Source organism: Aquabacterium sp. T101 (genome assembly GCF_057219775.1).
Genome location: NZ_JBXVVZ010000005.1, coordinates 166,570 through 221,314 on the forward strand (window position 1 = coordinate 166,570; position 54,745 = coordinate 221,314).

Sequence of the window (54,745 nt, forward strand, 5' to 3'; positions counted from 1 at the left end):
GGTCTGCGGGCCTGGCGCGACGCCAACCTGCCCGTGGAGAAGTCCGCAGCCTGAGTCGGGTTGCCCGCGGGCGCGGCCTGCGCGTCCTGCAGGGCTGCACCACAATCCGGGGTCATGAACCCCGTGCGCATGTACACCACCCAGGTCTGCCCGTACTGTCTGCGTGCCAAGGCGCTGCTCAAGCAGCGGGGCGTCGCGGCGATCGAGGAGATCCGCGTCGACATCGACCCCGCGCAGCGCGACCTGATGATCGAGCGCACCGGGCGTCGCACCGTGCCGCAGATCTTCATCGGCGACACCCATGTGGGGGGCTGCGACGACCTCGTCGCGCTGGACCAGCGCGGCGGCCTGCTGCCGCTGCTGCAGGGCCAGGCCGCCTGACCTTCCCGCCGTCCGGCCAGGCCGCAGCGCTCGGCGATAATCCGCGCCCCTGAACCCGCTGGCCCGGCGGGTTCGTCTCATTGGACACCTGCATCATGGCCGAAGCCCAAGCGCCCACCCCCGTCTTCAACATCCAGCGCATGTACCTGAAGGACCTGTCGCTGGAGCAGCCGAATTCGCCGCAGATCCTGCTCGACGCGCAGCAGCCGGCCGTGGACATCAACCTGTCGGTGTCCGCCGAGAACGTCTCCGAGGGCATCTTCGAGGTCTGCGTCACCGCCACCGTCACCACCAAGGTGGCCGAGCGCACGCTGTTCCTGATCGAGGCCAAGCAGGCCGGCATCTTCGAGCTGCGCGACCTGCCGGCCGACCAGATGCAGGCGATCCTGGGCATCGTCTGCCCGGGCATGGTGTACCCGTACCTGCGCGCGATCGTGTCGGACGTGTGCACCCGCGCCGGCTTCCCGCCGGTGCTGCTGTCGGAAGTGAACTTCCAGGCCATGTTCGAGGCCCAGCAGCAGGCAGCCGCCCAGGGCAACGGCGCCAGCCTGGCCAACTGAGCCACCGCGCGACGTTCGCATGAACGTCAGCTTTCTCGGTGCGGGCGCCTGGGGCACGGCCCTGGCTGCCCGCGTGGCCGCGCGACATGCCGTGTGCCTGTGGTCGCGCGACCCGGCCCAGGCGGCGGCCATGGCCACCACGCGGGAGAACCGGCGCTACCTGCCCGGGGTCGCGCTGCCGCCTGCCGTCGACGTGACGCACGACCTGTCGCGGGCACTCGCCCATGCCGAGTCGGGCCTGCTGGTGGTGGCCACGCCGATGGCCGGCCTGCGTGGCCTGCTGGGCGCGGTGCCCGGCGACGCCCGCCTGTTCTGGCTCTGCAAGGGGCTCGAAGCAGGCAGCGGCCTGCTCGGCCACGAGATCGCGCGCGAGCTGCGCCCGCAGGCGGCGGTGGGCGTGCTGTCGGGCCCCAGCTTCGCGGAAGAGGTGGCCCGCGGCCAGCCCACGGCGCTGGTGGCGGCAAGTGCCGACGCCGCACTGCGCGACGCCGCGGCGCAGGCCTTCCACGACGACGTGCTTCGCCTCTACACCAGCGCCGACCCGGTCGGCGTGGAAGTGGGCGGCGCCGTCAAGAACGTGATGGCCATCGCCACCGGCCTGTGCGACGGCCTGGCCGCCGCGTCGCCGCCGGGGCCGGGCGTGCCCGGCCTGAACGCGCGGGCCGCGCTGGTCACGCGCGGGCTGGCCGAGATGACCCGGCTCGGCGTGGCGCTGGGCGCGCGCGCCGACACCTTCATGGGCCTGTCGGGCCTGGGCGACCTGGTGCTCACCGCCACGGGCGACCTGTCGCGCAACCGGCGCGTGGGCATGCAGCTGGCGCGCGGCCTGCCGCTGGCCCAGGTGCTGACCGAGCTCGGCCACGTGGCCGAAGGCGTGCACAGCGCCCCGGTGGTGCTGCAGCGGGCCCGCTCTCTCGGCGTGGACATGCCGATCACCGAGTGCGTTGTCGCCGTGCTGCAGGGCCGGCTCGGCGCGGCCGAGGCGCTGCGCCTGCTGATGGGCCGCGGCTCGCGCCCCGAGAGCTGACCGGGTCAGCCGCCGCCGGCCCAGCCGCACTGGCGCCAGGCCTCGAACACCGCTACGGCCACCGCATTGCTCAGGTTCAGGCTGCGCTGGCCGGGCACCATCGGCAGCCGCACGCGCTGCGCCGGGTCGAGCGCGTCGCGCAGCGCCGGCGGCAGGCCGCTGCTCTCGGCGCCGAACACGAGCCAGTCGCCGGCCTGCCACGCCACGTCGTGATGAAAGCGGCTGCCGCGCGTGGTGAACGCGAACAGGCGCTGCGGGTCGGGCCGCGCCTGGGCCAGGAAGGCCGCCCAGTCGGCGTGCCGCTGCACGCTGGCGTACTCGTGATAGTCCAGCCCGGCGCGCTGCAGCAGCCGGTCCTCCATCGAGAAGCCCAACGGCTCCACCAGATGCAGGCGGCACCTGGTGTTGGCCGCCAGCCGGATCACGTTGCCCGTGTTGGGCGGGATCTCCGGGTGCACGAGGACGATGTTGAACATCCGCCGGGACCTCAGGGTGCGGGCGTTCGGGCGTAGACCCACAGCTGCACCGACGAGGCCCCGGCGGCCAGCAGCGTGCGCGCCGCCTCGGCCGCCGTGGCGCCGGTGGTCATCACGTCGTCCACCAGCGCCAGCGGCTGGCCGCACACGTGGCGACTGGCCGCCGGCGTCAGGCCGAAGGCACCGCGGATGGCCTGTGCGCGGCCTTCGCGCGGCAGGTCGGCCAGGTGCGGCGTCTCGACCCGGCGCTGCAGCAGGTCCGCGTGCGAGGCCACGCCGAGCTGGCGCGCGACACGGCGCGCCAGTTCCCAGGCCTGGTTCAGGCCGCGCCCGGCGAGGCGCTCGCGCCCCAGCGGAACCGGCAGCACGCCGGCCGGCAGCGGCACGCCGGCCTGCTGCACCGCCTGCGCGATCTGGCCCGCCATCGTGGGCGCGAGGTCGAGTGCGGCGCGGAACTTCAGGCCGGTCACGAGGCTGCTCCAGGGAAATGCATAGTCCACCGCCGCCACCGCGGCCGAGAACGGCGGCGCCTCGCGCATGCAGGCGCCGCAGCGCAGCGCGCCGTCGGGCACGCGGATGGCGCAGGTGGCGCAGCGGTGGCCGGCCCGTGCATGGCGCACGCGGCAGTCGTCGCAGACGCGGTGGGGCGCCCAGCCGCGGCACACGGCGCACAGGGTCGGCAGTTCGAGCAGCACGGCGTCAATATACTGAGCCGATCATGGCCGTGGCGCTGAAGCGGTTCCCCTCGACAGTGGCTCGGCATGGCTGAGCCGTCGACGCTGCGGCCGGTGGATGCGGTGGCGCTCGCCCGCTGGCGCCGGCGTCTTGCCGAGGCCGGCGAAGCCCCCTGGCTGCACGGCGAGGTGGCGCGTCGCATGGCCGAGCGTCTGCCGATCGTGCGGCAGCGACCCGAAGTCGTGCTCGACTGGATGGCCGCCGCCAGCGGCAGCGCCGAGGTGCTCGCCGGCGCCTACCCCCAGGCGCGGACCCAGCCGGTGCGCGCCGCCGGCGAGGGCGCGCACCAAGATTCGGCCCCTGCGCCGTGGTGGTCTGCACGACGCTGGCGCAGCGCGCCGGTGGCCGTCGATGCCGGCGCGGTGGTGCCCGGCGGGGCGCAGCTGGTGTGGGCCAACATGACGCTGCACGCCGTTGCCGACCCGGCCGCGGAAATGGCGGCCTGGCGCCGCGCGCTGTCGGTGGACGGCTTCCTGATGTTCTCCACGCTCGGGCCCGACACGCTCAAGTCGCTGCGCACGCTGTATGCCGACGCGGGATGGGGCGTGCCGCACGCGCCCTTCGTCGACATGCACGACCTGGGCGACATGCTGGTGCGCTGCGGCTTCGCCGAACCCGTGATGGACCAGGAGCGCATCGTGCTGACCTGGGCGTCGCCGGCGGCGCTGCTGGCCGAGCTGCGCACGCTCGGCGCGAATGCCGACCCGGCACGGCTGTCGGGGCTGCGCACGCCGCGCTGGCGCGCCCGACTCGAGGCCGCCCTGGCCGCGCGCGCGGCGCCGGACGGCCGCATCGCGCTGGAGTTCGAGGTGGTGTACGGCCATGCCTTCAACCCGGCGCCGACGCTGCGGGCCCAGGGCGAGACGCGGGTCGGCGTCGACGAGCTGCAACGCATGGCGCGTGCGGGTCGGCTGGGCGGCACGCTCGGCTAGAATCCGCCGCTGCTTATACAGCCCCCGCTGTGCCTGCCCGTTGAGTTGCCTCACATGACCGCCGCCTCCGCTGCCGCCCCCTGGCTCCGCGCCTCCGCGGGCGGGCTGCCCGCATGGCGGTTCGCCCGGGTGGTGCGCCCCGAGTCCGGCGGCCCGCAGCAGCTCGAGTGGCGGCTGGCTCGCAACTGCTCGCTGACCCCTCGCCAGCTTTTCGCCGCCTATGCCGTGCTGTGCGCGGTGTCGCTGACGATCGCGCTGGCCTTTACGTGGCAGGGGGCTTCTCCGGTGCTGGCCTTCGCGGGCATCGAGCTGCTGCTCGTCGGCGTCGCGCTGCTGGTGTACTCGCGCCACGCCACCGATCACGAACACATCCTGCTGGCGGCCGACTCGCTGGAGGTCGTCCACCGCCGCGGCGGCCAGACCGAGCACCACCGCTTCCGCGCCGCCTGGGTGCGCGTGGAACCGCTGGCCGGCGACCGGTCCCTGGTCGAGCTCACCGGTGACGGCCAGTCCACCCGCGTCGGGCGCTACCTGCGCCCCGAACTGCGCCAGCCGCTGGCGCAGGAACTGCGCCTGGCCTTGCGGGCCCGGCTGGCGCCCGCCCCCCGATTCCCCGATCCCATCGAAGAACCCGCCGCAAAGTGACCACGATGACCCGCCTGACGAAGCTCCGGATGACCTGGCAACGCGCCGCCCGCACCGCAGCGGCCTTCGGTGCCGCCTGCGCGACCACCTCCGCCCTGGCCGTGAACAGCCTGCCGGGCGGCCCGGCCGTCAACCAGCTGGACCTGCATCCGCCGGCGACCAAGATCGCGGCCGAACTGCAGTGGCTGCACAACTACATGATGGTCATCTGCCTGGTGATCTTCGTGGCGGTGTTCGGGGTCATGTTCTATTCGATCCTCAAGCATCGCAAGAGCAAGGGCGCCAAGCCGGCCAACTTCCACGAGAGCGTGGGCGTCGAGATCGCCTGGACCGTGGTGCCGTTCTTCATCGTCATCGCCATGGCGCTGCCCGCGACCAAGGCCGTGGTGGCGATGAAGGACACGACCAACGCCGACATCACCATCAAGGCCACCGGCTACCAGTGGAAGTGGGGCTACGACTACCTCAAGGGCGAGGGCGAGGGCATCGGCTTCCTGTCCACGCTGGACGCATCGCACCGCGCGATGAGCGACTCGGGGGCGCCGGCGCCCACCGACAACTTCCTGCTCAAGGTGGACAACCCGCTCGTGGTGCCGGTGGACAAGAAGATCCGCATCATCACCACCGCCAACGACGTGATCCACGCCTGGATGGTGCCGGCCTTCGGCGTCAAGCAGGACGCGATCCCCGGCTTCGTGCGCGACACCTGGTTCCGCGCCGAGAAGACGGGCGACTTCTACGGCCAGTGCGCGGAGCTGTGCGGCAAGGAGCACGCCTACATGCCGATCCACGTCAAGGTGCTGAGCCAGGCCGACTACGCCAAGTGGGTCGGCGAGAAGCAGGCCGCGATGAAGGCGGCCGCCGATGACCCGGCCAAGGTGTGGCAGCTGGCCGACCTGGTGGCGCGCGGCGAGAAGGTCTACGCGGCCAACTGCGCGGCCTGCCACAAGGCCGACGGCAAGGGCGCGGGCCCGATCAAGGCGCTCGACGGCAGCGCGATCGTGGCCGGTGCCGACCCGGCGCAGCAGGTGCAGATCATGCTGAACGGCGCAGCCGGCGGCGCGATGCCCGCCTGGAAGCAGCTGTCGGACACCGAGATCGCCGCGGTGATCACCTACACCCGCAATTCGTGGAGCAACAAGACCGGCCAGGTGGTGCAGCCTGCGCAGATCGTTGCCGCGCGCAAGTAATTCGTTTCAAGGAATCCGACCATGAGCGCAGTCCTCGACCACGGCCACGGCCACGCCGGCCACGACGATCATGCCCACGGGCATCCGCACGGATGGCGCCGCTGGCTGTTCGCGACCAACCACAAGGACATCGGCACGATGTACCTGCTGTTCAGCTTCGCGATGCTGATGATCGGCGGCGTGCTGGCGCTGGGCATCCGCCTCGAGCTGTTCAAGCCCGGCCTGCAGTTCGTGAACCCCGAACTGTTCAACCAGTTCACCACCATGCACGGCCTGATCATGGTGTTCGGCGCCATCATGCCGGCGTTCGTGGGCTTCGCGAACTGGATGATCCCGCTGCAGATCGGCGCGTCGGACATGGCCTTCGCGCGCATGAACAACCTGAGCTTCTGGCTGCTGATCCCGGCGGCGCTGATGCTCGCCGGGTCGTTCTTCATGCCCGGCGGCGCGCCCGCCGCGGGCTGGACGCTCTACGCGCCGCTGACGCTGCAGATGGGCCCGAGCATGGACGCCGGCATCTTCGCGATGCACATCATGGGCGCCAGCTCGATCATGGGCTCGATCAACATCATCGTCACGATCCTGAACATGCGCGCGCCGGGCATGACGCTGATGAAGATGCCGCTGTTCTGCTGGACCTGGCTGATCACCGCCTACCTGCTGATCGCGGTGATGCCCGTGCTGGCCGGCGCGATCACGATGACGCTGACCGACCGCCACTTCGGCACCAGCTTCTTCACGCCGGCCGGCGGTGGTGACCCGATCATGTACCAGCACATCTTCTGGTTCTTCGGGCACCCCGAGGTGTACATCATGATCCTGCCGGCCTTCGGCATCGTCAGCGCCATCATCCCGGCGTTCGCTCGCAAGAAGCTGTTCGGCTACACGTCGATGGTGTACGCGACGGCCTCGATCGCGATCCTGTCGTTCATCGTGTGGGCGCACCACATGTTCACGACCGGCATGCCGGTGACGGGCCAGCTGTTCTTCATGTACGCGACGATGCTGATCGCGATCCCCACGGGCGTGAAGGTCTTCAACTGGATCGCCACCATGTGGCGCGGCTCGATGACCTTCGAGACGCCGATGCTGTTCGCGGTGGGCTTCATCTTCGTGTTCACGATGGGCGGCTTCACCGGCCTGATCCTGTCGATGGCGCCGGTGGACATCCAACTGCAGGACACCTACTACGTCGTGGCCCACTTCCACTACGTGCTGGTCGCCGGCTCGCTGTTCGGCCTGTTCGCCGGCTTCTACTACTGGAGTCCGAAGTGGTGCGGCGTCATGTACAACGAGACGCTCGGCAAGCTGCACTTCTGGGGCTCGCTGATCTTCTTCAACATCACCTTCTTCCCGATGCACTTCCTCGGCCTGGCCGGCATGCCGCGCCGCTATGCCGACTACCCGATGCAGTTCGCCGACTTCAACGCGATCGCCTCGGTGGGTGCGTTCGGCTTCGGCCTGATGCAGGTGTTCTTCTTCGTGGCCATCGTGCTGCCGGTGATGATGGGCAAGGGCAAGACCGCGCCCCAGCGTCCCTGGAACGATCCGGACGGCGCCGGTGCCGAGGGCCTGGAGTGGGAAGTGCCTTCGCCAGCGCCCTTCCACACCTTCGAGGAGCCGCCCAAGCTCAACGCGGCGGCCACCAAGGTGATCGGCTGAGGTCGTGCAGGACCACACCATGGCCAACGACGACTCGCAGCGCAGGGCCAACCGCCGCCTGGGCCTGATCCTGGCGTCGGTGGCCGCGGCGTTCGCGCTCGGCTTCATGGCCAAGATCGCGCTGCTGGGCTGAGCGTCATGAGCGGCGCACGCTTCGAACGGCTCCGGCGCGACAACGTCGCGCTGGTGGGCAAGCTGGCGCTGATCGCGGTGCTGATGTTCGGCTTCGGCTATGCGCTGGTGCCGCTGTACCGCGCCATCTGCGACGCGCTCGGCATCAACGTGCTGTCGGTGTCGGAGGCGCAGACCGCCGCCTTCGGCAGCCAGCGCGGAGCGGCGCCCAACACGCAGGTGGACCGCTCGCGTACCATCACGGTGGAGTTCGACGCCAACGCCCGCGGGCCCTGGCACTTCAAGCCGGCCATCGTCTCGCTCCAGGTGCATCCGGGCGAGCTGGCCACGGTGATGTACGAGTTCCGCAACATGCAGAACCGCACCATGGCCGCGCAGGCGATCCCCAGCTACGCGCCGCAGCAGGCCAGCCCGCACTTCAACAAGCTCGAGTGCTTCTGCTTCAACGAGTACACGCTGGCGCCGGGCGAGTCGCGTCAGTGGCCGGTGGCCTTCGTCATCGACCCGCGGCTGCCGAAGGACGTGAAGACGATCACGCTCAGCTACACGTTCTTCGAGGTCAAGGGCAAGGTGGCCGCCACGCCGGCCGGGGGCAAGGCGCTGTGACCGACCGGCCCGGCGACGATCTGAAGCAGGCGGTGGCCCGCCGGGGCTCGTTCGTGCGCACGCTGCAGGCCGTGGGCTGGTCGTTCTTCGGCGTGCGCAAGGGCGCCGAGTACGAGAAGGATGTTGCGCAGCTCAATCCGCTGCACGTCATCGTCGCCGGCATCGTTGCCGCGGCGTTGTTCGTGGGCGGGCTGCTGCTGCTGGTGAAATGGGTGATCGGCAGCGGCGTGGCCGCCGGCTGAGCGCAGGGTTTCGATTCGAGGAGAGACGAGAACATGTCCGCAGCGACGACGCATCATTCGGGGGCGACCCCCTACTACTTCATTCCCTCGCCGTCCCGCCATCCGGTGCTGGTGGCCACGGCGATGCTGCTGGTCATCTTTGGCGCGGGCCAGTGGGTGAACGGCGTGTCCTGGGGCAAGTTCTTCGTGTTCGGCGGCCTCGCGATGTGGGCCGTGATCATGTACCAGTGGTTCAGCCAGGCCATCAGCGAAAGCGAAGGCGGCCTCTACAGCGACCGCATCGACGTGTCCTTCCGCTGGAGCATGAGCTGGTTCATCTTCAGCGAGGTGATGTTCTTCGCGGCCTTCTTCGGCGCGCTGTACTGGGCGCGTGTCCACGCGCTGCCGATGCTGGGCAACCTGGAGCACCAGCTGCTGTGGCCCGACTTCCGCGCCGTGTGGCCCGGCGTGGCCAACCCCGGCGTCACCGCGGCGCCGGGAGGCACGGTCGAGCCCTTCTCGGTGATCGGCCCGTGGCCGCTGCCCACGGTGAACACCGCGCTGCTGCTGACCTCGGGTGTCACGCTCACCATCGCCCACCATGCGCTGCTGGCCAACCAGCGCGCCAAGACCGTGCTGTGGATGTGGATCACCGTGGCGCTGGGCACCATCTTCCTGTTCGTGCAGGCCTACGAATACGCGCATGCCTACCAGGACCTGAACCTCAAGCTCAGCTCGGGCATCTTCGGTTCCACCTTCTTCATGCTCACGGGCTTCCACGGTTTCCACGTGTGCGTGGGCGCGCTGATGCTGCTGTTCATCACGCTGCGCATCCAGAAGGGCCACTTCACGCCGCAGCGGCACTTCGGCTTCGAAGGCGCCGCGTGGTACTGGCACTTCGTGGACGTGGTCTGGCTCGGTCTGTACCTGCTCGTCTACTGGTTGTGACGGCGGGCGTCCGGCCTCAAGACGCAAAGAGCGCCTCGCGGCGCTCTTTTGCTTTGGGCCGTGACCGACGCGCTGGCTACCGGCCGGTGGGCAGCCCAGTGGGCTTGATCCAGCCGAGCTGCCAGGCCAGCAGCACGAACAGGAACACCGCCACCGACACGCCCACCCGGACCGCCAGCGCGCGGGCCATGCGCTTGTCGGCGCCCGCGGCCGGATCGACCGGGCGCTTGAGCATGAACACGCCGGCGCTGGCCAGGGCCACGAGCACGGCCAGCAGGGCGATCACGATGACGACTTTCATGCGGCCGCATTGTCGCAGGGGCCGCCGGGCATGACGCCGCGCGTTCGCCGCATCGTCGTGGCGGTGGCCGCGCTCGTGTGCGCCGCCGTCACCGCCCGGCTCGGCCTATGGCAGCTCGACCGCGGCGCGCAGAAGACCGCGCTGCAGGCCGCGATCGACGACCGGGGCGCGCTGCCGCCGCTGCGCGACGCCGATCTGGCGTCGGACGCCACCGAGGCTGCCCGGCAGCACCACCGCCCCGTGCAGCTGACGGGCCATTGGTCGACGCCGCACACGGTGTTCCTGGACAACCGGCAGATGGGCGGTCGCCCCGGCTTCTTCGTGGTGACGCCGCTGAAGCTGGCCGACGGGCGCGCGGTGCTGGTGCAGCGCGGCTGGGCACCGCGCGACCTCCTCGACCGCACGCGGGTGCCCGCACCGCCCACGCCCGACACCCTGGTCAGCGTGTCGGGCCGCCTGGCACCGCCGCCGGGCCGGCTCTATGAGTTCGACACCCCTTCGGCCGACGCAGCCGGCCCCATCCGGCAGAATCTCGACCTCGTCGCATTCGCCCGCGAAACCGGCCTGAACCTGGTGCCGTCGTCGGTGCTCCAACGGGAGCCGGTGGCGCCTGCCGACGGCCTGTTGCGCGACTGGCCGGCGCCGTCGCTCGGCGTGGCCAAGCACCACGGCTACGCGTTCCAGTGGTTCGGCCTGTCGGCCTTGGTGGTCATCCTCTATGTCTGGTTCCAGCTCATCCAACCCCGCCGAAGGCGCTGACGCCCCGCACGCCCGGCCGCTGCAGCTGTCGGTGCATTCGCTGCCGCCGCTGGACATCGCCGCCGACGAGGCCTCCCGGCGCACAGCGGTGGGCCGCTGGAAGCTGCTGCTGGTGCTGCTGGCCTGCGCCGCCCCGGTGATCGCCTCGTACTTCACCTACTACGTCGTGCGGCCCGAGGGGCGCAGCAACTATGCCGCCATCATCGAGTCGGCCCCCGAGATCCCCGCCGGCCTGCCGCTGCGCGACCTCGACGGTCGCAGCGTCGACGCGAAGTCGCTGCGCGGCCAGTGGCTGCTGGTCGCGGTGGCCGGCGGCGACTGCGACAGCGCCTGCGAACAGCGCCTGTATGCCCAGCGCCAACTGCGCGAGATGACCGGCCGCGAGCGCGACCGCATCGACAAGGTGTGGTTCGTCGTCGACGAGGCGCCCGTCAAGCCGGCCCTGCGGGCGGCCCTCGAGGCGGCGCCGCCGACCCAGGTGCTGCGCGTGCCGATGGCCGACCTGTCGCGCTGGCTGGCCCCGGCGCCCGGCGAACCGCTGGGGGCCCACCTGTACGTCGTCGACCCGATGGGCCGCTGGATGATGCGCGCGCCGTCGACGCTCGAACCGTCCCGATTCAAGCGCGACATCGACCGCGTGCTGCGCGCGTCGTCGTCGTGGGACACGCCCGGGCGCTGACGCGATGGACGGCTCGCTGGTGGACTGGGCGCCGATCGGGCAGCTGGCGCTGCTCGGCGTGGCCCTGGCGCTCGGGCCGCTGGCCTGGGTGTGGCTGCGCCATCGCGGTGCCACGCCGCGCCGGCGCCTGCACGCGCTGACGCTGCTGACGCTGTTCCTCACCTTCGACCTGGTGCTGTTCGGCGCCTTCACGCGCCTGACCGATTCCGGCCTGGGCTGCCCCGACTGGCCCGGCTGCTACGGCAGCGCCAGCCCGCTGGGGGCACGCGACGAGATCCTCGTCGAGCAGTCGGCGCGGCCCGACGGCCCCGTCACCCACGGCAAGGCCTGGGTCGAGATGGTGCACCGCTACCTCGCCACGGCGGTGGGCGTGCTGATCACGGTGATGGCCGTGGCGTCCTGGTGGCTGCGCCGCAGCGACCGGCAGGCGCCGTCGCCAGCCTGGGCCTTCGTCACGCTGGTGTGGGTGGTGGCGCAGGGCGCGTTCGGCGCGCTCACCGTGACGATGAAGCTCTACCCCGCCATCGTCACGCTGCACCTGCTCGGCGGCATCGGCCTGCTGGTGCTGCTGACGCTGCAGGACCAGGTCTTCGAGCCGCGCCCGGTGGCGCTGTCGGCCGGCCTGCGCGCCGCGGCCTGGGGCACGGCGGTGCTCGTCGTGCTGCAGATCGCCCTCGGCGGCTGGGTCAGCACCAACTACGCCGTGCTGGCCTGCCGCGACTTCCCCACCTGCCAGGGCCAGTGGTGGCCGCCGATGGACTTCGCCCAGGGCTTCACGCTGCGCCGCGAACTCGGCGAGACGGCCGCGGGCGGCTACCTGCCTTTTGCCGCGCTGACGGCGATCCACATGACGCACCGCCTTGCGGCAGTGCTGGTGCTGGGGGCGCTGGGCGCGCTGGCCTGGGCCCTGGCGCGCACCGGCGACGCGACGCTGCGACGCTTTGCGTTCGCGCTGGCGGCCCTGGCACTGCTGCAGCTGGCCACCGGGCTGTCCAACGTGGTGCTGGGCTGGCCGTTGCTGGCCGCAGTGCTCCACACCGGCGGTGCGGCCGCGCTGGCCATGGTGCTGGCCCACCTGCTGGCCCGTGCCCACGTGCGGCCGGCCGAAGCCCGCCACGTGGCCCGACCCCCCGGCCCACTGCACCCGGCCGTGTAAGAGAATCGCCCGCTTCGCCTGCCATGTCCACGTCCGCCGCCGCCACCCCCGCACCGGTCTCGCGCGCCTCCCGCGTGCGGCAGTTCTACGTGCTGACCAAGCCGCGCGTGGTGCAGCTGATCGTGTTCTGCGCCGTCATCGGCATGCTGCTGGCGGTGCCCGGCGTGCCGGACTGGCGCACGCTGCTGCTGGCCTCGGCCGGCATCTGGCTCGTCGCGGCCGCGGCCGCCGCCTTCAACTGCCTGGTCGAGGAGCGCATCGACGCGCGCATGGCGCGCACGGCGTGGCGGCCCACGGCGCGCGGCGACCTCACGCACACGCAGACCCTGCTGTTCGCCGCCGTGCTGTGCGGCCTGGGCAGCGCGCTGCTGTGGGCCGTGAACCCGCTGACGATGTGGCTCACGCTGGCCACCTTCGTCGGCTACGCCATCGTCTACACCGTGCTGCTCAAGCCGGCCACGCCGCAGAACATCGTCATCGGCGGCGCATCGGGCGCGATGCCGCCGCTGCTGGGCTGGGCCGCGATGCGCGGCGAGGTCGGCGCCGAGGCCTGGCTGCTGGTGCTGATCATCTTCGTGTGGACGCCGCCGCACTTCTGGGCCCTGGCCCTGTACCGCGCCGACGACTACGCCCGCGCCGGCCTGCCGATGCTGCCGGTGACGCACGGCAACGACTTCACGCGGCTGCAGATCCTGCTCTACACGCTGGTCCTGTTCGCGGCGTCGCTGCTGCCCTTCATCCAGGGCATGAGCGGCGTCGTCTACCTGGCGGCGGCCGTCGCGCTGGGGGCGTGGTTCCTGGTGCTGGCGTTCCGTCTCTGGCGCGCCTACAGCGAGGGCCTGGCCCGGCGCACCTTCCGCTACTCCATCTGGTACCTGGCGCTGCTGTTCGCGGCCCTGCTGGTGGACCATTACTTGTGAGCACGCCATGAAGCGCCGTAGCACCCTGGCCCTGGCCGCCACCGCCGCCCTGGGGCTGTTGGCCGCCTGCAGCGAGTCGAAGCCGGCGTTCCGCGGCATCGACATCACCGGCGCCGCCTACGCCAGGCAGCTGGCGCTGCCCGACATCGACGGCAAGGTGCGCACCCTCGACGAGTTCAAGGGCAAGGTCGTGATCGTGTTCTTCGGCTTCGCCCAGTGCCCGGACGTCTGCCCCGCGACGCTGGCCGAGGTGGCGGACGTGCGCCGGAAGCTGGGCGCCGACGGTGCGCGGGTGCAGCCGGTGTTCGTCACCGTCGACCCGGAGCGCGACACGGCTGCGGTGCTCAAGGAGTACGTGGCCGCCTTCGGGCCCGACGTGGTGGCGCTGCGCGCGGACCTGGAGCAGACGCAGGCCGCGGCCAAGGAGTTCAAGGTGTATTTCGCCAAGGTGCCCGGCAAGACACCCGGCAGCTACACCGTCGACCACACCGCCGGCGCCTACGTGTTCGACCCGCAGGGGCGGATCCGGATCTTCTCGCGCTACGGCAGCGGCGCCGACGCGCTGCTGCAGGACGTGAAGCAGCTGCTGGCCGGCGCCTGAACCGGCCGCGCCGCCCGGGCCACCGTCAGGCGGCGGCCTGGGCTTCCAGCGCGCCGCGCATCTTCTTCATCGCCGCCACCTCGATCTGGCGGATGCGCTCGGCGCTCACGCCGTACTCGGCAGCCAGCTCGTGCAGCGTCATGCCGCCCGAGGCGTCGTCGTTGACCTTCAGCCAGCGCTCCTCGACGATGCGGCGGCTGCGGGCGTCCAGCACGTCCAGCGCGCGCAGGATGCCGTCGCCGGAGAGCCGGTCGCGATGGCGCGCCTCGAGCACGCGGGTGGGCTCGCTCGACTCGTCGGCCAGGTAGGCGATCGGCGCGTAGCTTTCCTCGCCATCGTCGTCGGTCTGCGGCTCCAGCGCGACGTCGCCGCCGGCCAGGCGCGTCTCCATCTCGAGCACTTCCTCGCGCTTGACGTTGAGCTGCCGCGCCACCGTGTCGGCCTCGGCCGCGCTCAGCGTGTTGCGGTGCGTGTCGCCGTCGGCGGCCTCGCCCTTCATGCTGGCCTTCATCGAGCGCAGGTTGAAGAACAGCTTGCGCTGCGCCTTGGTGGTGGCCAGGCGCACGATGCGCCAGTTCTTGAGGATGTACTCGTGGATCTCGGCCTTGATCCAGTGCAGCGCGTAGCTCACCAGGCGCACGCCCTGCTCGGGGTCGAAGCGCTTGACGGCCTTCATCAGGCCGACGTTGCCTTCCTGGATCAGGTCGGCATGGGGCAGGCCGTAGCCGAGGTACTGGCGCGACACGGACACCACCAGGCGCAGGTGCGACAGCACCAGGCGGCCGGCGGCGTCGATGTCACCGCTGTCGCGCAGCTTGCGGGCGTAGTCGGATTCCTCCTGCGGCGTCAGCAGCGGCACCCGGTTGACGGCCGAGATGTAGGCGTCCAGGTTGCCGATCGGCGGCACCATGGCCCACGGGTTGCGCAGGGCCAGGGTTTGCGACATGGGCACAGGGGTAGAGGTTGCGGTCATGGCGTCTTTGAGCGGCCCGATGGGGCCTGGTTCCCAAATATTAGCACTCTCGATCGACGAGTGCTTATGCCGCCGATTCGCGCTGGATCGGGGTGTGACGCTTTGCCAGAAGCGTGTTTTGATGTAGCGTGCGCACGCTAACTTTCGGCCCTGGGTCAGCCGAAGTGCGTGTCGAGGTCCTCGAGCACCGAGTCCACGGCGGACAGGAACTCGGGCACGTTGACCGGCTTGGTCAGGTAGTGGGTGGCACCCGCGGCAATGGCCTCGGCGATCCGGGCCTCGGTGGCGTCGGCCGACACCACGATGACCGGGATGTCGGCCGTGTCGTCGTCGGCGCGCAGCCGGCGCAGCAGTTCCAGGCCGTCGATGTCGGGCAGCTGCATGTCCAGCAGCACCAGGCTCGGCCGGCGCGCCCGGATCGCGGCCAGGCCCTCCAGGCCCAGCGTGGAGACTTCCAGGTCCACCTGCGGGCGCAGCGCCAGGATGCCGCGCATGACCTCGGCATTGGTCTCGTTGTCCTCGACGTACTGGATCAGCCGGCGCCGGTACGAGGCCGGCTCCACCTCGGTGTCGTCCATCAGCTGGCTTGGCGTGGGCTCGACGGCGGCCCGGGGCAGCTCCAGCGTGAAGGTGGATCCCATGCCGGGGCTGGACCGGGCGTGCAGCCGGCCGCCCATCAGCTCGGCCAGCTTCAGGCTGATCACCAGGCCGATGCCGGTGCCCTCGATCGGCCCGGCCTCACGCCCGAGGCGGTTGAAGGGCTGGAACAGCTGGGTCAGCTGCGCCTCGCTCATGCCGGGGCCGGTGTCGATCACGTCGACCGCCACGCGCCCGTCGCCGGCTAGGCGGCTGGTCACGATGACCTGGCCGCCCTCCACGTTGTACTTGACCGCGTTGGACAGCAGGTTCGTCAGCACCTGCTTGACGCGGGTCGCATCGCCGATCACGGCCCGCGCCCCCACCCCCAGGTGCACCTCCACCGTCACCCGGCGCTGCAGGGCGTTGTGCGCCAGCAGCGTGCGGGCGCCCTCGACCAGTTCGGCGAGGTCCAGCGTGCGCAGCTGCAGGTCGACGTGGCCGGACTCGATGCGCGACAGGTCCAGCGTGTCGTTGATCATGTGCAGCAGGTGCCAGCCGGCCTGCCGCATCTGCGCGGTCCACTCGAGCTGGTGCGGCGCCAGCGGCTGCTTGCGGTCCAGCTCGAGCAGCTGCGCGAAGCCCAGCATCGCATTCAGCGGCGTGCGCAGCTCGTGGCTCATGCGGGACAGGAACTCGCTCTTGGCGCGGTTGGCCGCCTCGGCGCCCTTGCGCGCGCGCTGGGCTTCTTCCAGCGCCAGATGCTCGGTGATGTCCTCGATCACCCACACCATGCGCCGTGCCTCGGACGGGCCGTTGCGGCCGGAGCTGCGCAGCACCGACACGCTGGCCCGGGTGTAGATCGTTGCGCCGCCGGCCGCGATGCAGCGCAGGTGCCAGTGCGCCATCGGCACCTCGCCGGCCAGCAGGCGGGCACGGGCCTGCGCTTCGGCATCGCGGTCGTCGGGGTGCAGCAGGCTGGCGATCGGCGTGCCGGTCAGGCGCTCGCCGGTGATGCCCAGCAGCTCGCGAAGGTGCGGGTTGGCCTCGCGAATGCGGCCCTCGGTGTCGGTATAGGCCACGCCGATGGGCGCGTGGTCGAGGATGTTGCGCAGGCGCTGCTGGCTCTCGCGCAACGCGCTGGCGGTGCGCTGGCGTTGCGCCACCTCGGACTGAAGCTCGGCGGTGCGTTGCTGCAGCTCGGCCGTGCGTTCGGCCACGCCGGCCTCGATGCGCCGTGCGCGGCCGGTGATCACCAGCAGCAGCGCGCCCAGCAGCGACGACCCGGCCAGGCCGATCAGCGCAAACGGCCAGGCCCGACCCAGGCCGGTGACCGGCAGCGACTCGGCGTAGATCCGCAGGTCCCACTGGCGTCCGCCGAACGGCAGGGGCGACACGTGCAGGGCGGCCGCCGTATCGACCTCCAGGCAGCCCTCGGACCCGGCCAGCACGCGCGAGGCGGCCGGCGCCTCGTTGTCCAGCAGGCACATCTGCAGATAGGTCGGCTGGCGCGACCTGACCGCCTGCAGCAGCTTCTCGGGACTCAGTGTGGCGAACACGACGCTGCGCTGCAGGGCCAGCCGGTCTTCCACGCTGGCGGCTTCGCCGCGGTACAGGGCCTGGTACAGCAGCACGCCCCGCCCGCCCTGCGACAGGCTGACCGGCGTCGTCACGGCCGGGCGACCGGTGCGCACGGCACGGTCGAGAGCCAGTCGCGCGCCGAGGTTCGACCGGCTGTTCACGCCCAGGGCCCCGGCATTCGGCGCCATCGGCTCCACGAAGCGCACCGCGTAGACGAAGTCCTCGTCCGGCTGGGGCACGCCGGCATCGCGCCGGTCGAACACGCGATAGTCTGGCGCGCCCGCGGCCCGCTCCCGGGCCTCGAATGCGGGGATGTCCACGCGCGCCACGCGCTCGCCGTAGCCCAGCGCGAGCAGGCCTTCGGCATCGATCAGCCACGACGCTGCCGCGCGCCTGAACGCCGCGCGATCCAACGCCGGCGCCGCATCGGCCACGCCACGGATGGCTTCGAGCGCGCGCTGCGGCTCCTGCAGCCGGGTGCGCAGGTCGCTCACTGCCGCATCGGCGTCGCGGGCAAAGCTCTGGAGCCGCAGCGCCTCGTCGGCCGTGACCGCACCGCGCACGCCCAGGCCCATCACCACCGTGACGATGACCAGCGGCAGCGCGACCGACCAGCGCCGCGGGCGCCACGCATCGGCGGGCTGCCCGACCAGGGTGAGGATCACCGGCGCGCCGATCAGCATGCCCAGGGCGTCGCCGATCCACCAGGCGCCCCAGACGAAGAGCGCCGAACCGGGATCGATCGACCCCGACGCCAGCAGCAGCGGCAGGGCCACGCTGGCGCTGATGCAGCAGGCCAGCGGCGCGATCACCAGCATGAAGCGGGCGAGGTCGCGCGGCTCGGACAGCGTAAGCGGCTGGGCCACGAAGCGGCGCAGCATCCAGGCGCCCACGGCCGCCTGCACCGCGGCGCCGACGCCGGTGCCGAACCACATCAGTGCCACGGCCAGCGACGGCGGGGCGGACGTGCCGGCCGCGATCGACCACACGTTGGCCGCCATGGCCGCGAACGGGATCGCCAGCAGCGCCGCACGGCCGCCGAGCAGCGCCGCCACCAGCCCCACGCCGGCGGCCGGGAAGATGGGCGACACGTTGCTGGGCTGGATCGCCAGCAGCAGGCCCAGCCGCGCCGCGATCACGTAGGCCACGAGCGTGATCGCGAAGACCGCCACCGGCCCCCGCAGGGCCGACCAGGACCTGCGTGTCTCGGTCGGGGCCGGCTTGCTCACCGCGGCGTCAGACGTTGAACAGGAAGTTCATGACATCGCCGTCGTGGACGACGTACTCCTTGCCCTCGGCGCGCATCTTTCCGGCGTCCTTGGCGCCCTGTTCGCCGCCGTGGGCGACGAAGTCCGCGAACGCGATGGTCTGGGCGCGGATGAAGCCGCGCTCGAAGTCGGTGTGGATCACGCCCGCGGCCTGCGGCGCGGTGTCGCCGATGTGGATCGTCCAGGCGCGCACTTCCTTCACGCCGGCGGTGAAGTAGGTCTGCAGGCCGAGCAGCTTGAACGCGGCGCGGATCAGGCGGTTCAGGCCGGGCTCGCTCTGGCCCATCTCGGCCAGGAACATCGCCTTGTCCTCGTCGCCCATGTCGGCCAGCTCGGCCTCGGTCTTGGCGCAGATCGCCACCACCGGCGCGTTCTGGCGCTCGGCGTACTCGCGCAGGCGGTCCAGGTAGGCGTTGTTCTCGAAACCGTCCTCGGCCACGTTGCCGACGAACATCGCCGGCTTGGCGGTGATCAGGCACAGCGGCTTGAGCACCACCAGCTCTTCCTTGCTGAAGTCGATGCCGCGCACCGGCTTGCCCTCGTTGAGCGCGGCCTCGCACTTGCGCAGCACGTCCACCAGGCGCTGGGCCTCCTTGTCGCCGCCCGCCTTGGCCACCTTGGTGTAGCGCGCCAGGCTCTTCTCCACGGTGGACAGGTCGGCCAGGCACAGCTCGGTCTGGATCACCTCAATGTCGGAGATCGGGTCCACCTTGCCGGCCACGTGGATCACGTTCTCGTCGTCGAAGCAGCGCACCACGTTGACGATGGCGTCGGTCTCGCGGATGTGGCTGAGGAACTGGTTGCCCAGGCCCTCGCCCTTGGACGCGCCGGCCACGAGGCCGGCGATGTCGACGAACTCCACGATCGCCGGCACCACGCGCTCGGGCTTCACGATCGCGGCCAGCTGCGCCAGGCGCGGGTCGGGCAGCTCGACCACGCCGACGTTGGGCTCGATGGTGCAGAACGGATAGTTCTCGGCCGCGATGCCGGCCTTGGTGAGGGCATTGAAGAGGGTGGACTTGCCGACGTTGGGCAGGCCCACGATGCCGCATTGCAGGCTCATGGAAAACTTTCGGGACAGGAGCGCGGGATTGTAGGTGGCCGCCCTGCCGGCCCGACGGCCATCAGTGCCGGTTCTCGGCCGCGTCGCGCTGCAGGCCGGGGCGCAGGATCATCACGTTGCCGGCCACCGCCAGCACCACGCCGACCCAGGTCAGCGCGACCGGGCGGAAGCCCTCGTACAGCGCCGACAGCACCAGGGCCAGCACCGGCGTGGCCACACCGACGGTGGACGACGCGCCGGGCCCGACGCGCGACTGCAGCGTCAGGTAGCACGCGAAGGCCACCACCGACCCCGCCCCGGCGAGGTACATCAGGGACAGCCACCAGGCCGGCGCTTCGGACGGTGCCGGCAGTGCCAGCGGCTGGCCCAGCGCCAGCGCCACCAGCAGGGACAGCGCCGCGCCGTAGGTCATGCCCCAGCCGATCGCCGGCCACAGGGGCAGCTGGCGCGCCGCATTGCGGCTCGCGGTCAGGCTGCCGACGGCCGACAGCAGCACGGCCGCCACCGTGCAGGCGGCTCCCAGGGCCGCCGCGCCGCCGGCGCCGACGTGCGTGAGCTCGGGCCAGAAGATCATCGTCACGCCGGCCAGGCACAGCACGCCGCCGACCACGAAGCGGGTGTCGATGGCCTGGCGCCACAGCCACCACGCCGCCACGCCGGTGACCAGGGGCGACGCCGAGTAGCCCACGGCCACCAGCCCCGACGGCACATGCCGCTCCGCGTGATAGACGGCGAAGTAGGCCAGGCTGTACATGAACACGCCCTGCAGCGCCAGCCAGGCGTGGTCGCCCGCGGAAAAGCGCAGGCGATCGCCGCGCCAGGCCGCCAAGGCCATCACCAGGGCCGCGGCGAGCCCGAAGCGCAGCGCCACGCCCAGTTCGGGCGGCGTGTGCTCGAGCTGGTACAGGATCGCGTGCCAGGTGGTGCTCCAGATCGCCACCGCCAGTGCGAACAGCTGCCAGCTCGGCAGTCGCAGGGGCCGCGGCATGTCAGAAGGCGTACGTGGCCTGCACGCGCGCGCCCGCCGCGATGCGGCAGTCGACCCCCGACACGACGACGGCGTTCTGGCCGAAGGTGAGCGCGCCGTCCAGGCGCGGCTCGGCGCGATAGGCCGCCAGCGCGTCGGTGACGGCATGGCCGGTCTGCGCGGTGGCCGGGTCGACGTCGGGGATGCTGCAGCGGCTGCAGGGCTTGACCAGCTTCAGCACCACCTCGCCATCGGGCGAGTCGATGGCGAGGGTGTCGATATGGTCCTCGCCATGGGCGTCGGGCAGGCCCTCGAGCACGAGGTTGGGCCGGAACCGCTCCATCGTCACGGCCGCGTGCCCCGCGGCGGCGAGACGCCGGTTCAGCTCGGCCAGCGACGCCGTGGACGCCACCAGCAGCGGGAACCCGTCGGGAAAGGCCGTGCGGGCCTGCAGGCCGCCGGTCCAGCGCATGTTCGCCAGGCGCCGGGCGTCGGGGTCCATGCGCGCCAGGCGCAGCCGGCGTCCCAGGAAGTCGCTGAACCACTGGGCCGCCAGGTCACCCATGTCGTAGGCCGGCACCACGTCGTCCCAGACGCGCACCCGCACGGCGGCTTCCACGCGGTCCTGCTGCAGGTGCAGCGCCAGCATGCCCGGGGCGCGCAGCACCACGTCCTCGTGGCGCAGGCGGGTCTGGATCAGGGCCATGCGCGGCAGTTCACGCTGGCTGACGAACTCGCCGTGCTCGTCGACCACCATCCACCAGCGGTCGAGCTCCAGGCCGGTGTCGGAAAGCCAGGCTTCCTGCACGGCGATGCCGGCGCAGGACTTCACGGGGTGCACATGCAGGCTGGCGATGCGCAGGTCGAGGTCGGAGGGATTCACGGGACGGAGTGTCGCATTGCGTCCGGCTCCCTAGAATGCGCACCGATGCAAACCATGGACGTCTGCGTGCGCGGTGCCGGCATCGTCGGCAGTGCGCTGGCCCTGTCGCTGTCGCGCCAGGGGCTGGCCGTGGCGCTGTCGCGTCCGCCGGCCGCCACAGCGCGCGAGGACGTGCGGGCCTATGCGCTGAACGCGGCGTCGGTGGCCCTGCTCGACAGCCTCAAGGTGTGGGGCGCGCTGCCGGCGGACGCCCGCACGCCCGTCTACGACATGCAGGTCACCGGCGACGCCGGCGTGCAGTCGCTGAGCTTTTCCGCATGGCAGCAGCAGGTGCGGGAGCTGGCCTGGATCGTCGACGCGGCCGCCCTCGAGGCGGAGCTGGCCAACGCGCTGCGCTACGCGCCGCATGTCACGCCGACCGACGCGCCGGAAGTACCGGCGGCCCTCCAGGTGGTGGCCGAGGGCCGCGCCTCGGCCACGCGCGAGCGCTTCGGCGTGTCCTTCGACATCCACGACTACGGCCAGACGGCCGTGGCGGCCCGGCTCGTCGGCGAGTTGCCGCACGGCGGCGTGGCGCGCCAGTGGTTCCGCGCGCCCGACGTGCTGGCGCTGCTGCCGATGGACCGGCCGCGACCCGGCCACGGCCTGGCGCTGGTGTGGTCGTTGCCCACCGATCGCGCCCGGGCGCTGATGGCACTCGACGACGCGGCCTTCGTGGCCGAGCTGGAGCAGGCCTGCGGCGCCGCCGCGGGCACGCTGGCGCTGGCGGGCCCGCGCGCCGCCTGGCCGCTGGCCCTGGCGCGGGCCGGGTCGGTCTGCGGCCCCGGCTGGGTGCTGGTGGGCGACGCGGCGCACGTGGTGCACCCGCTGGCCGGGCAGGGGCTGAACCTCGGCCTGGGCGACGTGGCCACGCTGTCGCGCGTGATCGCCGCGCGCGAGCCCTGGCGCAGCCTGGGCGACCCGCGGCTGCTGCAGCGCTATGCGCGCGAGCGGGCCGCCCCGGTGCAGGCCATGGGGGCCCTCACCGACGGCCTGTTGCGCCTTTTTGCGCATCCGGCGCCGTGGGCGAAGGAACTTCGCAACCGCGGCCTGGGTCTGGTCGAAGCGGCCGGGCCCGTGAAGCGGTGGTTGGCCCAGCGGGCCTTCGGGCAGTGACCTGCCGTACCGCTGCCTTGCCGCAGACGCCCCGTCCTGCTCCCGATCCTTCCGCCCCTTCCCGAAAGACCATGGTGACTTTCCGACTCCGACAACTCGCGTGGGGCCTCGCCGCGGCGCTGCTGATGTCGGCCGCGCAGGCCGACGAGGCGGTGATCCGCAAGAACATCGCCCAGCGGCTGCCCGACTTCCCGAAGATCGACGAGGTCAGCAAGGCGCCGCTGCCGGGCCTGTGGGAGGTGCGCGTGGGCACCGACCTGTACTACTCGGACCCCGAGGGCACCTACCTGATCGAGGGCGGCTCGATCATCGACATCCGCAACCGCACCAACCTGACCCAGCAGCGCGTGCTCAAGCTCACCGCGATCCGCTTCGACGAGCTGCCGCTCAAGGACGCGATGGTGATCAAGCAGGGCAACGGCTCGCGCCGGCTGGCGGTGTTCGGTGACCCGAACTGCGGCTACTGCAAGCGCCTGGAGCGCGACCTGATGGCGCTGAAGGACGTCACCATCTACACCTTCCTGTACCCGGTGCTCGGTCCCGACTCGGACGCCAAGTCGCGCGCGATCTGGTGCTCGAAGGACGCGATGGCGAACTGGCGCCGCTGGATGATCGACGGCAACGCGCCGCCGCGGACGATGGGGCAGTGCGATGCCGCCGCGATCGATCGCAACGTGGCCTTCGGGCGCAAGTACCGCATCAACGGCACGCCGGCGCTGGTGTTCGAGGACGGCCAGCGCGTGCCCGGCGCGATGCCGCTTCAGGAGATCGAAAGGCGCATGGCCGAGGCGCGCCGGCCCAAGGGCTGACGCATCGCGCCGTCAGGCGCTCAGGCGTTCAGGCGCTCAGGCGGCCGGCGCTTCGGCCGCGGCGCGGCTGCGCTGGTGCAGCTCGTCCCACAGCGCGGCCGCCTTGGCCGCCCATTCGCGGTAGTGCGCGTCGCCGGGGGCAAAGTAGGGCACACCGCGCTCGACGAAGTGCTGCACGCGGGTCGCGAGGCCCGGGCTGGGTGCCAGCCGCGACAGGCCGAGCTCCATGTCGTGCAGCAGCGCGTGGCGTGCGAAGGGCTGCTCGGGCGCGGTCAGGCGCGTGTAGATCGGGTGGTGGGTCCAGTCGGTCATGGCATGCGGGGCGAAGCGACGGGTGCATCGTGCAGCCTCAACGCAGGCGGCGGGGGGGCGGGCCGACAGCGTCGCGACATCGTGCCGCGACATGTTTAACGGCGTCCGCGGACGTTACGGTTGCAGCCAGCGCGCGCCGGCGGCGTCGAACGCGGCTCGGCGGTGGCCCTGCGCATGCAGTTCCAGCCAGTCGATCGACTCGATGGCGGCTTCCACCAGCGCGAAGTGGGCACGCTCGCCGCGAGCGCCGATGGCGCTGTCGAGCGCGCTGCCCGGCGGCAGCGCGGACAGGTAGTCCTGCGCGCCGGGCGCCAGCTTCAGCCGGGCCCAGTGCGACGACGCCGCGAGGCCGTCCGTCTGAAGGGCCAGCCGCACGCGCAGCCGCAGCTGCCAGCCGAGCGCGGGCGACCAGGCCACCAGCGTGCCCAGCGGGTGGCGCGCGATCTGCGCCGCCTTGGGCGCGCGGGCGTCGGTGTAGACGAGCAGCGTGCGGGACTGCGGGTCCACTTCGCGCACGACCACGGTGCGGGCGTCGCCGCGCTCGCCGTCGGTGGTGGCCAGCACCGGCGTGCGCCAGGGGTGGGTTCGGTCGCGCGGCGCGGCAGCCAGCTCGCGCCACAGCGCGGCCTCGATCGCGTCCAGCGAGTCGAGCCGCCCGGCCATGGCGCGGCCCTAGCCTTCGCGCCGCAGCGCCGGGAACAGCACCACGTCGCGGATGCTCGGGCTGTCGGTGAGCAGCATCACGAGGCGGTCGATGCCGATGCCGCAGCCGCCGGCGGGCGGCATGCCGTACTCGAGCGCGCGGATGAAGTCGGCGTCGTAGTACATCGCCTCCTCGTCGCCGGCTTCCTTGTTGGCCGCCTGCGCCGCGAAGCGCGCGGCCTGGTCCTCGGCGTCGTTGAGTTCCGAGAAGCCGTTGGCCAGCTCGCGCCCGGTGACGAACAGCTCGAAGCGCTCGGTCACGGACGGGTTGGTGTCCGACGCGCGCGCCAGCGGGCTCACCTCCACCGGATAGTCGGTGATGAAGGTCGGCTGCCAGAGCTTGTCCTCGACCGCGGCCTCGAACAGGCCGAACTGCAGCTCGGGCAGGGTCCAGTGCGCCGGCGGCTCCTCGCCCAAGTTCTTCAGGCGCGCGTGCAGCGCTGCCGCATCGTCGGCCTCGGCCGGTGTCAGCCCGGCGTGCGCCACCAGCGAGTCGCGCACCGACAGGCGCGCGAACGGACGGTCCAGGTCGACCTCGCGGCCGCCGTAGCTCAGCGTGGCGCTGCCGGTGGCCGCGCGCGCGGCATGGCGCAGCACCTGCTCGGTGAAGTCCATCAGGTCGCGGTGGTGCCAGTACGCCGCGTAGAACTCCATCATCGTGAACTCGGGGTTGTGCCGGACCGAGATGCCTTCGTTGCGGAAGTTGCGGTTGATCTCGAACACGCGGTCGAAGCCGCCGACGAGCAGGCGCTTGAGATACAGCTCGGGCGCGATGCGCAGGAACATCTCCTGGTCGAGCGCGTTGTGGTGCGTGACGAAGGGCTTGGCGTTCGCGCCGCCGGGGATCGGGTGCAGCATCGGCGTCTCGACCTCGAGGAAGCCGTGCTCGACCATGAAGTTGCGGATCGATGCCACTGCCTTGCTGCGCGCCACGAATCGCGCGCGCGCCGCGTCGTCGGTCATCAGGTCCACGTAGCGCTGGCGGTACTTCTGCTCCTGGTCGGTCATGCCGTGGAACTTGTCCGGCAGCGGGCGCAGGCTCTTGACCAGCAGGCGGATCGACGCGGCCTTGACCGACAGCTCGCCCGCCTTGGTGCGGAACAGCGTGCCCTCGCAGGCCACGATGTCGCCCAGGTCCCAGCCCTTGAAGTCGGCCAGCGTGTCGGCGCCCACCGCGTCCAGCGTGACGTAGAGCTGGATCCGGCCGGACGCGTCCTGCAGCGTGGCGAAGCAGGCCTTGCCCATCACCCGCTTGAGCATCATGCGGCCTGCCACGGCCACCTTCACCGCCTGCGGCTCCAGCGTCTCGTTGGGCGTGCTGCCGTGGCGCAGGTGCAGGTCCGCGGCGTGGTGGCTGGGCTTGAAGTCGTTCGGGAACGCGACGCCGCGGCTGCGCAGCGCCGCCAGTTTCTCGCGCCGCTCGGCCATGAGCTTGTTCTCGTCGAGCACGGGGGGCGTGGGGTCGCTCATCGCGGGTTCCTGGAAGGAGAAGCCGGCCGGAGGGCGCGGCGGGGCAAAGGGCGCAATTCTAGAGACTGCCCCTGAGAGCGCCGTTGCGGTGGCGCAGGACGCCGACAATGCGCGCCACCGCCTCCCCGCCCATGAGCCCGCCCCCGAGCCCGCCCGACCGCTCCGAAACCGCCCCGGCCGCGTCGCTGTGGCGCGGGGCCGCGCTCAACCTGGCGGCACGGCTGGCGACGGTGGCCCTGGGCCTGGCGATCCTGATCGTGGTGGCTCGGCAGGGGCCGCAGGTGCAGGGCGCGTTCTCGCTCTTCGTGGCGGTGGAGTCGGCGCTGCTCGCGCTGGGCTCGGGCCTGGGCCTGCTGCTGGCACGCGAGGCCGCGCGCGGGGCGCTGTCGGCGCAGCGTCTGCGGCGTGCGCTGGGAGCGGCGCTGGGGGCGGGCCTGGGAGCCGCGATCGTGCTGGCCGGCGTGGCGCAGGCGTCGAGCAGCGATCCGTACCGCCTGCTCTGGCTGCTGGCCCTGGCGGCGCCCTGCCTGCTGCTGGCGCCGACTGCCGCCGGCCTGTGGATGGGGCAGGGGCGGCTGGTGGCCCTGAACGCGGCCCAGGTCGGCGCGCCACTGCTGGTACTGGGACTGCTGCTGGCCTCGCTGGGGGCCGGATGGGCCGGTCTCGTGGCCGTGCTCGGGGCCTGGGCGCTGGCCAAGGCGCTGGTGGGCGGGGTGACCGCGGCCTGGGCCCTGGCGCGGCCCGGCGCCGCACCGGTGTTGCCCAGCGCGCCGCCCGCCGAACCGCCGATGGCCTCCGGAGCGGCGTGGCGCTTCATCGCGGCCATCGCGCTGGCCAACGTGGTGAGCCTGGCCAACTACCGCGTCACGCTGTTCCTGCTCGAGCGCACGCACGGGCTGGCCGAGGCCGGCGTGTACTCGGTGGCGGTGCAGGTGGCCGAACTGCTGTGGCTGCTGTCGCAGGCGGTCACGGTGTCGGCCTACGCCCGCATCGGCTCGACCGATGCGGTGCAGGCCCGCGCCACCGCGTTGCATGCGGTGCGCCTGGGGCTGGGCGCGGCCCTGGCGGCCGCGCCGCTGCTCGGGCTGGCGGCGTGGCTGGCTCTGCCCGCGGTGCTGGGCGAGGCCTACCGGGCGTCGCTGGTGCCGCTGGCCCTGCTGCTGCCGGGCGTGGCCGCCTACGCGGCGGCGTCGGCGCTGTCGGCCTACTACACGCAGCACCTGGGCCGGCCGCACTGGGCCGCCGGCATCGCCGGGCTGTCGCTGGCCCTGACGCTGGCCATCGCCGCCTGGAGCCTGCCGCGCTGGGGCGCGGCGGGTGCGGCGGTGGCCACCAGCCTGGCGTTCCTGGGGGCGATCGGCGTGGCGTGGACCCTGTTCGCACGCGACGCCGGCCTGCGCTGGACGGCGCTGCTGCGCGGCGACAATGCACGGCTGCCGCCCGCGCCCTGATCCGACCGCCTTGCCTGCGATGTTCAACCGCCTGCTCCATCCGCTGCGGGCCCTGTTCGGGCCGCGCATGCGCTATGGCGTGCGCTCGGGCGACGGCACGTGGCGGCCGCACTCGCGCATCGGCAGTGCCACGGCGGTCGAGTCGCCGCAGCGGCTGGCGCTGGGCGACCATGTCTTCATCGGCCACTTCAACTACATCGACGCGTCGGGCGGGCTGCGCATCGACGACGGCGTGCAGATCACCAATCACGTGTCGGTGCTGACGCACAGCACGCACCGGGCGCTGCGCCTGGAGCGCGAGGCGTTCTGGGGCCATGCGCAACCCGCCGGCGTGGTGCGCGAGGCCAGCGCGATCGGCGCGTGGACCTTCGTCGGCCCGCACTGCACCATCGCGCCGGGCGCGCGCATCGGCCGCGGCGTGCTGGTGCGCGCGCACAGCTACGTGACCGGCATCGTGCCGGACTTCGCCATCGTCGAGGGCCGGCCGGCCCGCGTGGTGGGCGACGTGCGCGACGCCGACCGGGCCTGGCTCGATGCCCATGCGCCGGACCGGCGCGAGGCCTACGAGGCCTGGCTGCGCACGGTGGCCGCCGCGCGACCGGACGGAGCCTGAGCATGGCCTCGCGCGGGCGCATCCTGTTCTTCGCCGACGCCGGCCACGTGCACACGCGGCGCTGGGTGCAGGCCATGGCCGAGCGCGGCTTCGACTGCGTGGTGGGCACGCGCCGCGCCGCGCCGCTGGACGGCGCCAGCGAGGTGGTGGCGCTGGGCGACGGCGACTCGGCGGCGGGCTGGTTCGGCGCGCTGGGCCGGGTGCGCGCACTGGCGCGGCGCCTCGCGCCACAGTGGGTGCACGGCCACTACGTCACCTCCTACGGCCTGTGGGCCGCGGCCTGCCGCGGCGTGGCACCGGTGGTTCAGACGGCCTGGGGTTCGGACATCCTGGTCACGCCGCGCGAGCCCGGGCTGCGCGGCGGCCTGATGCGCTCGCTGGTGGGCTGGAACCTGGGCCGCGCCGACCTGATCACCGCCGACTCGCAGGACGTGCTCGACGAGATCCGGCGCTATGGCGTCACGGCGCCGTGCCACGAGGTGCTGTGGGGCGTCGACACGCAGCGGTTCCGGCCGGCGGACGCCCCCGGCGCGCCGCAGCGCTTCGAGCTGATCAGCCTGCGCCAGTGGGAGCCGAACTACCGCATCGACGTACTGCTGCGTGCCGTGGCGCGCCTGGTGGCCGAGCGGCCGGCGCTGCACGCGGGCCTGACGCTGCTGGGCGGCGGTTCGCTGGCGCCGCAGCTGCAGGCGCTGGCGGCCGAGCTCGGGCTCGGCCCGGAGCGCGTCCGCTTCGTCGGCCGCGTCGACGACGACGGCATGGTGGCCGCGCTGCAGCGCGCCGACGTGTCGGTGAGCGTGCCGGCCAGCGACGCCACGTCGGTGGCGATGCTCGAGTCGATGGCCTGCGGCCTGCCGGTGGTGGCGACCGACCTGCCGGCCAACCGCGTGTGGATCGACGCGCCGCAGCGGGTGCCGGTGGACGACGTGCCGGCGTTGACCGCGGCGCTGCGCGCCCTGGCCGACGACGTGCCGGCGCGGCGCGCGATCGGCCGGCGCAACCGGGACGCGGTGCTGCAGCGCGCGTCGCGCGGACAGCACATGGACCGCATGGCCGCGCTGTACGACACGCTGCGCGAGCCGCAGCCGGAGGCGGCGTGATGAACGCGCCCGCGCAGCCGCGCCGGCTCTCGGTGGTCGTGCCGTGTCGCAACGAGCGCGACCATGTCGACGCCTTCGTCGACGCGGTGCTGGCGCAGCGCCTGCCCGAGGGCTGGGCGATGGAGGTGCTGGTGGCCGACGGCGACAGCGACGACGGCACGCGCGAGCGACTGGCGCAGCGCGCCGCCGCCGACGCGCGCATCGTGCTGGTGGACAACCCGCGCCGCATCGTGTCCACCGGGCTCAATGCCTGCCTGGGCCGGGCGCAAGGCGACGTCGTGGCGCGCCTGGACGTGCACACGACCTACGCGCCGGACTACCTGGCCCAGTGCCTTGCCGCGCTGGCGCGCAGTGGCGCCGACAACGTGGGCGGCCCCTGGGTGGCCGAGGGCCGCACGCCGATGCAGCGTGCCGTGGCCGCCGCCTTCCAGTGCCGCTGGGTCGTCGGCGGCGCGCGCTCGCGCGACGTGCGGCACGAGGGCGAGGTCGACAGCGTCTACCTCGGCTGCTGGCCGCGCGCCACGTTCGACCGCTTCGGCCGCTTCGACGAGACCCTGGTGCGCAACCAGGACGACGAGCACAACCTGCGCATCCGCCGCGGCGGCGGTCGGGTCTGGCAGAGCGCAGCGATCCGCTCGGTGTACCGGCCGCGGGCGAGCCTGCGCCAGCTGTTCTCGCAGCAGCGGCAATACGGTTACTGGCGCCCTTTCGTGCTGCGCAAGCATGGCCAGCCGGGGTCGCCGCGCCAGCTGGTGCCGGCGTTGTTCGTGGCCGCGCTGTGCTTCGCGGCGCTGGCCTGGCCCTGGGCCGGGCCGATGCCGCTGGCCGGCCTGCTGGCGGCCTATGGCGCCTACCTGTCGATCGTGGCGGTGTCGGTGGCGCGTGCCACGCCGGCCGACGCGGGTGCCGGCGTGCTGGCCAGGCTGCCCGCCGTGGTGGCCGCCTATCACGTGGGTTATGGCGTAGGCACCTGGCAGGGCCTGTGGGCGCTCTTGCGTGGCGCCGGGCCCGCGCGCCACGCGGTGGAGCTGACGCGATGACCGACCCGCACACCCCTGCGCCGTCGCCCGAGCGGCTGCCGGCCGCCCCCGGTGGGGCCATCGCGGCGCAGTACGCGCGGCGCGACGCCGCGGCCGATGCCCGGCGCTACAGCCTGTTCGACGCCGCGGCACTGCAGGCGCAGCAGGAGCGGCTGCGCGCGATGCTGGCGCTGTGGCGGCGCCACGGCTGGCAGGGCCTGGCCGGACGATCGATCGTCGAGGTGGGCTGCGGCAGCGGCGGCAACCTGCTCGATCTGCTGCGCCTGGGCGCCGACGCCGACCGCCTGGCGGGCATCGACCTGCTGCCCGAGCGCGTTGCCGCCGCGCGCGCCTGCCTGCCGCAGGCCGTGCGCGTGGAGGCCGGCGACGCGGCATTGGCCGCGATCGACGCTGGCAGCCAGGACGCGGTGCTGGCCTTCACCGTGTTCTCCTCCGTGCTCGACGACGCCCAGCAGCAGCGCCTCGCCGCCGCGATGTGGTCCTGGGTCCGCCCGGGCGGGGGCGTGCTGTGCTACGACTTCGCGGTGGGCAACCCGCGCAACCCGGACGTGCGCGGCGTGACGACCGCGCGGCTGCGGGAACTCTTTCCCCGGGCCCGCATCGACCTGCGCCGCATCACGCTGGCGCCGCCGCTGGCGCGCGCGCTGGCGGCGCTGCACCCGGCCACCGTGGCACCGGCCAATGCGCTGCTGCCCTTCCTGCGCACCCACCGCCTCGTGTGGGCGACCAAGCCATGACGACGACCGACAAGCTTCCGTTCCTGCCCTTTGCGCTGCCCGAGATCGGCGAGGAGGAGATCGCCGAGGTGGTGGACACGCTGCGCTCGGGCTGGGTGACCACCGGGCCCAAGGCGGCGCGATTCGAGAAGGCGTTTGCCCGGTTCCTCGGCGACGAGTCGCTGCAGTGCATCGCCGTCAACTCGGCCACCGCCGGGTTGCACCTGGCGCTGGAGGCGCTGGGCATCGGCCCGGGCGACGAGGTCATCACCACCACGCACACCTTCACCGCCACCGCCGAGGTGGTGCGCTACCTCGGCGCCGACGTGCGCCTGGTGGACATCGACCCTGCCACGCTGAACATCGACCCCGCCGCGGTGGAAGCGGCGATCACGCCGCGCACGAAGGCGATCCTGCCGGTGCACTACGCCGGCCTCGCGGCCGACATGCCGGCGCTGCTGGCGATCGCCCGGCGCCACGGCCTGAAGGTGGTGGAAGACGCCGCCCATGCGCTGCCCACCACCTGCGGTGGTGCGCTCGTCGGCACGCTCGGCAGCGACGCCACGGTGTTCAGCTTCTATGCCAACAAGACCATCACCACCGGCGAAGGCGGCATGCTGGTCACGCGCGACGCCGACCTGGCGCGGCGCGCGCGTGTGATGCGCCTGCACGGCATGAGCCGGGACGCGTTCGACCGCTTCACCGCCACGGTGCCGAGCTGGTACTACGAGATCGTGGCACCGGGCTTCAAGTACAACCTGACCGACATCGCCGCGGCGCTGGGGCTGCACCAGCTGGCCAAGGCGCAGGCGTTCCAGGCCCGGCGCGAGGCGATCGCGCGGCGCTACGACGCGGCGTTGGCCGGCCTGCCGGTGCTCACGCCGCCCTGGCCGGCGGGGGGCGACCGGCACGCCTGGCACCTGTACGTGCTGCGCCTGTCTGACGGCGCGGGCGTGTCGCGCGACCGGTTCATCGAGCGGATGTTCGCCGCCGGCATCGGCTGCAGCGTGCACTACATCCCGCTGCACCTGCAGCCCTACTGGCGCGACCGCTACGGTCTGCAGCCGGCGCAGTTCCCGGCCAGCCAGCACGCGTTCGAGCGCATGGTGAGCCTGCCGCTGTACACCCGCATGACCGACGCCGACGTGGACCGCGTGGCCGCCGCGGTGCGGGCCACCCTGGCCGGCTGAGCCCTTGCCGATGGCCAAGCGCACCTTCGACCTGCTGCTGGCGCTGGCCGCGCTGGTGCTGGCCGCGCCGCTGATGCTGCTGCTGGCCGCGGCGATCCGGCTCGACTCGCCCGGTCCGGTGTTCTTCCGCCAGCAGCGCGTGGGGCAGGGCGGACGGCTGTTCCGCATCCACAAGTTCCGCACCATGGTGGCCGACGCGCCGGAGCGCGGGCCGGCCCTGACCGTGGGCGACGACGCCCGCATCACCCGCGTCGGGCGCTTCCTGCGGCGCAGCAAGCTCGACGAACTGCCGCAGCTGATCGACGTGCTGCGCGGCGACATGAGCCTGGTGGGGCCGCGGCCCGAGGTGCCGCGCTACGTGGCGCACTATCCGCCGGCCCTTCGCGACAAGGTGCTGGCGCTGCGGCCGGGCATCACCGATCCGGTGTCGCTGGACCACGCCGACGAGAGCGCGCTGCTCGCCCGCGCGGCCGACCCCGAACGCGAGTACGTGGACGTGATCCTGCCGCGCAAGCTCGACGCCGCCGCGGCCTATGCCGCGCGCGCCACGCTGGCGTCCGATGTGGGCGTGATCCTGCGCACGCTGGGCCTGCTGGCGCGGCGAGTGGTCGGGCGGGGCGGGCGATCGTGAGCAGCCAGCCCGCAGCCGGCGCGACGGTCTGGCACCGGCTTGACGCACTGCTGGCGCGCCTGCGTCCGCATCGAGAGCCGCTGTCGCTGGCCGTCGACGCGCTGATGGTGGTGCTGGCGTGGAACGCCACCTACCTGTTCCGGCTCGGCTTCGAGCGCTGGATGAGCGCCCGCCCGGGCTACGACGGCTGGGTGCTGCTGGGCGTGGTGGCGGCCTACCTGGTGGCGCTGATGGCCCTGCGCGTGCCGCAGAGCATGTGGCGCTTCTCCGGCTTCGACGAGGTGACCCGGCTGACCTGGGCCTGCCTCGCCGCCGGCGTGGTCAGCGCCGCGGTGGTGATGGGCCTGGGCCTGGTGAAGGTGCCGCGCGCCGTGCTGGCGCTGCACCCGATGGCGACCCTGATGGCGCTGGTGCTGGCACGCATCGGCTACCGCATGCTGTACGAGCACGCTCGGCGGCGCATCACCGGCAGCGACGCCGAGGTGCGGCGCGCCGTGGTGCTGGGGGCGGGCGAGGCAGCGCGGCTGCTGCTGGCCGGCATCCAGCGCGACGGCTGGATCGTGCTCGGCCTGCTCGACGACGACCGTACGCGCCAGGGGGCCCGCATCGCCGGCGTGCCGGTGCTGGGCCCGTTGTCGGCCCTGAAGGACCGGCCGGGCGTGCTCTCGGGCGCCACGCACGTGGTGGTCGCGATGCCGTCGCTGCGCGGTGCGGCACGGCGGCAGGTGTACGAGCTGGCCGCGTCCACCGGGCTGCCGGTGCTGACCGTGCCGAGCGCCGAGGAGCTGCGCTCGGGCGCGCCGGTGAGCCGCGTGCGCGACATCGAGCCGGAGGACCTGCTCGGCCGCGAACCGGTGGTGCTGGACGAGGCCGGCATCGACGCGGTGCTGCAGGGCCGCACGGTGCTGATCACCGGCGCCGGCGGCAGCATCGGCAGCGAACTGTGCCGCCAGGTGGCCCTGCACGGCCCGGCGCGCCTGGTGCTCTACGAGCAGAGCGAGTTCAACCTGTACTCGATCGAGCAGGACCTGGCCGATCGCTTTCCCGGACTGCCGCTGGTGCGGCTGATCGGCGACGTGAAGGACGAGGCCCATGTGCGCGCCGCGTTCGAGCGCTGGCGGCCGCAGGTGGTGTTCCACGCCGCGGCCTACAAGCACGTGCCGCTGATGGAGGAGGGCGACAACGCCTGGCAATGCCTGCGCAACAACGTGCTGGGCACGTGGCATGCCGCACAGGCGGCGGCCGACTGCGGCGCCGAGCGCTTCGTGCTGATCAGCACCGACAAGGCGGTGAACCCGACCAACGTGATGGGCGCCACCAAGCGCGCCGCGGAGATGGTGGTGTCGACGATGGCCGCGGCGCACCCGGCCACCCGCTTCATGGCCGTGCGCTTCGGCAACGTGCTGGGATCCAGCGGCAGCGTGATCCCGAAGTTCAAGGAGCAGATCGCGCGCGGCGGGCCGGTGACCGTGACGCACCCGGACATCATCCGCTACTTCATGACCATCCCCGAGGCGGCACGGCTGGTGCTGCAGGCCGCGGCCCTCGGCGACAGCGGCCAGGTGCTGGTGCTCGACATGGGCGAGCCGGTGAAGATCGTCGAGCTGGCGCGCCAGATGATCCGGCTGGCCGGGCACTCGGAAGACGAGATCCGCATCGAGTTCTCCGGGCTGCGGGCGGGCGAGAAGCTGTACGAGGAGCTGCTGGCGGATGCGGACAACACGCTGCCCACGCGCATCGATCGGCTGCGCGTCGCCCGGCTGCAGTCGGACCTGGCCGGCGCCGGGCAACTGGTGCAGGCCCTGCGCTCGGCCGGGACCGGGCAGGACGTGGGCGGGGCCGCGGTGCGGCGCCTGCTCGTCCAGGCCGTGCCGGAGTTCACGCCTGGCGAGGGGCTGGCGGATGGGTCGGACTGGGCCGAGCCACCCCTCGAACGAGCGTGATGCAGCCCACGAACCCCGCGGAATCCCAAGGAATGCCGCCACCGGCCTCGGCAACGCGGGCGATACTGGACGGTGATCTCTCAGTGATGCCCTGCACATGACCCTTCTCGTCACCGGCGGCGCCGGATTCATCGGCAGCAACTTCGTCAACGATTGGTTGGCCGGGTCTTCGGAAACCGTCGTCAACCTCGACGCGCTGACCTACGCCGGCAACCTGCACAACCTGGACGGCTTGCGTGGCGATGCGCGGCATGTGTTCGTGCAGGGCGACATCGGCGACCGGGCCCTGGTGGACAAACTGCTGGCCGAGCACCGGCCGCGCGCGATCGTCAACTTCGCCGCCGAGAGCCATGTGGACCGCAGCATCCACGGCCCGGGCGAGTTCATGCGCACCAACGTGCTGGGCACCTTTGGCCTGCTCGAGGCCACGCGCGCCTATTGGAGCGGCCTGCGGCCTGACGACCAGGCGGCGTTCCGCTTCCTGCACGTCAGCACCGACGAGGTGTACGGCTCGCTGGCGCCGGACGCGCCGGCCTTCACCGAGACGCACCCCTACGAGCCCAACAGCCCATACTCGGCGAGCAAGGCCGCCAGCGACCATCTCGTGCGCGCCTGGCACCACACCTACGGGCTGCCGGTGCTCACCACCAACTGCAGCAACAACTACGGGCCCTATCACTTCCCCGAGAAGCTGATCCCGCTGATGATCGTCAACGCGCTCGCGGGCCGGCCGCTGCCGGTGTACGGCGACGGCATGCAGGTGCGCGACTGGCTCTACGTGGGCGACCACTGCAGTGCGATCCGCACCGTGCTGGCCAAGGGCCGTGTGGGGCAGACCTACAACGTGGGCGGCTGGAACGAGAAGCCCAACATCGAGATCGTCCACACCATCTGCGCCCTGCTCGACGAGCTGCGGCCCAGCCCGGAAGGCAGCTACCAGCGCCTGATCACGCACGTGAAGGACCGCCCGGGCCACGACCGCCGCTATGCGATCGACGCGCGCAAGATCGAGCGCGAACTCGGCTGGCGCCCCGCGGAGACCTTCGAGACCGGCATCCGCAAGACGGTGCAGTGGTACCTGGACCATGCCGACTGGGTGGCCTCGGTGCAGAGCGGTGGCTACCGCGACTGGGTGGCCACCAACTACGCCCGTCGTTGAACGGCACGCAAGGCACGCGATGAAGTTCCTGCTCTTCGGCAAGGGCGGCCAGGTGGGCTGGGAGCTGCAGCGCTCGCTGGCGCCGCTGGGCGAGCTGGTGGCGCTGGACTTCGACAGCACCGAGCTGCATGCCGACTTCTCGCGCCCCGAGGGGCTGGCCGCCACGGTGCGCGCCGTGCGACCCGATGTCATCGTCAATGCCGCGGCGCACACCGCGGTGGACAAGGCCGAGTCGGAGCCGTCGCTGGCCGCCGCGCTGAATGCCGAGGCGCCACGCGTGCTGGCGACGGAAGCCGCACAGCAGGGCGCCTGGCTCGTGCACTACAGCACCGACTACGTGTTCGACGGCAGCGGCAGCGCGCCGCGCCGCGAGGACGCGCCGACGGCGCCGTTGTCGGTGTATGGCCGCACCAAGCTCGACGGCGAGAACCACATCCGCGCCAGCGGCTGCCGGCACCTGATCCTGCGCACGAGCTGGGTCTATGCGGCTCGCGGCGGCAACTTCGCGCGCACGATGCTCAAGCTGGCCGCCGAGCGCGACCAGCTCAAGGTGATTGACGACCAGTACGGGGCGCCCACCGGCGCGGACCTGCTGGCCGACGTCACCGCGCATTGCTTGCGCACCTGCCGTGCCGAGCCCTCGCTAGCCGGCACGTACCACGCTGTGGCCGCCGGCGAGACCACCTGGCATCGCTATGCCAGCCTGGTGATCGCCTGGGCGCGCGCCAACGGGTTGCCGGTGAAGGTGGCGCTCGAATCGATCGAGGCGGTGCCCACCTCCGCGTTCCCCACGCCTGCGAAGCGGCCGCTGAACTCGCGGCTGGATACGGCGAAGCTGCGTGCCGCCTTCGGCCTGGAGCTGCCGCACTGGGAGCCCGGCGTCATCCGCATGTTGAGAGAGGTCTACGGCCAATGAAGACGCGCAAGGGCATCATCCTGGCGGGCGGTTCCGGCACGCGCCTGCACCCGGCCACGCTGGCGGTCAGCAAGCAGTTGCTGCCGGTGTACGACAAGCCGATGGTCTACTACCCGCTGACCACGCTGATGCTGGCCGGCATCCGCGACGTTCTGGTGATCAGCACGCCGCAGGACACGCCGCGCTTCGAGGCACTGCTGGGCGACGGCAGCCGCTGGGGCATGAACCTGAGCTACTGCGTGCAGCCCAGTCCCGACGGCCTGGCGCAGGCCTTCATCCTGGGCCGCGACTTCGTCGGCGGTGCGCCGAGCGCGCTGGTGCTGGGCGACAACATCTTCCACGGCCACGACCTGCAGCGCCTGCTCGGTGCGGCCACTGCGCGCGATCACGGCGCCACCGTGTTCGCCTATCACGTGCACGACCCGGAGCGCTATGGCGTGGTCGCCTTCGACGACCAGCAGCGTGCGCTGTCGATCGAGGAGAAGCCCAAGGTCCCGAAGAGCAACTATGCGGTCACGGGCCTGTACTTCTACGACGAGCAGGTGTGCGACATCGCCGCGTCGATCAAGCCCAGTGCCCGCGGCGAGCTGGAGATCACCGAAGTCAACGCCACCTACCTGCGCCAGCAGCAGCTGTCGGTGGAGATCATGGGTCGCGGCTATGCGTGGCTGGACACCGGCACGCACGACAGTCTGATGGAAGCGGGCCAGTTCATCGCCACGCTGGAAAAGCGCCAGGGCCTGAAGGTGGCCTGCCCCGAGGAGGTGGCGTTTCGCAGCGGCTGGATCGACGCAGGGCAGTTGGAGGCGCTGGCCCGGCCGCTGGCCAAGAACGGCTACGGCCAATACCTGCTGAAGATCCTGACCGAGAAGGTGTACCGGTGAAGGTGACGCCCACCGCGCTGGAAGGCGTCCTGATCCTGGAGCCTCGGGTCTTCGGCGACGAGCGCGGCTTCTTTCTGGAAAGCTTCAACCAGCGCGTGTTCGACGAGGCGGTGGGCCGGCACGTGGAGTTCGTGCAGGACAACCACTCGCGGTCGCAGCGCGGCGTGCTGCGCGGGCTGCATTACCAGTTGCCGCCGCACGAGCAGGGCAAGCTGGTGCGGGTGGTGGCAGGTTGCGTGTTCGACGTGGCGGTGGACATGCGCCGCTCGAGCCCGACCTTCGGCCAGTGGGTCGGCGTGGAACTGAGCGCGGAGAACCATCGGCAGCTTTGGATCCCGCCGGGGTTCGCGCATGGGTTCCTGGTGCGCAGCGAGAGTGCGGACTTCCTCTACAAGACGACGGGGTACTACGCGGCGCAAGCCGAGGCCTGCGTGCGGTGGGACGACCCGAGCTTGGGCATCGACTGGGGTCTGGAAGGCAAGTCTCCGCAGCTGTCGGCCAAGGACCTGGCAGCGCCTTGGCTGGCAAAGGCGCGCGCGTTCGACTGAGCCGATTCGCGCGCCATGGCGTGGTCAGGGGAAGTACTGCCAGACCTGCGTGCCCGCGCCGCCGTAGGGCGGGCCGCCTAGCACGACGAGGGACCCATTGAACTCCACGAGCGAGCTGGCGTGACGGGCCGGCAGTTCCGCCGGCACGGCCACGCGGCTGTAGCGGCGGCAGTCGGGCGCATGGAAGAGGTCATTCGTCACGTTCAGCTGCGTGCCCACCGAGCCGTCCGACACGTAGCACCCGTCGCCGGTGGCCAGCACCGAGAAGTGCGTGCGGCCGCCGAAACCGCCGTCGACGGCCTCGAGCTGCCAGCTGGCGCCGTCCACGCTTGACCACACGTCGGTGAGCTCGGCCGACGTTTCGGCATAGCGCTCGTTCGGCGGGGCGACCTTGAGGCCGCCACCGATCATCCAGATCCGACCGTCATGCACTGCGTTGCCGTGCACCAGGCCCCGGCCCTCCCAAGGGGTCTGCTCCGAGACCTGCGTCCACTGTCGGCCGTCGCGACTCGACCAGACGCTGCGCAGGCCGCGGGCGCTGCAATCGGGCCGTTCGTAGCACCAGTCCACCGGCAGCCAGTCCTGGCCGGCGTACACGACGATGCGACCGCCGACCGAGGCGGCATTGGGCGTGTATCGCCGGCCGAAGGGCGCACCCGAGGCCTCCTGGGTCCACCGGACGCCGTCGGGTGACGACCACACGTCGTCGTAGAGGTCACCGCCGATGACCCACAGTCGCCCCTCGTGAACGAGCCAGGCGGCGGCGTGTCGCGCGGGCCAGGGCGCGTAGCCGAGGAACTCCCACTGCACCAGGTCCACCGTGCGCCAGACTTCGTTCGTCACCGGCCCGTGCAGCCACCCACCCAAAAGGTACAGGGCGCCACCAAGCTGTAGCAGGCCGGCGCCGTCTCGAGGCGCCCAGGTACCCAGATGCTCGATGCGCCGCCACTGCCCGCGTACGACGAGCTGCACCTGACGAGGGCCGAAACCTTCGATGGTCGTCACCGTGGTGTCCACGGCCCCAGGCTGCCGCACGAGGCTGACCGCACCGGGCGCCGGCGGGCCGCCGGTGGCGGAACCGCGGCCGACGGACAGGCGCAGAGCGGTGCCCTCCACGGCGGGCGCGCAACGGGTGGGAATGCGGACATAGGCCACAAGACCGCTGTCCTGTACGTCGCTTTCCGTGCAGCCCTCGACCCGTGCCGCCAGCACCTCGCGCGACGTGTTGGCCTGGGCCTGAGCGAGATCGTTGACGGATTCGGCGTTGCCGCCGCCGCAGGCCTGCAGCAGCAGCGACAGACCTGCCACCAGGAACATGTGGCCCGGCCATCGGCCGGCAGCGGCTTGTGAGCGACTCCCCATCCAGACGATTCTGGAAATGGCGGCTCCGAGCCGACGCCCGCAAAAGAGGGCGAATCGCGTGACAGTTCAGCGATTTGGGCCTGATCTCTGGCCTGTCGTTCCGTTCATGGTGGATCTCGCACCAAGCGCCGCGCGGGCCGCCAAAGTGGGGTTCAGCGCTGCGTGGCGATGATCTGTGCTGCGGCCAGGCCCAGCCGCTCGCGTGTGAACGCCTCGGCCACCTCGCGGCAGCGGCGTTCGATCGCGGCACGCTCGTCAGGGCGGTCGCGCCAGTGCAGCAAGGCCTGCACGATGTCGTCGACGGCGCCTGCCGCGAACTCCAGGCCGCAGCCGTGCCGGGTCAGGAAGTCGCCGGCCTCGCAGGGCGGTGTCACCAGGCTGGGCATGCCAAGGCCCAGGTACTCCCACACCTTGACTGGGAAGGCGTCCTTGGACACGTCGTCGTCCATCCGCAGGCAAAGGCCCACGTGACAACGCTCGACCTCGGCGATCGTCTCCGAGAAGCCGAGCCTGCCAAGGAAGCGCAGGTTGCCCAGCCCGGCCCTGCGCAAAGGCTCCTCCTTGCGGCCGTAGCCGACAACCACCAGGTCGATGCCGTGCGGCTGTACCCGCCGCGCCACTTCCACCAGCGTGTCGACGTCCTGGAAGAAACCGAGCGTGCCGTGGAAGCAGGCGGTGAAGCGTTCGTGCTTGGTCGCCGTGCGTTGGCGCAGCGCTTCGGGAAAACCGTTATAGACGCACTCGACTCGTGCTGTGGGCCCGTCACGGATGACTTCGCGCTTCAGCCCCTGGGTGGCTGCAATGACGACCTTCGCGCCCTCGTACAGATGGCGCGAACGCTGTGCAAAGTAGCGGTAGGGTAGGGAGCCTCGCTTCAGCAGGCCAGCTTCCGCGTAAACCTGCGGATAGATGTCTCGCACGTCAAGCACGTAGGGAATGCCCAATCGTCGGGCACGCGCTGCGATGACCAGAGCTGCCAAATAGCCGGGCGTGGAAATCACCGCCAAGTCGCACGGGCGATCCTCCAGCATGGCCTTGGCAGCCACTCGACCCATGCGAAGCTCACCCAATACTCGCGCAGGCAGCGAGCGGGAATTCTCCACCTCGCCTACCTGAAGCGGTATCACCTCGGCGCCAAGCACGGAGTCGGGCTGCGGCGTTGTGGTGAACACGTGTAGCGACGTCCAGCCATCGCGCGATCGCATCGAGGCCATTCCCGAGGTAAGGGCCTGGCCGCGAAGCGCTCCCGCTCCACCATAGGGAGGCATATGTTGGAAGAAGGCATTCACGCGCATGGTCGTCAGGCTGCTTCTGGGCGCATCGCTGGGGCTCTGCATGCATTGACACCCTGTCGCCCGAGGAACCAGAACAAGATCAGGTCCGGTACGGACAGGTTCCAGAACACGAAGTACTGGGTCATGGAAAAGGCAGCGAAACCGAGTAGCGGGCGCCAGTTGTGGGCGCCTGTCTTGAGGGCGATGTAAGCCAGAAGGAAAGCAGGCACAAACAGGCCATGCGTGGCTAGAAGCATGGCGAAAGAGTTGTGGGCGTGTTGCGGGAGGCCACTTACGGGGTCTTCAATGCGGAAGGTCAGCGAGCCGTTGCCAGACAGCGGATTCGCCTGAACCATCTCCAGTGAACGCTCCCAGAAGTACAGGCGCGATAGCTCGGAGTAACTGAGTTCATCCACCGAACCCCGTGTTGCCTGCAGGATCAGATCCTCCCAGTACTGCACCGCCACCAGTGCGCCGGCTCCGATCACCAGTGCCAGCACCAGTAACCTACTGGCGCGAACGCGCCCAGAGAGCACGTAGAGCAACGAGATGAGCACTGTGCACAGAATCGCGGTGCGGTTAAACGACAGGAACAGTCCGGCGGCGAGCAGGCCTAGCGGCCAGCTTCTAGACTGGAATAGTCCCGGTACCGCCATGACGATGGCAATCGACAGGAACACCTTCTCGGCCAACAGGCTTGAGTTAGCGGACAGGCCGAACACGCGCAAGTCGTAGAGCAGGTCAGAGTCGAGCGACAGATCCTGACCGGCCCGCGCTGCCTGGTCGGCGGTAAGCGCCACAGTGCCAGTTGCGTACTCGAAAGCGCCCACCAGCACCTCCGCGCAGGTCAGCACGACGAATACTTTGAGCGATCGCGGAGAGATCGACGGCGCCAGCGTAGCCGACACCGCGATCAGCAGGACGGCCAGTGCGGAAGCATGGTACTCGAGGTTGAAACGGTCTAGATGCAGCACCAGATTGGCCAACGCTGCGAAAGAGAAGAGCCACACCAGCAGTAAGGGCGCGTCCCTCCAGGACACCCGGGCCCTAAGCGCCAACAATGCCAGGGCGGGCAACAACAGCGCGTTCGACGCGAAGTACAGCGTCGATCCGTACATCAACAAGCCGACTGCGAGATCGAACGCGTTGCCAGTTGGGGCCTCATGGGCCGGGGGGGTCATTGGTAGCGGCGGCGCTTGTGCAGCGCGGCCAGCGGCTGCGCAATCCTCGCATAAGAAGGATAGGCGTCATGACTGACCGGCGGGGCAGCCAGATAGCTCCGCATTTCCTCCATGCTGTAGCCTAGCTTCTTGCATATGTACTCAAAGTCCTGCGCCAGTGCGGCCGGCTCGTACAGGGGCTTGGCAAGTTCGGTCAGTGCCTCATCGCGCGTGATCTCCCCGTTCATGATGAGGTCGGAGAAGTGAATTCGCCGCTTGTCGACGCCGAACTTCACCGGAAGGATGTGCGCCTGGTAGAACTTCGTGAACACCGACTCGTAGTGCTTGCCGCCGTAGTACTGCCAGCCGAGCTCCGACTGGAGCGTGCTGATCGCGTCGCTCTTGCGGTAGGGCATGTAGTTCAGCAGGCTGACCGAACGCGCCCCCTGCACGTAGTGGTTCCACGCCATGCCCCAGATGCTCAGGGTCGGAAAGCGCCGGATCGGCAGCGTGCCGAAGCGGCGATGGATGGCCTTTAGGTTGCGCAGGTCGAACTTAAAATGCTGCCACGCCGCCGGCATGATCGACTCGGTGGCGGCGTTCGTGCCGGACAGGATATGACCGATGCGGTGCTGGCGCGCCAGCCGGTACAGCGCCGCGAAGATCGCGTGATCGGTCACCATCTCGATGTCGATCACGTGCGCACTGAAGAACGACCGCTGGATGTCGCGGAACTCTTCCCAGTCGATGACAAAGGTCTGCAGGTCCAGGCCCAGCCGCGTCACGATCTGCTCGATGTTCTTCACGGCCAGTTCCGAGTTCCAGCCGTTGTCGAAGTGGACCGCCAGCGGCCTGAGGCCCAGCTTGACGGCCTGGTAGGCCACGTAGGAACTGTCGACGCCCCCGCTCAGGCCGATGATGCTGTCGTAGTCGCCTCGACGCGACCTCTTGAGCATGTCGACCACTTCGGCCAGCTTCTGGGGGGCGTCGGGGCGCGAGGCCGGCGTCAGCGCCACCTTCTCGACATGGGTCTTGCAGTAGTTGCATACCCCCTCGGCGTCGAACTCGATGTCCGGCGCGCTCGTGTCCATGACGCAGCGGGTGCAGGTGGTCGGTGAATGGTTCATTCGGTCTTCTGGTCTGCGCGGGAGAACTCGTCGGCGATGGCCCGCTCGTCGGGGTAGGTGATCAGCACAGCCCTGTGCCTGCCCTGGAACACGAACACGCTGCCTGCGGCGGCCGAGGCGGCATGACCGTCGCGGATTGCAGCGACCATGTCCCGCAGCGAGCCCGCGCCGCCGCAGGCGATGACCGGGATGCGCACCGCGCTGCTGACCTCGCGCACGAGGGGGATATCGTAGCCCTGGCCGGTGCCGTCGCGGTCGACGCTGTACACGAGCAGTTCGCCGGCGCCAGCCTGCTCGGCGAGCACCGCGGCCGCCGTAGGGGCCTCCTTGGTGGACACGCTCGCCGAGCGCACGTAGCGCTCCGCGCGCCCGAACAGGCTGCGGCGCACGTCGATGCCGACCACCACGCTCTGGCTGCCGAACACCCTGGCGGCCTGCGACACGAGGTCCATCGTGCCGGTGGCCGCCGAGTTGACGGCCACCTTCTCGATGCCCAGCTTGAAGAGCTTCTCGAACTCGTCCAGGCGCGTCACCCCGCCGCCGTAGCACAGTGGCACGAAGGCCTCGCTGGCGATGTCTGCAATCAGATCGAAGTTGGGGCCACCTCCCCGACGGTGAGCTTCGATGTCCAGAAGGATCAGCTCGTCGACGGCCTTGTCGTTGAAGATGCGAACCGCATTGATCGGGTCACCGACATAGGTCTCGTTCTTGAACTTCACAGTCTTGTACAGACCACGGCCCCTGAGGAGGAGGGTCGGGATAAGTCGGGCGCGGAGCATGGCGTGTCAGGCCGTCGTAGCAGCGAAGTTGCGCAGCAACTGCATGCCGAATCGGTGGCTCTTCTCGGGATGAAACTGGACGCCAACCACATGGTCGCGCACGATGGCAGACGCGAACTCGATGCCATGCACCGTTGTTGCCAGAATAGCCTGGGGCTGCTCGCACTGCATCTGGAATGAGTGGACGAAGTAGAACCGCGGTGGTACTTCGAATCCTCGGAAGAGCGCGCTTTCGCGGGTCGGCCGTGCCAGGTTCCAGCCCATGTGGGGTACCTTGTAGCCGTCACGGTCGAGGGCAGGGAAGCGGCGCGTCGTGGCGTCGATCCATCCGAGACCAGGTTGGTCACCCTCTTCGCTGCCAAGAGTTAGGAGTTGGGCTCCAACGCAGATCCCGAGCAGTGGCGTGCCATCGCGCAGCACTGAGTCTTCTAAGGCTGTGGCGAAGCCGGCAGCTCGCAGGTTGCGGGCGCAGGCGTCGAAGTGGCCGATACCGGGCAACAGTATGTGGCTGGCTCCGGCCAGCTCTTGTGGGGACTCGGCTACGCGTGCAGGCACACCGATGCGCTTCAGCATGTTGACGATCGACCCGAGGTTAGCGGTCTTATAGTCAACGACGGCAATCATGGGTTGCCCTTCATCAAGGAAAGCAGTGTGCCTTCGGCCAGGGAAACCGGCACTTTCGCTGCGGCACGTGCCGATTGGCCGTACGCCGAGTCGAGAACACGCCGGAATGTGTCCCCGTCGGTGGCAAGGGTGGCGAGGCCGGCAGCGATGCTCTCCGAGTTCAACTCGGCACCGTACTCGGACCAGACGATGGACGGTACGCCCAACGCCTCAGCCTCGATCACGGTGCTTGAGCTGTGCGTGGCATGGACATCGCTGTGTCGCAAGAGCACGGGCAACGGAAGCGACGTCGCAGCGTCGATGTCGAAGCAAGCCAGTCCGTGCTCGATGGCAAGGCGGCGAAGCGGCTCGCGGTCGTGCATGGCCATCGGATGCAAGCGGAGCCACCAGGCCACATCAGGGCAGATGCGCCATGCCTGCCGTAGCGGCAAGAGCGCGTCGCCGGTCCCCAGATGGTTCTGCAACGTCACCAGCACGCGGCGGCGGCCGCGGCTGGCTTCCAGCAGGCTGGCAAAGGCACGCTGCGCGTCGTTGGTGAGCTCGAATCGGCCGTTGGCCCAAGCATCGAGAAAAGGGTGGCCGCCGCATGCCGCAAACCGTCGCGGAGTTGCTCGCTGGCCCCAGTCATTGAGCTGAGCAGCGTCCCGTTCGGTCCAGCACCAAAATGCGGTCGGCAACAGGGAAGGCCCAGTCCCCATGTCGGGCCACTGGCTGTAGGCGAGATTAAATCGACCCTGCACGCCATGCTGAACGTCGACGCAGGGGATGGCGGCGCGATTCGCAGCCAGCGTGAAGGCATAGCCGCCGACATCGTAGTAGCCAACCACGAACACGGCACGCACGGACTGTCGACGAAGCGTGCGCTCGATCGGCCGGGCCAAACATTCAATGGCGCGAGCCCGCGCATCGAGGTCGCGTGCCGCCAAGGAAGGCAGTTCCACGCCGCATTGCCGGGCCGCCGCTGCGATCTGGTCCGTCAACGCGTCGTGGCGCCGGTCCGGTCGCAGCATTGCCGCCAAAGTGCCGTATGCCTTGGCGCGCTGCAGGCGTGGTGCCCACCATTGGGTCGAGTGCTGGCTGCGGCGCGGCTCGGGGCTGCCGCGATCAATCACTTGCGAGGGAACACCGAGGGCTTTGCAAAGGGCGGCCAACGGTGTGCAGAATCGCTCTACGTCGAGTTCGTTGATGCGACACCAGGAGATTCCGTCGGATACCAGCCAAACACTGCCCGCCGCCGGTGCAGTCGATGGCATGCGCGCTCGACGCGCTACCGGACCGAGATTGCGCCGAGGTACGGATACTGGCGTTGGTGAAAGCGCGACGATTAGCTTCCGGTACAGCTCAAGGCGGTAGAGCGGCCACCAGTGCACGCCAGCGCTGACCCAGCGGGGGTCCTGCAAGTCCAGGGAGCGCTCAAGCGCCTGGATCTTCTCCCGCATGCCCAGGGCAGATCGAGCCGAAGTCATACCGGCTCCCTTCGCAACGCGGCCAGCCAGGGCATGGGGACAACGCGATGGGCCGTAGCCCATGTGCCCAGCCAATAGCACAGGGAACTGACGAGCACCGAAGCAGCGACGCCCTGCGCGCCCCAGTGCGGCGCGGTCCATGCCATCAGTCCGAGTTGCAGAGCCGAGCAGGCCACCGTGACGCACGACAGCAGGCCGGTGCGTCCGGCGTAGAAGAGGTAGTTGGTGACGAAGTAGTACATGCCCGACAGGGCGGCGGCAGGCGCCAGCCACACGAGCAAGGGAGCCGCCGCTAGGTACTGCGTACCAGCTATCCACGGAACCAACAGCGGCGCAGACACGGCAATCAGCGCCGCAGTGGCGAGAAGACCGGCATACAGCAGGTAGGTAGTGCGAACCACCTGACGCAGGCGTGAGGCATCGCCCGAAGACAATGCCCGGTATAGCCAAGGTACCCACGCTTGGTTGATGGCTGCTGAGCCTACCGTCAGTACAGCTGCCAACTGGAAGGCCGCGAAGTAGAGGCCCGCGACATCGGCGCCCACTGTAGCGTTGAGCACCAGTCGGTCGGCACTGGCCATGCTCGCAGCCGCTAGCGCATGGGGTACCAAAGGCAGACCAAAGGCAAGAAGTTCGCGTAGGGGAGCCGGAGTACCGGTGGCTCGCAGCAAGCCCTGGCGGCGTAGCAGCCAAAGCACGATCAGCGCTCCGCAGCACACCGCAGCCAGCTGCGCCAGGGCGCGGCCCTGCCATCCCATGCCGGCAACCCCAATCAGCGCGAGCGACAGCAAGCCCCAGCCGAGGGAGACGCTGACCTGCACGGTGCCATAGGCGAATGCCTGTTCGCGCGCCTGCAACACAGCCAAACCCAGCGCCAGAATGAACTGAAGGCCGGCGGCGATGCCCACAGTCCATAGCCATGAGCCAGGCACGGCCGTGAGCGGTTCGAGCAGGCTGCCCGAAATGGCCAGTACGACCACAAGAGGCACCAAAGTGATGAGTAGCACTCGAAGTGAGCCAGTCACATAGGGCGGTACCCTGTCGGCGCCGCGCTTGAAGTGCACGACGCTGACGATGCCATGCACGCCAAGTCCAGCAATCACCGCAGCCAAGTTGATCATTGCGAGGTAGCCCCCGGCACGCCCCAACTCCTCGGGGCCAAGCCACCGCGCAAGAAAGGGCAGTGTCAGGAATGGCACTCCCGCGTTCAGCGCGGCTGCCGTGAGATAGATTGCAGACGCGCGCTTCAGCGACATATTGCCGCAGCGGGTTCACGAGTGCTCATCCCGCCCTAACGAAGCGCGCCAACATGCGCAAGCCCGCTGGGCCGCTCTTCTCGGGATGGAACTGGCAGCCCTGCACATTGCCGACTTTCAGTGCGGCGCAAAGGTGGTGACCACCGTAGTCGCACTCCGCAAGTCGGGCGGCGGGGTCGTCGGGCACCACGACATACGAGTGCACCAGGTAGGCGGAGGTGGCCTGGGCCGTGTCCGCCAACACGCTGCCGGTCCAGTCGATACCCGCCGGAGCGCGAAGTTCGGCCCAGGCAATGTGTGGACGCTTGAGCGAGCGACCATCCGTAGACACTGCCGGAATCGGTACGACACGACCAGGCACCAGTGCCAGACCAGCATGCTCGCCGAACTCCTCGCTAACGGAGGCAAGCATCTGCATCCCGAGGCAGATGCCCAGCAAGGGCCGACCGCTACGCGCGAACTCGACTACGGCGGCATCGAGCCCACGGGCGCGCAGCCCGATCATGCCGTCCGCGAAGGCGCCGACACCGGGAAGCACGACCCTTGATGCATGCCGCAAAGCGGCAGCGTCCGTGGCCAGATCTACCTTGGCGCCACAGCTCTCGAGAGCACGACGCACGCTATAGAGGTTGCCAATGCCGTAGTCGACTACGGTGACGTTGGTACTCATGGCTCACGCACCCGGATGTCACTCGACCTTGCCTGCGCGCGTAGGTCGGCCAACGTGCACCGGCCGTAGTGCAGCGCGTCGGCAAAAGCCACCGCATCGGCATGCCCGTCGTGCACCACAGCACGCAGGTGTTCGCGGTCACCGCCGTATCCACCGCTTGCGATCACGGGAACGTCGACGGCATCGGCTATCGCACGGGTCAGCGCCACGTCGAAGCCCTTGCGAGTGCCTTCTTGGTCGATCGACGTCACCAGAACCTCGCCGGCACCCAGGCCGACGCCGCGGCGTGCCCATTCGACAGCGTCCAGACCCGAGGTCTCGCGACCAGAATCGGTATAGACCTCCCACTGTCCCGGACCCTTGCGCTTGGCCTCGATCGACAGCACCATGCACTGCGAGCCGAACCGACGAGCGACTTCGGAAATCAACTCAGGGCGGCGCACGGCAGCCGTGTTGATGGCTACCTTGTCGGCGCCGGCGCGCAGCAGATCGTTCACATCGTCGATGCTGCGGATGCCGCCCCCGACCGTCAGTGGCACGAACACGTCGTGCGCGGCACGGCAAACGATTTCTGTAAGCTTGCTGCGGCCATACAGGCTCGCGACGACGTCGATGTAGATGAGTTCATCAGCGCCTTGCTCGTAGTAGCGGGTCGCGTGCAACTGGGGATCGCCCATCACCCGAAGGCCCTCGAGGTGCACACCCTTGATCAGGTTCGGCCCCTTTACGTCGAGGCGGGCAATCAGACGAACCGGGTGCTGAATCACGAGCCTGCCCACTCGTTATGCCAGACTGCGTGGCGCAGACGCCACTGGCCGTCCACCTGCTCCCAAAGGTGGGGCGACCGGAATCGGTCCACTGTGGCGTGAAACGTTGCCTCATCGATGCCGATGTACTCGAGGAAGTCGGCGAAATACTTGCGCGGGAACTCCTGGTCATAGCGCTTGACCAGTTGCACGCCTTCCTCGCGGGTGATCTTGCCGTTGCGAATCTCTTGCGCCGCATCGTAGGTCGCGCGACCGATGCCAAACTTTGCCAGCGTTGTGTAGTAGTGGAACATGTCGATGCGGTCGTCGATGCTGCTGTACTTTGAGTACGTCCCTTCAGTCCGCTCGCTATTGGCCTGAAATCCGGTGTGCTCCGCAGCGTAGTAGTAGCACTCCTGAGGGTCCCACTTCAGATAAAAGCCAAGGTAGTGCACCTCGACGCCGCGAGACTCAAGGAAGTCTGCGCTCGGGGGCACGTAGGGCGTGAAGTCGTTGAGGGTGAACTCCGTTTCGGCCAGGATGTCGCGCACGGGCTTGCCCCCAAGCACCATGTCAGCCGGATCACCGATAGAGAAGAACTTGCGGTCCATCGTTGGCTTGTAGTTCTCGTTCGGGTCGTTGCCGTACTCGGCCTGGTTCTCCCCGTACATGACAAGCGGAATACCGAACTTGGCGGCGAACAGCGGTCCGATGATTCGCTGGCCGACGATGAAGGGCTGGAACGGGTGCAGCAGGTTGAGAAACGCCTGCCGGGTCAGGTAGCGATGAAGGCGGCCGTTGGGGGTGAACAGGACGTTGTCCATGCCGCCCACATGAATCCAGTTCTCAAAGTTCTTCCAGCCGATATCGGTGTACTTGTGAGGCGCCCACGTGACAGTGAGCGGATTCATGCCGTACTTGTACTTGAGGATGTGCGACGTGAAAGCACTGTCTTTGCCGCCGCTCCCAGGGACGACCACGTCGTAACCGCCGTCGCTGCGGCGATGGCGGGCCAGCAGCTCTGCCAATGCGTCGTTGCGCTTCTGCCAGTCGATCTGGCCAGCCTTGACCTCTTGGTAGCGACAGGCGTCGCATACACCCTCGTCGTCGAAGCCGATCGTGGCCTTCTTCTCGTCACTCGTATGCTTGAACTCGACGGTCGAACTCGGGCGCTGATTGGAGATGACGCAGTGACGGCAGAACATCACGCGCTCGGGAAGACCGTAGTACGTCTTGGACATTTCAGCCTCCAGCCTTCCGACCTACAAATAGGAACTCTGTGGGCGACAACACGCCCAGTCGACACAGCTCGGCATCCATGTCGCGCAGATAACGCGCCATCGCCTCGTTGCGAGCCTCGTCAAAGCGTAGGCCGCCGATGAACTCGTGGAAGAACGCATAGCGCCAGCGGAAGTCGACTTCCGTGAAGCGCGCGTCCAACGCGGGACGCATTTCGGCGTAGCCGGCTTCGTTGTCGTTGACGGACTGCGCTTTCTCGCCTTCCTCGGTCTCGTAACGCATCGCCGAGTAAAGCGACTGGATCTCTTGGTCGCGGGTCGCCGAGTCCTTAGGGATCTCGTACTGGCGGTAGAAGCCACCCGTCGATGACAGCATCACTCGGAGAAGGTGCGCGAAGGTCGCGTTGCCTTGTGTGACTCGGTCGCGCACCGGCTCATGAACCACCACGATTCCGCCGGGCTTGAGAAGTTGCACTACTCGGTCCAAAGTCATGGCTTGATCGGGGAAATGATGCAGCGCGCCGAGAAAGACCACGGCATCAAAGCTGCCGATTAGGAGAGTTGGATCCAGAAAAAAGTCCCCGGCGAGGTACCGCAACGACCCTCGCTGACTGGTGAAGGGGTCCTTCTCGGCAAAGGTTCGCGCTACCGCGATGCAACGTTCGGAGACGTCGATGCCAGTAACGTCGAAGCCGGCGCGCGCCAGCTCCAGAGAGAGATAGCCCGGGCCGCAGCCGACCTCCAGTACCTTCGCTGCGCCGCCGTGCGGTGTCTGGCCCGCAATGGCGTCGCGTATCAACTCAAACTGTTCGCCGAAGTCGAGCTGGACATAGGCCGGACGGCGCCACGGATTGTTGTAGAACCAGTCGCAGGGTTTGCACAGGCGCAAGTCCGGGATGTGACCGTTGGCGATTCGCTCGTCGATCTGATGGTCGAACGCGCGAGCCTCTTGAGCAAGTATGTGGTCGAGATTCATGCGCTTTGTGATGTAGAGAAGGGTGCCTTGAGAGGGCGGTCGACGAAATGCTTCTGAGTGTTGGTGCGCCAGAAGTCGGCCTCGCATAGCACTGCATGGAAGCGCTCCGCGCTGCCGCCGTCCCCGAACAGGGTCGAAGGCCTTCGAGGCATGGTCGAAACACGCTCCAGTGCTTCGGCAATCCGGTCCGCGTCGACGGGAACGTCCAGGACCGTGTCGACACGTACGCGCCGGTGCTGGCGCGAACCGATGTTGAGAGCGGGCACCCCGAAGTGCGGCGCCTCGCGCACTCCGGCACTCGAGTTACCCACCATGAAGTCGGCGTGTCGAAGCAGCGACAGGAAGTACTCGAAGCGCATCGAGGGGTACACCTTGAACTCGGGGCGTGTTGCCAGGCGCCGGTAGGCACGCAGAATGATGTCGGTGCCCGAGTCATTGTTGGGGTACACGACGACAAAGCGACGCCCACTCGCGATGAGTTGGTCAAGCAGCACGTTGACCTGTCGTTCGAGATCGTCGATTTCGCTGGTCACCGGATGGAACGCCAGCACGCCATAACTATGGAAGTCGAACCCGTAGTGCCGCTGGACTTCCTCCAGCGTTGGCAGTCGGGCGGAATTCATCACATCAATGTCGGGAGAGCCCACCACATGGATGCTAGATGCGGCCTCGCCGAGTTGAAGCAGTCGTTGTTGAGCTTCCTGGTTGGCGACGAAGTGCAGGTGAGAGAGCTTGCTTACCGCGTGGCGAATCAGTTCATCGATCGTGCCTGAGACCTCACCGCCTTCGACGTGCGCCGTCAGCACATTGTTGAGCGCTCCTACCGTGGCGCCAGCCAGAGTTTCGACACGGTCGCCATGGACGACGATTAGATCGGGAGCGATCTCGCGCACGTAATCTGCCAGGCCGCCGATAGTCTTGGCCAGCACATGGTCCATGCCGTCCTGCGCATTCTGGTTGATGTACCTGTAAATGTTGCGGAAACCGGCACGCTCGACTTCCTCGCAGGTGTAGCCGTACTTGGCCAGCATGTGCATGCCGGTGACGAAGACATGCACATCGAATTGCGGATCGTCCTGCAGCCTTTGCATCAGCGGCTTGAGCTTGCCGAAGTCCGCGCGCGTGCCCGTCAGGAACACCACACGTCGGCGCGCGATCGTGCTTGTCATGATGCTGCCAGGTGAGCCTTGGTGAGGCGGGTTCCGCGGGTCACCGGTGCGACAACGCGACGGCCAAGCAGTGCTTCGTAGTCAAGTGCTGAGAAGTCTCCGCCGCCCGGTCGCCGCACCCACAGGTTCTCCTCGGTGAGCAGGTCGCCGGGGTGGATGTCGCGCACGGCGACAACCGAGGCAAATGCGAACGCGATAGTCGGTGCTTCGGCATCAACCGGCCCCTTCTCACCTCCCCGAGCCGCGAAGATCATCTTCGATCCCGTGATCAGATCGGTCAATGCGGCCGGATCCATCGAGCAGACAATATCGGGGCCAGGTCGATCCATGCGGTCGGTGAAGTGGCGTTCGAGGATTGAGGCACCCAATGCCACTGCGCCCAGGCAAGTGTGATTGCTGACCGTATGGTCGGACAAGCCGATCACAGCGTCCGGAAACGCTTCGCGCAAATGCTGAAGGCCGCCCAGACGCACCAGTTCCGGCGGTGTCGGATAGACATTCGTGCAGTGCAGCAAAGCGAATGGCACACCTGCGCGACGCAGGATCTCGACCGATGGCCGAACTGACTCGATCGTGTTCATGCCCGTACTGACGATCACCGGCTTGCCCGCGCGCGCCACGTGCTTGATGAGCGGGTAGTTGTTGCACTCTCCAGACCCAATCTTGTAGGCCTGCACCTCCATCCGGGCCAGCCTGTCAGCTGCGGCACGCGAAAACGGCGTCGACAGGAAGATGGCGCCGCGTGACTCGATGTGTTGCATCAAGGCGCGCTCGTCGGCTTCGCCGAGTGCGCAACGCGCCATGATCTCGTAGATCGAGACATCGGCATTGCCTGGGATAACGGACTTTGCCTCGTCGGACATCTCGTCCTCGACTACGTGCGTTTGGTGCTTGACAATCTCCGCACCGGCGTCAATCGCAGCGTCGGCCATCGCAATCGCTGTTTCGAGGCTGCCCTCGTGGTTGATGCCGATCTCCGCGATGACGACCGGAGGATGAGAGTCACCGATCGCGCGCTTTCCGATTTGCAGTTCAGGCATAGGTGCCTCCGATGAGTTGAGCTGCCCGTTGCAGGTCATCTGGTGAGTCGATGTCAACGCTCGAGGACTCGTCCATCACGAAGGGCCACGCTCCGTTGGAAGGGAAACCTGCGCGTTGCCGGAACTCCGAAACCCTGAACCCATAGATTGCACCGTTGGGGACATAGCAGGGCGGCAGATCTTGCCGACGCATATTCGACTGGCGCTCGTCGAACAGGGACAACAGACGCCCCCGATCGTCGAGTCGGAAGGACTTGTAGGGCGACTTCGAGAGCGCCGTTACGCTGACCACGGAATCGGCACCGGCAGTTCCCATGCCCTCCAGAGCTTGCCGTATGTGCGCCGCGGTGCGCAAAGGTGAGGTTGGCTGGAGGTATAGCAGCAGTGGATCCTGGGCAACCATGCCAGGTGACAGCATCGACAGAAAGTGCTCGACCACGCCTATCGCTGAGGCCTCGTCGGTGGCAAGCTCGGGTGGCCTGCGCAGCGACCGCGCGCCGAACTGCTGCGCGACCTGGAGGATCTCGTCATTGTCGGATGACACCCAGGTGGCTTCGATCCCGACAGACTCCTGTGCTGCACGCAACGTGTACTCGATCAAGGGCCGACCCCGCAGGTGGACTATGTTCTTGCGCGCGATGCTCTTGGACCCGCCGCGCGCGGGAACGAGGGCCAGGATCGGGCGAGTGTTCACGCGAAGGACCTGACTGCATCGACCACCGCGTCGATCTGCTCTTCGCGCATCTCCGGAAAGATGGGCAGCGATAGGATGCGTGACTGGTTGTGGTGGGCGTTCGGAAAGTCTGAAGCGGAGTGACGGAGGCGTTGGTACGCTGGCAGGAACGGCAAGGCCACCGGGTAGTTGATGACCGTTTGAATGCCGCGCTGGGCCAGATGAGCGGCTAGTGCGTCACGCCGTTCATGGCGGATCACATAAAGATGGTAGACGTGCTCACGCCCATGAGCGACCTTGGGGATTGTCACGCCGGCGATCTCGGACAGGCGCCTGTTGTACTGCGAGGCGATTTGCTGACGCCGCCGCGTCCAGCCCTCCAACTGCGGCAGCTTTGCCGAAAGCACGGCCGCCTGCAGGCCATCGAGGCGGCTGTTGATGCCCTCGATGCGGTGGTCACCCTTCTTCAGCCCACCGTGGCGGGCGAACATGGCCATGCTTTCGGCCAAGGCTGGATCGTCGGTGGTGAGCGCGCCTGCATCACCCATGGCGCCCAGGTTCTTACCCGGATAGAACGAGTAGGAAGCCGCTGCGCCGAAGGAGCCGACAAGACGCCCCCCTAACCGCGCCAGATGAGCTTGTGCGCAGTCCTCAAGCACCCACAAGCCACGGCGTCTGGCGATTTCCATGATCGCGTCCATGTCGCACGGTTGCCCGTACAGGTGCACTGGGATGATGCCCACGGTGCGGTCAGTTACAAGAGATTCGATCTTGGATGGATCGATCGTAAAGGTGTCTGGATCGGTGTCGCAGAACACCACCTTGGCCCCGGCCTGGGTGATCGTCTCGGTAGTCGAGATCCACGAGTGGGCCGGTGCGATGACCTCGTCGCCGGGCTTGACGCCGAAGGCGTGCATCGCGATGTAGAGCGAGTCGGTGCCGTTGGCGCACGACACGCAATGGGATGCGCCGACCGCCTCGGCGAAGGCCACCTCGAAACGGTCCACATGAGGCCCCCGGATGAATGCGGACGTGCGAATCACCTCTGCAATGGCCGCGTCGATCTGCGGCTTGATTGTTAGGTACTGCGCATGCAGGTCGGCAAAGGGCACGACGGTCATCTCTGGAAAGCCTTTCAGACTTGTGGCGGGGAGGACGGTTCGAGCTTGCGGAGAAGGCGGGCCGGATTGCCGGCATAGATTCCAGGGCGCTCGATGTCGCGAGTAACCACGGCGCCGGCGCCGATGACCACGTCATCACAAACGCGTACCGCCAACACCGTCGCGTTGGAGCCGATCGAAACC

The 54,745-nt window shown here is 69.5% G+C and carries 59 protein-coding genes (2 of these 59 running past the window's edge); 31 read left to right on the plus strand and 28 right to left on the minus strand.

The window, feature by feature from the left end; genetic code table 11:
• The 4 genes from AC2EAQ_RS14295 to AC2EAQ_RS14310 form a co-directional block, all read left to right on the plus strand.
• A protein-coding gene (locus AC2EAQ_RS14295; protein WP_484645005.1) for a rhodanese-like domain-containing protein crosses the window boundary here: on the plus strand, window positions 1–54 show its final stretch. 363 nt of this gene lie to the left of the window's left edge; only the last 54 of its 417 coding nucleotides appear in the window; its start codon lies off the left edge, out of view; its stop codon occupies window positions 52–54.
• A 60-nt stretch (window positions 55–114) separates the two neighbouring features.
• On the plus strand, window positions 115–381 hold the full coding sequence (gene grxC / locus AC2EAQ_RS14300; protein ID WP_484645006.1) for a glutaredoxin 3: 267 nt from the start codon (window positions 115–117) through the stop codon (window positions 379–381).
• 95 nt (window positions 382–476) lie between these two features.
• Entirely contained in the window at window positions 477–941 is a 465-nt protein-coding gene (secB, locus tag AC2EAQ_RS14305; protein WP_484645007.1) for a protein-export chaperone SecB, read from the plus strand.
• Window positions 942–960: 19 nt separating this feature from the next.
• Window positions 961–1,968, plus strand: a complete 1,008-nt coding sequence (locus tag AC2EAQ_RS14310) for an NAD(P)H-dependent glycerol-3-phosphate dehydrogenase (RefSeq protein ID WP_484645008.1) — start codon at window positions 961–963, stop codon at window positions 1,966–1,968.
• 5 nt (window positions 1,969–1,973) lie between these two features.
• Here AC2EAQ_RS14310 and AC2EAQ_RS14315 read toward each other — a convergent pair whose 3' ends face one another.
• Together AC2EAQ_RS14315 and AC2EAQ_RS14320 are read right to left on the minus strand one after the other, a co-directional pair.
• The gene (locus AC2EAQ_RS14315) at window positions 1,974–2,444 is read right to left on the minus strand and encodes a tRNA (cytidine(34)-2'-O)-methyltransferase (protein WP_484645009.1); all 471 of its coding nucleotides are present in this window, start codon (window positions 2,442–2,444) and stop codon (window positions 1,974–1,976) included.
• An 11-nt stretch (window positions 2,445–2,455) separates the two neighbouring features.
• Window positions 2,456–3,139, minus strand: a complete 684-nt coding sequence (locus AC2EAQ_RS14320) for a ComF family protein (RefSeq protein WP_484645010.1) — start codon at window positions 3,137–3,139, stop codon at window positions 2,456–2,458.
• 66 nt (window positions 3,140–3,205) lie between these two features.
• On the opposite strand from AC2EAQ_RS14320, the gene AC2EAQ_RS14325 reads away from it, so the two are divergent.
• Genes AC2EAQ_RS14325 through AC2EAQ_RS14360 form a run of 8 tightly spaced genes read left to right on the plus strand, consistent with a single transcriptional unit; the run spans window position 3,206 to window position 9,515 of the window.
• Window positions 3,206–4,111 carry a class I SAM-dependent methyltransferase gene (locus AC2EAQ_RS14325; protein WP_484645011.1) on the plus strand — a complete coding sequence of 302 codons (906 nt, stop codon included), beginning with the start codon at window positions 3,206–3,208 and terminating at the stop codon, window positions 4,109–4,111.
• A gap of 54 nt (window positions 4,112–4,165) precedes the next feature.
• A complete protein-coding gene (locus tag AC2EAQ_RS14330; protein ID WP_484645012.1) occupies window positions 4,166–4,756 on the plus strand; it encodes a DUF2244 domain-containing protein in 591 nt (196 codons plus the stop codon).
• Window positions 4,757–4,761: 5 nt separating this feature from the next.
• On the plus strand, window positions 4,762–5,946 hold the full coding sequence (gene coxB, locus AC2EAQ_RS14335; RefSeq protein ID WP_484645013.1) for a cytochrome c oxidase subunit II: 1,185 nt from the start codon (window positions 4,762–4,764) through the stop codon (window positions 5,944–5,946).
• A 21-nt stretch (window positions 5,947–5,967) separates the two neighbouring features.
• Window positions 5,968–7,608, plus strand: coding sequence for a cytochrome c oxidase subunit I (gene ctaD, locus AC2EAQ_RS14340; protein ID WP_484645014.1), 1,641 nt, complete (start codon window positions 5,968–5,970; stop codon window positions 7,606–7,608).
• Window positions 7,609–7,627: 19 nt separating this feature from the next.
• Entirely contained in the window at window positions 7,628–7,741 is a 114-nt protein-coding gene (locus AC2EAQ_RS14345) for a cytochrome oxidase small assembly protein (protein ID WP_484645015.1), read from the plus strand.
• 5 nt (window positions 7,742–7,746) lie between these two features.
• The gene (locus tag AC2EAQ_RS14350) at window positions 7,747–8,346 is read left to right on the plus strand and encodes a cytochrome c oxidase assembly protein (RefSeq protein ID WP_484645016.1); all 600 of its coding nucleotides are present in this window, start codon (window positions 7,747–7,749) and stop codon (window positions 8,344–8,346) included.
• Window positions 8,343–8,588 carry a DUF2970 domain-containing protein gene (locus AC2EAQ_RS14355; protein ID WP_484645017.1) on the plus strand — a complete coding sequence of 82 codons (246 nt, stop codon included), beginning with the start codon at window positions 8,343–8,345 and terminating at the stop codon, window positions 8,586–8,588. Before AC2EAQ_RS14350 ends, AC2EAQ_RS14355 begins: the two co-directional genes overlap by 4 nt.
• Before the next feature lie 33 nt (window positions 8,589–8,621).
• Entirely contained in the window at window positions 8,622–9,515 is an 894-nt protein-coding gene (locus AC2EAQ_RS14360; RefSeq protein WP_484645018.1) for a cytochrome c oxidase subunit 3, read from the plus strand.
• 76 nt (window positions 9,516–9,591) lie between these two features.
• Here the strand turns inward: AC2EAQ_RS14360 and AC2EAQ_RS14365 are convergent, their stop codons facing one another.
• Window positions 9,592–9,816, minus strand: a complete 225-nt coding sequence (locus AC2EAQ_RS14365) for a DUF2909 domain-containing protein (protein WP_484645019.1) — start codon at window positions 9,814–9,816, stop codon at window positions 9,592–9,594.
• A 30-nt stretch (window positions 9,817–9,846) separates the two neighbouring features.
• On the opposite strand from AC2EAQ_RS14365, the gene AC2EAQ_RS14370 reads away from it, so the two are divergent.
• From AC2EAQ_RS14370 to AC2EAQ_RS14390, 5 genes are read left to right on the plus strand one after another with little or no spacing between them, the layout of a single operon-like run.
• On the plus strand, window positions 9,847–10,575 hold the full coding sequence (locus AC2EAQ_RS14370; RefSeq protein WP_484645020.1) for an SURF1 family protein: 729 nt from the start codon (window positions 9,847–9,849) through the stop codon (window positions 10,573–10,575).
• Window positions 10,535–11,254, plus strand: a complete 720-nt coding sequence (locus AC2EAQ_RS14375) for an SCO family protein (protein WP_484645021.1) — start codon at window positions 10,535–10,537, stop codon at window positions 11,252–11,254. Before AC2EAQ_RS14370 ends, AC2EAQ_RS14375 begins: the two co-directional genes overlap by 41 nt.
• Window positions 11,255–11,258: 4 nt before the next feature.
• Entirely contained in the window at window positions 11,259–12,410 is a 1,152-nt protein-coding gene (locus AC2EAQ_RS14380) for a COX15/CtaA family protein (protein WP_484645022.1), read from the plus strand.
• Window positions 12,411–12,433: 23 nt separating this feature from the next.
• Window positions 12,434–13,330 carry a heme o synthase gene (cyoE, locus tag AC2EAQ_RS14385; protein WP_484645023.1) on the plus strand — a complete coding sequence of 299 codons (897 nt, stop codon included), beginning with the start codon at window positions 12,434–12,436 and terminating at the stop codon, window positions 13,328–13,330.
• Between the two features lie 7 nt (window positions 13,331–13,337).
• A complete protein-coding gene (locus AC2EAQ_RS14390) occupies window positions 13,338–13,931 on the plus strand; it encodes an SCO family protein (protein ID WP_484645024.1) in 594 nt (197 codons plus the stop codon).
• A gap of 25 nt (window positions 13,932–13,956) precedes the next feature.
• On the opposite strand, the gene rpoH is transcribed toward AC2EAQ_RS14390, so the two are convergent.
• The 5 genes from rpoH to AC2EAQ_RS14415 all read right to left on the minus strand — a co-directional run bounded on the left by rpoH (window position 13,957) and on the right by AC2EAQ_RS14415 (window position 21,242).
• Window positions 13,957–14,877 (minus strand): RNA polymerase sigma factor RpoH, encoded by a 921-nt coding sequence (gene rpoH, locus AC2EAQ_RS14395; RefSeq protein WP_484645025.1) that lies wholly within the window; start codon window positions 14,875–14,877, stop codon window positions 13,957–13,959.
• A 182-nt stretch (window positions 14,878–15,059) separates the two neighbouring features.
• Window positions 15,060–18,290 carry a CHASE domain-containing protein gene (locus AC2EAQ_RS14400; protein ID WP_484645026.1) on the minus strand — a complete coding sequence of 1,077 codons (3,231 nt, stop codon included), beginning with the start codon at window positions 18,288–18,290 and terminating at the stop codon, window positions 15,060–15,062.
• Between the two features lie 7 nt (window positions 18,291–18,297).
• On the minus strand, window positions 18,298–19,392 hold the full coding sequence (ychF, locus tag AC2EAQ_RS14405; protein ID WP_484645027.1) for a redox-regulated ATPase YchF: 1,095 nt from the start codon (window positions 19,390–19,392) through the stop codon (window positions 18,298–18,300).
• Window positions 19,393–19,453: 61 nt separating this feature from the next.
• Window positions 19,454–20,380, minus strand: coding sequence for a DMT family transporter (locus AC2EAQ_RS14410; RefSeq protein ID WP_484645028.1), 927 nt, complete (start codon window positions 20,378–20,380; stop codon window positions 19,454–19,456).
• A 1-nt stretch (window position 20,381) separates the two neighbouring features.
• Window positions 20,382–21,242: an MOSC domain-containing protein gene (locus AC2EAQ_RS14415; protein WP_484645029.1), complete on the minus strand. Its 861-nt coding sequence runs from the start codon at window positions 21,240–21,242 to the stop codon at window positions 20,382–20,384.
• A 45-nt stretch (window positions 21,243–21,287) separates the two neighbouring features.
• On the opposite strand from AC2EAQ_RS14415, the gene AC2EAQ_RS14420 reads away from it, so the two are divergent.
• Entirely contained in the window at window positions 21,288–22,397 is a 1,110-nt protein-coding gene (locus tag AC2EAQ_RS14420) for an FAD-dependent monooxygenase (protein ID WP_484645030.1), read from the plus strand.
• A 71-nt stretch (window positions 22,398–22,468) separates the two neighbouring features.
• On the plus strand, window positions 22,469–23,206 hold the full coding sequence (locus AC2EAQ_RS14425) for a DsbC family protein (RefSeq protein WP_484645031.1): 738 nt from the start codon (window positions 22,469–22,471) through the stop codon (window positions 23,204–23,206).
• 36 nt (window positions 23,207–23,242) lie between these two features.
• Here AC2EAQ_RS14425 and AC2EAQ_RS14430 read toward each other — a convergent pair whose 3' ends face one another.
• The 3 genes from AC2EAQ_RS14430 to lysS form a co-directional block, all read right to left on the minus strand.
• Window positions 23,243–23,518 carry a hypothetical protein gene (locus tag AC2EAQ_RS14430; protein WP_484645032.1) on the minus strand — a complete coding sequence of 92 codons (276 nt, stop codon included), beginning with the start codon at window positions 23,516–23,518 and terminating at the stop codon, window positions 23,243–23,245.
• 114 nt (window positions 23,519–23,632) lie between these two features.
• On the minus strand, window positions 23,633–24,181 hold the full coding sequence (locus tag AC2EAQ_RS14435; protein WP_484645033.1) for a pyridoxamine 5'-phosphate oxidase: 549 nt from the start codon (window positions 24,179–24,181) through the stop codon (window positions 23,633–23,635).
• Window positions 24,182–24,190: 9 nt separating this feature from the next.
• Window positions 24,191–25,690 carry a lysine--tRNA ligase gene (gene lysS / locus AC2EAQ_RS14440; protein WP_484645034.1) on the minus strand — a complete coding sequence of 500 codons (1,500 nt, stop codon included), beginning with the start codon at window positions 25,688–25,690 and terminating at the stop codon, window positions 24,191–24,193.
• Window positions 25,691–25,821: 131 nt separating this feature from the next.
• On the opposite strand from lysS, the gene AC2EAQ_RS14445 reads away from it, so the two are divergent.
• From AC2EAQ_RS14445 to rfbC, 12 genes are all read left to right on the plus strand, one after another.
• Window positions 25,822–27,141: a lipopolysaccharide biosynthesis protein gene (locus AC2EAQ_RS14445; RefSeq protein ID WP_484645035.1), complete on the plus strand. Its 1,320-nt coding sequence runs from the start codon at window positions 25,822–25,824 to the stop codon at window positions 27,139–27,141.
• Between the two features lie 19 nt (window positions 27,142–27,160).
• Window positions 27,161–27,754 (plus strand): acyltransferase, encoded by a 594-nt coding sequence (locus AC2EAQ_RS14450; protein WP_484645036.1) that lies wholly within the window; start codon window positions 27,161–27,163, stop codon window positions 27,752–27,754.
• A 2-nt stretch (window positions 27,755–27,756) separates the two neighbouring features.
• Window positions 27,757–28,854 (plus strand): glycosyltransferase, encoded by a 1,098-nt coding sequence (locus AC2EAQ_RS14455; RefSeq protein ID WP_484645037.1) that lies wholly within the window; start codon window positions 27,757–27,759, stop codon window positions 28,852–28,854.
• Window positions 28,854–29,894 (plus strand): glycosyltransferase family 2 protein, encoded by a 1,041-nt coding sequence (locus tag AC2EAQ_RS14460; RefSeq protein WP_484645038.1) that lies wholly within the window; start codon window positions 28,854–28,856, stop codon window positions 29,892–29,894. Before AC2EAQ_RS14455 ends, AC2EAQ_RS14460 begins: the two co-directional genes overlap by 1 nt.
• Window positions 29,891–30,631: a class I SAM-dependent methyltransferase gene (locus tag AC2EAQ_RS14465; protein ID WP_484645039.1), complete on the plus strand. Its 741-nt coding sequence runs from the start codon at window positions 29,891–29,893 to the stop codon at window positions 30,629–30,631. The genes AC2EAQ_RS14460 and AC2EAQ_RS14465 overlap by 4 nt, the downstream gene beginning before the upstream one ends.
• Window positions 30,628–31,800, plus strand: coding sequence for a DegT/DnrJ/EryC1/StrS family aminotransferase (locus AC2EAQ_RS14470; protein ID WP_484645040.1), 1,173 nt, complete (start codon window positions 30,628–30,630; stop codon window positions 31,798–31,800). Before AC2EAQ_RS14465 ends, AC2EAQ_RS14470 begins: the two co-directional genes overlap by 4 nt.
• Before the next feature lie 10 nt (window positions 31,801–31,810).
• Window positions 31,811–32,431 carry a sugar transferase gene (locus AC2EAQ_RS14475; RefSeq protein ID WP_484645041.1) on the plus strand — a complete coding sequence of 207 codons (621 nt, stop codon included), beginning with the start codon at window positions 31,811–31,813 and terminating at the stop codon, window positions 32,429–32,431.
• On the plus strand, window positions 32,428–34,374 hold the full coding sequence (locus tag AC2EAQ_RS14480) for a polysaccharide biosynthesis protein (RefSeq protein WP_484645042.1): 1,947 nt from the start codon (window positions 32,428–32,430) through the stop codon (window positions 34,372–34,374). The genes AC2EAQ_RS14475 and AC2EAQ_RS14480 overlap by 4 nt, the downstream gene beginning before the upstream one ends.
• A 97-nt stretch (window positions 34,375–34,471) precedes the next feature.
• Window positions 34,472–35,533 (plus strand): dTDP-glucose 4,6-dehydratase, encoded by a 1,062-nt coding sequence (gene rfbB, locus AC2EAQ_RS14485; RefSeq protein WP_484645043.1) that lies wholly within the window; start codon window positions 34,472–34,474, stop codon window positions 35,531–35,533.
• 19 nt (window positions 35,534–35,552) lie between these two features.
• Window positions 35,553–36,449, plus strand: a complete 897-nt coding sequence (gene rfbD, locus AC2EAQ_RS14490; RefSeq protein WP_484645044.1) for a dTDP-4-dehydrorhamnose reductase — start codon at window positions 35,553–35,555, stop codon at window positions 36,447–36,449.
• Window positions 36,446–37,333, plus strand: coding sequence for a glucose-1-phosphate thymidylyltransferase RfbA (gene rfbA / locus AC2EAQ_RS14495; protein WP_484645045.1), 888 nt, complete (start codon window positions 36,446–36,448; stop codon window positions 37,331–37,333). Before rfbD ends, rfbA begins: the two co-directional genes overlap by 4 nt.
• A complete protein-coding gene (gene rfbC / locus AC2EAQ_RS14500) occupies window positions 37,330–37,881 on the plus strand; it encodes a dTDP-4-dehydrorhamnose 3,5-epimerase (protein ID WP_484645046.1) in 552 nt (183 codons plus the stop codon). Before rfbA ends, rfbC begins: the two co-directional genes overlap by 4 nt.
• Window positions 37,882–37,905: 24 nt before the next feature.
• Here the strand turns inward: rfbC and AC2EAQ_RS14505 are convergent, their stop codons facing one another.
• The 17 genes from AC2EAQ_RS14505 to AC2EAQ_RS14585 all read right to left on the minus strand — a co-directional run.
• Entirely contained in the window at window positions 37,906–39,198 is a 1,293-nt protein-coding gene (locus AC2EAQ_RS14505) for a Kelch repeat-containing protein (protein WP_484645047.1), read from the minus strand.
• Between the two features lie 197 nt (window positions 39,199–39,395).
• A complete protein-coding gene (locus AC2EAQ_RS14510) occupies window positions 39,396–40,580 on the minus strand; it encodes a glycosyltransferase family 4 protein (protein WP_484645048.1) in 1,185 nt (394 codons plus the stop codon).
• On the minus strand, window positions 40,544–41,698 hold the full coding sequence (locus AC2EAQ_RS14515) for an O-antigen ligase family protein (RefSeq protein WP_484645049.1): 1,155 nt from the start codon (window positions 41,696–41,698) through the stop codon (window positions 40,544–40,546). The genes AC2EAQ_RS14510 and AC2EAQ_RS14515 overlap by 37 nt, the downstream gene beginning before the upstream one ends.
• Window positions 41,695–42,804: an N-acetyl sugar amidotransferase gene (locus AC2EAQ_RS14520; RefSeq protein WP_484645050.1), complete on the minus strand. Its 1,110-nt coding sequence runs from the start codon at window positions 42,802–42,804 to the stop codon at window positions 41,695–41,697. The genes AC2EAQ_RS14515 and AC2EAQ_RS14520 overlap by 4 nt, the downstream gene beginning before the upstream one ends.
• Complete coding sequence (locus AC2EAQ_RS14525; protein WP_484645051.1) at window positions 42,801–43,583, minus strand: AglZ/HisF2 family acetamidino modification protein; 783 nt, start codon at window positions 43,581–43,583, stop codon at window positions 42,801–42,803. The genes AC2EAQ_RS14520 and AC2EAQ_RS14525 overlap by 4 nt, the downstream gene beginning before the upstream one ends.
• Window positions 43,584–43,589: 6 nt before the next feature.
• Window positions 43,590–44,207, minus strand: coding sequence for an imidazole glycerol phosphate synthase subunit HisH (gene hisH, locus AC2EAQ_RS14530; protein WP_484645052.1), 618 nt, complete (start codon window positions 44,205–44,207; stop codon window positions 43,590–43,592).
• Window positions 44,204–45,646 carry a hypothetical protein gene (locus AC2EAQ_RS14535; RefSeq protein ID WP_484645053.1) on the minus strand — a complete coding sequence of 481 codons (1,443 nt, stop codon included), beginning with the start codon at window positions 45,644–45,646 and terminating at the stop codon, window positions 44,204–44,206. The genes hisH (AC2EAQ_RS14530) and AC2EAQ_RS14535 overlap by 4 nt, the downstream gene beginning before the upstream one ends.
• Before the next feature lie 23 nt (window positions 45,647–45,669).
• Window positions 45,670–46,929: an oligosaccharide flippase family protein gene (locus AC2EAQ_RS14540; protein WP_484645054.1), complete on the minus strand. Its 1,260-nt coding sequence runs from the start codon at window positions 46,927–46,929 to the stop codon at window positions 45,670–45,672.
• Between the two features lie 25 nt (window positions 46,930–46,954).
• Window positions 46,955–47,599: an imidazole glycerol phosphate synthase subunit HisH gene (hisH, locus tag AC2EAQ_RS14545; RefSeq protein WP_484645055.1), complete on the minus strand. Its 645-nt coding sequence runs from the start codon at window positions 47,597–47,599 to the stop codon at window positions 46,955–46,957.
• The gene (gene hisF, locus AC2EAQ_RS14550; protein WP_484645074.1) at window positions 47,596–48,363 is read right to left on the minus strand and encodes an imidazole glycerol phosphate synthase subunit HisF; all 768 of its coding nucleotides are present in this window, start codon (window positions 48,361–48,363) and stop codon (window positions 47,596–47,598) included. The genes hisH (AC2EAQ_RS14545) and hisF overlap by 4 nt, the downstream gene beginning before the upstream one ends.
• Window positions 48,363–49,586: an N-acetyl sugar amidotransferase gene (locus tag AC2EAQ_RS14555; RefSeq protein ID WP_484645056.1), complete on the minus strand. Its 1,224-nt coding sequence runs from the start codon at window positions 49,584–49,586 to the stop codon at window positions 48,363–48,365. Before AC2EAQ_RS14555 ends, hisF begins: the two co-directional genes overlap by 1 nt.
• A 1-nt stretch (window position 49,587) precedes the next feature.
• Entirely contained in the window at window positions 49,588–50,559 is a 972-nt protein-coding gene (locus AC2EAQ_RS14560) for a class I SAM-dependent methyltransferase (protein WP_484645057.1), read from the minus strand.
• Window positions 50,556–51,728, minus strand: a complete 1,173-nt coding sequence (neuC, locus tag AC2EAQ_RS14565) for a UDP-N-acetylglucosamine 2-epimerase (RefSeq protein WP_484645058.1) — start codon at window positions 51,726–51,728, stop codon at window positions 50,556–50,558. Before neuC ends, AC2EAQ_RS14560 begins: the two co-directional genes overlap by 4 nt.
• Window positions 51,725–52,768, minus strand: a complete 1,044-nt coding sequence (locus AC2EAQ_RS14570; RefSeq protein ID WP_484645059.1) for an N-acetylneuraminate synthase family protein — start codon at window positions 52,766–52,768, stop codon at window positions 51,725–51,727. Before AC2EAQ_RS14570 ends, neuC begins: the two co-directional genes overlap by 4 nt.
• Window positions 52,761–53,462, minus strand: coding sequence for an acylneuraminate cytidylyltransferase family protein (locus AC2EAQ_RS14575; protein ID WP_484645060.1), 702 nt, complete (start codon window positions 53,460–53,462; stop codon window positions 52,761–52,763). Before AC2EAQ_RS14575 ends, AC2EAQ_RS14570 begins: the two co-directional genes overlap by 8 nt.
• Window positions 53,459–54,562 carry a DegT/DnrJ/EryC1/StrS family aminotransferase gene (locus AC2EAQ_RS14580; RefSeq protein ID WP_484645061.1) on the minus strand — a complete coding sequence of 368 codons (1,104 nt, stop codon included), beginning with the start codon at window positions 54,560–54,562 and terminating at the stop codon, window positions 53,459–53,461. The genes AC2EAQ_RS14575 and AC2EAQ_RS14580 overlap by 4 nt, the downstream gene beginning before the upstream one ends.
• Window positions 54,563–54,576: 14 nt before the next feature.
• On the minus strand, window positions 54,577–54,745 hold the 3' end of the coding sequence (locus tag AC2EAQ_RS14585; RefSeq protein ID WP_484645062.1) for an acyltransferase. Its footprint extends 320 nt past the window's final position; only the last 169 of its 489 coding nucleotides appear in the window; the start codon falls outside the window, past its right edge; it ends in the stop codon at window positions 54,577–54,579.

Coding starts and splice junctions, on each gene's coding strand:
- AC2EAQ_RS14540 (WP_484645054.1), bottom strand. CDS start 46,929: ATGTCGCTGAAGCGCGCGTCTGCAATCTATCTCACGGCAGCCGCGCTG.
- ctaD (WP_484645014.1), top strand. CDS start 5,968: ATGAGCGCAGTCCTCGACCACGGCCACGGCCACGCCGGCCACGACGAT.
- AC2EAQ_RS14380 (WP_484645022.1), top strand. CDS start 11,259: ATGGACGGCTCGCTGGTGGACTGGGCGCCGATCGGGCAGCTGGCGCTG.
- AC2EAQ_RS14515 (WP_484645049.1), bottom strand. CDS start 41,698: ATGACCCCCCCGGCCCATGAGGCCCCAACTGGCAACGCGTTCGATCTC.
- coxB (WP_484645013.1), top strand. CDS start 4,762: ATGACCCGCCTGACGAAGCTCCGGATGACCTGGCAACGCGCCGCCCGC.
- AC2EAQ_RS14345 (WP_484645015.1), top strand. CDS start 7,628: ATGGCCAACGACGACTCGCAGCGCAGGGCCAACCGCCGCCTGGGCCTG.
- AC2EAQ_RS14460 (WP_484645038.1), top strand. CDS start 28,854: ATGAACGCGCCCGCGCAGCCGCGCCGGCTCTCGGTGGTCGTGCCGTGT.
- AC2EAQ_RS14350 (WP_484645016.1), top strand. CDS start 7,747: ATGAGCGGCGCACGCTTCGAACGGCTCCGGCGCGACAACGTCGCGCTG.
- AC2EAQ_RS14510 (WP_484645048.1), bottom strand. CDS start 40,580: ATGCAGAGCCCCAGCGATGCGCCCAGAAGCAGCCTGACGACCATGCGC.
- AC2EAQ_RS14525 (WP_484645051.1), bottom strand. CDS start 43,583: ATGCTCCGCGCCCGACTTATCCCGACCCTCCTCCTCAGGGGCCGTGGT.
- AC2EAQ_RS14370 (WP_484645020.1), top strand. CDS start 9,847: ATGACGCCGCGCGTTCGCCGCATCGTCGTGGCGGTGGCCGCGCTCGTG.
- AC2EAQ_RS14310 (WP_484645008.1), top strand. CDS start 961: ATGAACGTCAGCTTTCTCGGTGCGGGCGCCTGGGGCACGGCCCTGGCT.
- AC2EAQ_RS14465 (WP_484645039.1), top strand. CDS start 29,891: ATGACCGACCCGCACACCCCTGCGCCGTCGCCCGAGCGGCTGCCGGCC.
- AC2EAQ_RS14410 (WP_484645028.1), bottom strand. CDS start 20,380: ATGCCGCGGCCCCTGCGACTGCCGAGCTGGCAGCTGTTCGCACTGGCG.
- secB (WP_484645007.1), top strand. CDS start 477: ATGGCCGAAGCCCAAGCGCCCACCCCCGTCTTCAACATCCAGCGCATG.
- ychF (WP_484645027.1), bottom strand. CDS start 19,392: ATGAGCCTGCAATGCGGCATCGTGGGCCTGCCCAACGTCGGCAAGTCC.
- AC2EAQ_RS14470 (WP_484645040.1), top strand. CDS start 30,628: ATGACGACGACCGACAAGCTTCCGTTCCTGCCCTTTGCGCTGCCCGAG.
- lysS (WP_484645034.1), bottom strand. CDS start 25,690: ATGAGCGACCCCACGCCCCCCGTGCTCGACGAGAACAAGCTCATGGCC.
- AC2EAQ_RS14505 (WP_484645047.1), bottom strand. CDS start 39,198: ATGTTCCTGGTGGCAGGTCTGTCGCTGCTGCTGCAGGCCTGCGGCGGC.
- AC2EAQ_RS14430 (WP_484645032.1), bottom strand. CDS start 23,518: ATGACCGACTGGACCCACCACCCGATCTACACGCGCCTGACCGCGCCC.
- AC2EAQ_RS14325 (WP_484645011.1), top strand. CDS start 3,206: ATGGCTGAGCCGTCGACGCTGCGGCCGGTGGATGCGGTGGCGCTCGCC.
- rpoH (WP_484645025.1), bottom strand. CDS start 14,877: ATGTCGCAAACCCTGGCCCTGCGCAACCCGTGGGCCATGGTGCCGCCG.
- AC2EAQ_RS14375 (WP_484645021.1), top strand. CDS start 10,535: ATGTCTGGTTCCAGCTCATCCAACCCCGCCGAAGGCGCTGACGCCCCG.
- hisH (WP_484645052.1), bottom strand. CDS start 44,207: ATGATTGCCGTCGTTGACTATAAGACCGCTAACCTCGGGTCGATCGTC.
- AC2EAQ_RS14445 (WP_484645035.1), top strand. CDS start 25,822: ATGAGCCCGCCCCCGAGCCCGCCCGACCGCTCCGAAACCGCCCCGGCC.
- AC2EAQ_RS14455 (WP_484645037.1), top strand. CDS start 27,757: ATGGCCTCGCGCGGGCGCATCCTGTTCTTCGCCGACGCCGGCCACGTG.
- AC2EAQ_RS14435 (WP_484645033.1), bottom strand. CDS start 24,181: ATGGCCGGGCGGCTCGACTCGCTGGACGCGATCGAGGCCGCGCTGTGG.
- rfbA (WP_484645045.1), top strand. CDS start 36,446: ATGAAGACGCGCAAGGGCATCATCCTGGCGGGCGGTTCCGGCACGCGC.
- AC2EAQ_RS14555 (WP_484645056.1), bottom strand. CDS start 49,586: ATGTCCAAGACGTACTACGGTCTTCCCGAGCGCGTGATGTTCTGCCGT.
- cyoE (WP_484645023.1), top strand. CDS start 12,434: ATGTCCACGTCCGCCGCCGCCACCCCCGCACCGGTCTCGCGCGCCTCC.
- AC2EAQ_RS14365 (WP_484645019.1), bottom strand. CDS start 9,816: ATGAAAGTCGTCATCGTGATCGCCCTGCTGGCCGTGCTCGTGGCCCTG.
- rfbB (WP_484645043.1), top strand. CDS start 34,472: ATGACCCTTCTCGTCACCGGCGGCGCCGGATTCATCGGCAGCAACTTC.
- AC2EAQ_RS14560 (WP_484645057.1), bottom strand. CDS start 50,559: ATGAATCTCGACCACATACTTGCTCAAGAGGCTCGCGCGTTCGACCAT.
- AC2EAQ_RS14450 (WP_484645036.1), top strand. CDS start 27,161: ATGTTCAACCGCCTGCTCCATCCGCTGCGGGCCCTGTTCGGGCCGCGC.
- hisH (WP_484645055.1), bottom strand. CDS start 47,599: ATGAGTACCAACGTCACCGTAGTCGACTACGGCATTGGCAACCTCTAT.
- neuC (WP_484645058.1), bottom strand. CDS start 51,728: ATGACAAGCACGATCGCGCGCCGACGTGTGGTGTTCCTGACGGGCACG.
- grxC (WP_484645006.1), top strand. CDS start 115: ATGAACCCCGTGCGCATGTACACCACCCAGGTCTGCCCGTACTGTCTG.
- AC2EAQ_RS14535 (WP_484645053.1), bottom strand. CDS start 45,646: ATGCGGGAGAAGATCCAGGCGCTTGAGCGCTCCCTGGACTTGCAGGAC.
- AC2EAQ_RS14520 (WP_484645050.1), bottom strand. CDS start 42,804: ATGAACCATTCACCGACCACCTGCACCCGCTGCGTCATGGACACGAGC.
- AC2EAQ_RS14315 (WP_484645009.1), bottom strand. CDS start 2,444: ATGTTCAACATCGTCCTCGTGCACCCGGAGATCCCGCCCAACACGGGC.
- AC2EAQ_RS14425 (WP_484645031.1), top strand. CDS start 22,469: ATGGTGACTTTCCGACTCCGACAACTCGCGTGGGGCCTCGCCGCGGCG.
- AC2EAQ_RS14330 (WP_484645012.1), top strand. CDS start 4,166: ATGACCGCCGCCTCCGCTGCCGCCCCCTGGCTCCGCGCCTCCGCGGGC.
- AC2EAQ_RS14570 (WP_484645059.1), bottom strand. CDS start 52,768: ATGCCTGAACTGCAAATCGGAAAGCGCGCGATCGGTGACTCTCATCCT.
- AC2EAQ_RS14580 (WP_484645061.1), bottom strand. CDS start 54,562: ATGACCGTCGTGCCCTTTGCCGACCTGCATGCGCAGTACCTAACAATC.
- AC2EAQ_RS14390 (WP_484645024.1), top strand. CDS start 13,338: ATGAAGCGCCGTAGCACCCTGGCCCTGGCCGCCACCGCCGCCCTGGGG.
- AC2EAQ_RS14420 (WP_484645030.1), top strand. CDS start 21,288: ATGCAAACCATGGACGTCTGCGTGCGCGGTGCCGGCATCGTCGGCAGT.
- rfbD (WP_484645044.1), top strand. CDS start 35,553: ATGAAGTTCCTGCTCTTCGGCAAGGGCGGCCAGGTGGGCTGGGAGCTG.
- AC2EAQ_RS14475 (WP_484645041.1), top strand. CDS start 31,811: ATGGCCAAGCGCACCTTCGACCTGCTGCTGGCGCTGGCCGCGCTGGTG.
- AC2EAQ_RS14360 (WP_484645018.1), top strand. CDS start 8,622: ATGTCCGCAGCGACGACGCATCATTCGGGGGCGACCCCCTACTACTTC.